Source organism: Nonomuraea sp. KM88, assembly GCF_052245635.1.
Taxonomy (GTDB): Bacteria; Actinomycetota; Actinomycetes; order Streptosporangiales; family Streptosporangiaceae; genus Nonomuraea.
The window spans coordinates 389836-446874 of record NZ_JBQQCC010000004.1; the positions used below are offsets into that span (position 1 = coordinate 389836).

Annotated in this window: 52 protein-coding genes and 1 tRNA gene (2 of these 53 cut by a window edge); 35 read left to right on the forward strand and 18 right to left on the reverse strand. The window is 70.7% G+C overall.

The window, feature by feature from the left end; translation table 11 throughout:
- The 4 genes from ACTWPV_RS15240 to ACTWPV_RS15255 form a co-directional block, all read left to right on the forward strand.
- Positions 1-965 carry the 3' portion of a glycosyltransferase family 2 protein gene (locus ACTWPV_RS15240; protein WP_347646199.1) on the forward strand. The gene continues 256 nt to the left of window position 1, outside the view, so only the last 965 of its 1221 coding nucleotides appear in the window; its start codon lies off the left edge, out of view; it ends in the stop codon at positions 963-965.
- A gap of 428 nt (positions 966-1393) precedes the next feature.
- Complete coding sequence (gene metG / locus ACTWPV_RS15245; RefSeq protein ID WP_443152256.1) at positions 1394-3175, forward strand: methionine--tRNA ligase; 1782 nt, start codon at positions 1394-1396, stop codon at positions 3173-3175.
- Positions 3176-3286: 111 nt separating this feature from the next.
- Entirely contained in the window at positions 3287-4141 is an 855-nt protein-coding gene (locus tag ACTWPV_RS15250) for a TatD family hydrolase (RefSeq protein WP_347646201.1), read from the forward strand.
- A gap of 83 nt (positions 4142-4224) precedes the next feature.
- Positions 4225-5130 (forward strand): ubiquitin-like domain-containing protein, encoded by a 906-nt coding sequence (locus tag ACTWPV_RS15255; protein ID WP_347646202.1) that lies wholly within the window; start codon positions 4225-4227, stop codon positions 5128-5130.
- A 58-nt stretch (positions 5131-5188) separates the two neighbouring features.
- On the opposite strand, the gene ACTWPV_RS15260 is transcribed toward ACTWPV_RS15255, so the two are convergent.
- Positions 5189-6376, reverse strand: a complete 1188-nt coding sequence (locus ACTWPV_RS15260; protein ID WP_347646203.1) for a hypothetical protein — start codon at positions 6374-6376, stop codon at positions 5189-5191.
- Positions 6376-8187, reverse strand: coding sequence for a serine/threonine protein kinase (locus tag ACTWPV_RS15265; protein WP_443152257.1), 1812 nt, complete (start codon positions 8185-8187; stop codon positions 6376-6378). Before ACTWPV_RS15265 ends, ACTWPV_RS15260 begins: the two co-directional genes overlap by 1 nt.
- A 13-nt stretch (positions 8188-8200) precedes the next feature.
- Between ACTWPV_RS15265 and rsmA the strand changes: the two genes are divergently transcribed.
- Positions 8201-9061, forward strand: a complete 861-nt coding sequence (gene rsmA, locus ACTWPV_RS15270) for a 16S rRNA (adenine(1518)-N(6)/adenine(1519)-N(6))-dimethyltransferase RsmA (protein ID WP_443152258.1) — start codon at positions 8201-8203, stop codon at positions 9059-9061.
- A gap of 68 nt (positions 9062-9129) precedes the next feature.
- Here rsmA and ACTWPV_RS15275 read toward each other — a convergent pair whose 3' ends face one another.
- On the reverse strand, positions 9130-9483 hold the full coding sequence (locus tag ACTWPV_RS15275; RefSeq protein WP_443152259.1) for a hypothetical protein: 354 nt from the start codon (positions 9481-9483) through the stop codon (positions 9130-9132).
- 314 nt (positions 9484-9797) lie between these two features.
- On the opposite strand from ACTWPV_RS15275, the gene ACTWPV_RS15280 reads away from it, so the two are divergent.
- A complete protein-coding gene (locus ACTWPV_RS15280) occupies positions 9798-10313 on the forward strand; it encodes an NlpC/P60 family protein (RefSeq protein WP_443152260.1) in 516 nt (171 codons plus the stop codon).
- Positions 10314-10358: 45 nt separating this feature from the next.
- Here ACTWPV_RS15280 and ACTWPV_RS15285 read toward each other — a convergent pair whose 3' ends face one another.
- Positions 10359-11210 (reverse strand): arginase family protein, encoded by an 852-nt coding sequence (locus tag ACTWPV_RS15285; protein WP_443152450.1) that lies wholly within the window; start codon positions 11208-11210, stop codon positions 10359-10361.
- A gap of 292 nt (positions 11211-11502) precedes the next feature.
- On the opposite strand from ACTWPV_RS15285, the gene ACTWPV_RS15290 reads away from it, so the two are divergent.
- A complete protein-coding gene (locus ACTWPV_RS15290; protein WP_347646209.1) occupies positions 11503-12405 on the forward strand; it encodes a 4-(cytidine 5'-diphospho)-2-C-methyl-D-erythritol kinase in 903 nt (300 codons plus the stop codon).
- 202 nt (positions 12406-12607) lie between these two features.
- Positions 12608-14440 (forward strand): ABC-F family ATP-binding cassette domain-containing protein, encoded by a 1833-nt coding sequence (locus tag ACTWPV_RS15295; RefSeq protein ID WP_443152261.1) that lies wholly within the window; start codon positions 12608-12610, stop codon positions 14438-14440.
- Positions 14441-14734: 294 nt separating this feature from the next.
- Here ACTWPV_RS15295 and ACTWPV_RS15300 read toward each other — a convergent pair whose 3' ends face one another.
- The gene (locus ACTWPV_RS15300; protein WP_347624150.1) at positions 14735-15241 is read right to left on the reverse strand and encodes a MarR family winged helix-turn-helix transcriptional regulator; all 507 of its coding nucleotides are present in this window, start codon (positions 15239-15241) and stop codon (positions 14735-14737) included.
- 57 nt (positions 15242-15298) lie between these two features.
- Here ACTWPV_RS15300 and ACTWPV_RS15305 point away from each other — a divergent pair, with 57 nt between their 5' ends.
- From ACTWPV_RS15305 to ACTWPV_RS15315, 3 genes are read left to right on the forward strand one after another with little or no spacing between them, the layout of a single operon-like run.
- The gene (locus ACTWPV_RS15305; RefSeq protein ID WP_347646211.1) at positions 15299-16069 is read left to right on the forward strand and encodes a trans-aconitate 2-methyltransferase; all 771 of its coding nucleotides are present in this window, start codon (positions 15299-15301) and stop codon (positions 16067-16069) included.
- Between the two features lie 10 nt (positions 16070-16079).
- On the forward strand, positions 16080-16430 hold the full coding sequence (locus ACTWPV_RS15310) for a glyoxalase (RefSeq protein WP_347646212.1): 351 nt from the start codon (positions 16080-16082) through the stop codon (positions 16428-16430).
- A 52-nt stretch (positions 16431-16482) separates the two neighbouring features.
- The gene (locus ACTWPV_RS15315; protein ID WP_443152262.1) at positions 16483-17961 is read left to right on the forward strand and encodes a CYTH and CHAD domain-containing protein; all 1479 of its coding nucleotides are present in this window, start codon (positions 16483-16485) and stop codon (positions 17959-17961) included.
- Between the two features lie 101 nt (positions 17962-18062).
- On the opposite strand, the gene ACTWPV_RS15320 is transcribed toward ACTWPV_RS15315, so the two are convergent.
- The 4 genes from ACTWPV_RS15320 to ACTWPV_RS15335 all read right to left on the reverse strand — a co-directional run bounded on the left by ACTWPV_RS15320 (position 18063) and on the right by ACTWPV_RS15335 (position 22968).
- On the reverse strand, positions 18063-18911 hold the full coding sequence (locus ACTWPV_RS15320; protein ID WP_443152263.1) for an NUDIX hydrolase: 849 nt from the start codon (positions 18909-18911) through the stop codon (positions 18063-18065).
- Complete coding sequence (locus ACTWPV_RS15325; RefSeq protein WP_347646215.1) at positions 18904-20964, reverse strand: RNA degradosome polyphosphate kinase; 2061 nt, start codon at positions 20962-20964, stop codon at positions 18904-18906. Before ACTWPV_RS15325 ends, ACTWPV_RS15320 begins: the two co-directional genes overlap by 8 nt.
- 119 nt (positions 20965-21083) lie before the next feature.
- Positions 21084-21986: a TetR/AcrR family transcriptional regulator gene (locus ACTWPV_RS15330; protein ID WP_443152264.1), complete on the reverse strand. Its 903-nt coding sequence runs from the start codon at positions 21984-21986 to the stop codon at positions 21084-21086.
- Positions 21987-22029: 43 nt separating this feature from the next.
- On the reverse strand, positions 22030-22968 hold the full coding sequence (locus ACTWPV_RS15335) for an acyl-CoA desaturase (RefSeq protein WP_443152265.1): 939 nt from the start codon (positions 22966-22968) through the stop codon (positions 22030-22032).
- Between the two features lie 301 nt (positions 22969-23269).
- On the opposite strand from ACTWPV_RS15335, the gene ACTWPV_RS15340 reads away from it, so the two are divergent.
- The 12 genes from ACTWPV_RS15340 to ACTWPV_RS15395 all read left to right on the forward strand — a co-directional run bounded on the left by ACTWPV_RS15340 (position 23270) and on the right by ACTWPV_RS15395 (position 34817).
- A tRNA-Gln gene (locus ACTWPV_RS15340) sits at positions 23270-23341 on the forward strand.
- Positions 23342-23467: 126 nt separating this feature from the next.
- Positions 23468-24916: a bifunctional UDP-N-acetylglucosamine diphosphorylase/glucosamine-1-phosphate N-acetyltransferase GlmU gene (glmU, locus tag ACTWPV_RS15345; protein ID WP_347646217.1), complete on the forward strand. Its 1449-nt coding sequence runs from the start codon at positions 23468-23470 to the stop codon at positions 24914-24916.
- Between the two features lie 64 nt (positions 24917-24980).
- Complete coding sequence (locus ACTWPV_RS15350; protein ID WP_347646218.1) at positions 24981-25958, forward strand: ribose-phosphate diphosphokinase; 978 nt, start codon at positions 24981-24983, stop codon at positions 25956-25958.
- 138 nt (positions 25959-26096) lie between these two features.
- Positions 26097-26711, forward strand: coding sequence for a 50S ribosomal protein L25/general stress protein Ctc (locus ACTWPV_RS15355; protein ID WP_443152266.1), 615 nt, complete (start codon positions 26097-26099; stop codon positions 26709-26711).
- A 62-nt stretch (positions 26712-26773) separates the two neighbouring features.
- Complete coding sequence (pth, locus tag ACTWPV_RS15360) at positions 26774-27358, forward strand: aminoacyl-tRNA hydrolase (RefSeq protein ID WP_347646220.1); 585 nt, start codon at positions 26774-26776, stop codon at positions 27356-27358.
- A 110-nt stretch (positions 27359-27468) separates the two neighbouring features.
- Complete coding sequence (locus ACTWPV_RS15365; RefSeq protein WP_347646456.1) at positions 27469-28908, forward strand: sugar transferase; 1440 nt, start codon at positions 27469-27471, stop codon at positions 28906-28908.
- Positions 28908-29744 carry a 3'(2'),5'-bisphosphate nucleotidase CysQ gene (locus tag ACTWPV_RS15370; RefSeq protein WP_443152267.1) on the forward strand — a complete coding sequence of 279 codons (837 nt, stop codon included), beginning with the start codon at positions 28908-28910 and terminating at the stop codon, positions 29742-29744. The genes ACTWPV_RS15365 and ACTWPV_RS15370 overlap by 1 nt, the downstream gene beginning before the upstream one ends.
- A gap of 18 nt (positions 29745-29762) precedes the next feature.
- Positions 29763-30677, forward strand: a complete 915-nt coding sequence (gene cysD / locus ACTWPV_RS15375) for a sulfate adenylyltransferase subunit CysD (RefSeq protein WP_347646222.1) — start codon at positions 29763-29765, stop codon at positions 30675-30677.
- Positions 30677-31939, forward strand: coding sequence for a sulfate adenylyltransferase subunit CysN (gene cysN, locus ACTWPV_RS15380; RefSeq protein WP_347624137.1), 1263 nt, complete (start codon positions 30677-30679; stop codon positions 31937-31939). The genes cysD and cysN overlap by 1 nt, the downstream gene beginning before the upstream one ends.
- A gap of 90 nt (positions 31940-32029) precedes the next feature.
- Entirely contained in the window at positions 32030-32923 is an 894-nt protein-coding gene (locus ACTWPV_RS15385; RefSeq protein ID WP_443152268.1) for a sulfotransferase family protein, read from the forward strand.
- The gene (locus ACTWPV_RS15390) at positions 32920-33846 is read left to right on the forward strand and encodes a glycosyltransferase family 2 protein (RefSeq protein WP_443152269.1); all 927 of its coding nucleotides are present in this window, start codon (positions 32920-32922) and stop codon (positions 33844-33846) included. Before ACTWPV_RS15385 ends, ACTWPV_RS15390 begins: the two co-directional genes overlap by 4 nt.
- 134 nt (positions 33847-33980) lie before the next feature.
- On the forward strand, positions 33981-34817 hold the full coding sequence (locus tag ACTWPV_RS15395; RefSeq protein ID WP_443152270.1) for a WecB/TagA/CpsF family glycosyltransferase: 837 nt from the start codon (positions 33981-33983) through the stop codon (positions 34815-34817).
- Positions 34818-34847: 30 nt separating this feature from the next.
- On the opposite strand, the gene ACTWPV_RS15400 is transcribed toward ACTWPV_RS15395, so the two are convergent.
- From ACTWPV_RS15400 to ACTWPV_RS15425, 6 genes are read right to left on the reverse strand one after another with little or no spacing between them, the layout of a single operon-like run.
- The gene (locus ACTWPV_RS15400; protein WP_443152271.1) at positions 34848-35744 is read right to left on the reverse strand and encodes a sulfotransferase; all 897 of its coding nucleotides are present in this window, start codon (positions 35742-35744) and stop codon (positions 34848-34850) included.
- Positions 35741-37051: a lipopolysaccharide biosynthesis protein gene (locus ACTWPV_RS15405; RefSeq protein WP_443152272.1), complete on the reverse strand. Its 1311-nt coding sequence runs from the start codon at positions 37049-37051 to the stop codon at positions 35741-35743. The genes ACTWPV_RS15400 and ACTWPV_RS15405 overlap by 4 nt, the downstream gene beginning before the upstream one ends.
- On the reverse strand, positions 37048-37902 hold the full coding sequence (locus tag ACTWPV_RS15410) for a sulfotransferase domain-containing protein (RefSeq protein ID WP_443152273.1): 855 nt from the start codon (positions 37900-37902) through the stop codon (positions 37048-37050). Before ACTWPV_RS15410 ends, ACTWPV_RS15405 begins: the two co-directional genes overlap by 4 nt.
- Positions 37899-38795, reverse strand: coding sequence for a hypothetical protein (locus ACTWPV_RS15415; protein WP_443152274.1), 897 nt, complete (start codon positions 38793-38795; stop codon positions 37899-37901). The genes ACTWPV_RS15410 and ACTWPV_RS15415 overlap by 4 nt, the downstream gene beginning before the upstream one ends.
- Entirely contained in the window at positions 38792-40105 is a 1314-nt protein-coding gene (locus tag ACTWPV_RS15420; protein WP_443152275.1) for a hypothetical protein, read from the reverse strand. The genes ACTWPV_RS15415 and ACTWPV_RS15420 overlap by 4 nt, the downstream gene beginning before the upstream one ends.
- Complete coding sequence (locus ACTWPV_RS15425; protein ID WP_443152276.1) at positions 40102-41421, reverse strand: Wzz/FepE/Etk N-terminal domain-containing protein; 1320 nt, start codon at positions 41419-41421, stop codon at positions 40102-40104. The genes ACTWPV_RS15420 and ACTWPV_RS15425 overlap by 4 nt, the downstream gene beginning before the upstream one ends.
- A gap of 353 nt (positions 41422-41774) precedes the next feature.
- On the opposite strand from ACTWPV_RS15425, the gene ACTWPV_RS15430 reads away from it, so the two are divergent.
- A complete protein-coding gene (locus tag ACTWPV_RS15430; protein ID WP_347646231.1) occupies positions 41775-42806 on the forward strand; it encodes a glycoside hydrolase family 26 protein in 1032 nt (343 codons plus the stop codon).
- Here the strand turns inward: ACTWPV_RS15430 and ACTWPV_RS15435 are convergent.
- The 3 genes from ACTWPV_RS15435 to ACTWPV_RS15445 form a co-directional block, all read right to left on the reverse strand.
- Entirely contained in the window at positions 42803-43681 is an 879-nt protein-coding gene (locus tag ACTWPV_RS15435) for a sulfite exporter TauE/SafE family protein (RefSeq protein ID WP_443152277.1), read from the reverse strand. The genes ACTWPV_RS15430 and ACTWPV_RS15435 overlap by 4 nt on opposite strands.
- Before the next feature lie 75 nt (positions 43682-43756).
- Entirely contained in the window at positions 43757-44971 is a 1215-nt protein-coding gene (cysC, locus tag ACTWPV_RS15440; RefSeq protein ID WP_443152278.1) for an adenylyl-sulfate kinase, read from the reverse strand.
- Positions 44972-45041: 70 nt separating this feature from the next.
- The gene (locus ACTWPV_RS15445) at positions 45042-45761 is read right to left on the reverse strand and encodes a class I SAM-dependent methyltransferase (RefSeq protein ID WP_443152279.1); all 720 of its coding nucleotides are present in this window, start codon (positions 45759-45761) and stop codon (positions 45042-45044) included.
- A gap of 62 nt (positions 45762-45823) precedes the next feature.
- Between ACTWPV_RS15445 and ACTWPV_RS15450 the strand changes: the two genes are divergently transcribed.
- The 11 genes from ACTWPV_RS15450 to ACTWPV_RS15500 all read left to right on the forward strand — a co-directional run.
- Complete coding sequence (locus ACTWPV_RS15450) at positions 45824-46201, forward strand: signal peptidase I (protein ID WP_347646235.1); 378 nt, start codon at positions 45824-45826, stop codon at positions 46199-46201.
- A 93-nt stretch (positions 46202-46294) separates the two neighbouring features.
- Positions 46295-49792: a transcription-repair coupling factor gene (mfd, locus tag ACTWPV_RS15455; RefSeq protein WP_443152280.1), complete on the forward strand. Its 3498-nt coding sequence runs from the start codon at positions 46295-46297 to the stop codon at positions 49790-49792.
- Between the two features lie 29 nt (positions 49793-49821).
- On the forward strand, positions 49822-50445 hold the full coding sequence (locus ACTWPV_RS15460; protein ID WP_347646237.1) for a hypothetical protein: 624 nt from the start codon (positions 49822-49824) through the stop codon (positions 50443-50445).
- A 3-nt stretch (positions 50446-50448) separates the two neighbouring features.
- Positions 50449-51378 (forward strand): MazG family protein, encoded by a 930-nt coding sequence (locus ACTWPV_RS15465; protein ID WP_443152281.1) that lies wholly within the window; start codon positions 50449-50451, stop codon positions 51376-51378.
- Positions 51379-51436: 58 nt separating this feature from the next.
- The gene (gene eno, locus ACTWPV_RS15470; protein WP_443152282.1) at positions 51437-52714 is read left to right on the forward strand and encodes a phosphopyruvate hydratase; all 1278 of its coding nucleotides are present in this window, start codon (positions 51437-51439) and stop codon (positions 52712-52714) included.
- 93 nt (positions 52715-52807) lie between these two features.
- Positions 52808-53224, forward strand: coding sequence for an FtsB family cell division protein (locus tag ACTWPV_RS15475; RefSeq protein ID WP_347624118.1), 417 nt, complete (start codon positions 52808-52810; stop codon positions 53222-53224).
- Positions 53214-53702 (forward strand): DUF501 domain-containing protein, encoded by a 489-nt coding sequence (locus ACTWPV_RS15480; protein ID WP_443152283.1) that lies wholly within the window; start codon positions 53214-53216, stop codon positions 53700-53702. The genes ACTWPV_RS15475 and ACTWPV_RS15480 overlap by 11 nt, the downstream gene beginning before the upstream one ends.
- Entirely contained in the window at positions 53693-54637 is a 945-nt protein-coding gene (locus tag ACTWPV_RS15485) for a Ppx/GppA phosphatase family protein (RefSeq protein WP_443152284.1), read from the forward strand. Before ACTWPV_RS15480 ends, ACTWPV_RS15485 begins: the two co-directional genes overlap by 10 nt.
- A 174-nt stretch (positions 54638-54811) precedes the next feature.
- Entirely contained in the window at positions 54812-56008 is a 1197-nt protein-coding gene (locus ACTWPV_RS15490; protein ID WP_443152285.1) for a hypothetical protein, read from the forward strand.
- A gap of 88 nt (positions 56009-56096) precedes the next feature.
- Positions 56097-56423: a PadR family transcriptional regulator gene (locus ACTWPV_RS15495; RefSeq protein WP_347624114.1), complete on the forward strand. Its 327-nt coding sequence runs from the start codon at positions 56097-56099 to the stop codon at positions 56421-56423.
- Positions 56420-57039, forward strand: partial view of a hypothetical protein gene (locus ACTWPV_RS15500; protein ID WP_443152286.1) — the 5' portion only. The gene runs 286 nt beyond the window's last position; the window shows 620 of its 906 coding nt (coding positions 1-620); its start codon is at positions 56420-56422; its stop codon lies beyond the right edge, outside the window. Before ACTWPV_RS15495 ends, ACTWPV_RS15500 begins: the two co-directional genes overlap by 4 nt.

A 57039-nucleotide genomic window follows, 5' to 3' on the forward strand; every position in this document is an offset into this window, starting at 1 on the left:
ACGCTGACGACTCCTACGACTTCACCTCGTTGCTGCCGTTCGTCGAGCAGTTGCGCGACGGCGCCGACCTGGTGATGGGCAACCGCTTCAAGGGCGGCATCGCCCCGGGGGCCATGCCTCCGCTCCACCGCTATCTCGGCAACCCGGTGTTGTCGTTCATCGGCAGGCTGTTCTTCCCGTCGGCGATCGGCGACTTCCACTGCGGGCTGCGCGGCTTCAGGCGCGAGTCCATCCTGCGGCTGCAACTGCAGACCGGCGGCATGGAGTTCGCCTCGGAGATGGTGGTCCGCTCCACGCTGTCCGGCCTCGACGTGCGCGAGGTGCCCACGACGCTCTCGCCCGACGGCCGCTCACGCCCGCCGCACCTGCGCTCGTGGCGCGACGGCTGGCGTCACCTGCGCTTCCTGCTCCTCTACAGCCCCAAGTGGCTGTTCTTCTACCCCGGCGTGCTGATGATGATCATCGGCCTGGTCGCGAGCACCGCGCTGACATTCGGCCCGGTCGAGATCGGCGAGCTGGCCTTCGACGTCGACACGCTGGTCGGCACGTCCGCGCTGATGGTGATCGGCTTCCAGGCCGCGCTGTTCGCGCTGTTCACGAAGGTCTACGCGGCCGAGGAGGGCTTCCTGCCGGAGTCGCCGCGCATCCGCAGGATCATCGACATCGTGACCCTGGAGAAAGGGCTCGTGGTGGGCGGCCTGCTGGCGCTGGCCGGCCTGGTCGGGCTGGTGATGTCGCTGGTGCACTGGCAGGTGCGCAGCTTCGGCGAGCTCAACCCCCGCGAGTCGCTGCGGCTCGTCGTGCCGTCGGCGACGGCGCTCGTCATGAGCTTCCAGACGATCTTCGCCTCGCTGTTCATCAGCATCCTGGGCATCCGCCGCACCCGCGAGAGCTCCATCGACGTGGCCGCCAAGGCAGCCGAGGAGGCCGCCGAGGCGCTCTCCCTCGAGAAGTCCAAGCAGTAGACATCTTTCACGCGTTGCCAGGGCCGGCCATCCGCCGACCCTGGCTCGCCCCTGTCCAGGGAAACGCCCTCTGACCGGTGTGCGGATAAGTATCTTTTACGCGCTGCCAGGGCCGGCCATCCGCCGACGAGGGTTCCCGTCTGTCCAGGGAAACGCTCTCTGACCGGTCAGTGGCGCGCCGCCGTTACGGAGCGCCCCGCCCGCCCGGGCCGTGGTCAAGGCGTGGACCACGGAACACAGGCAAGGGTGGCTCGCGTTGCGGCGGGTCGGTGGTGAAGGGGCAGCGGGCGTTTCCTGGAGGGCCCTCAGCCGGAGTGCGGCGGGTGGCGGGCCGCCGGTGACCGTAAGGAGAAAGCCGAAGACGTGCGGGGTGGCGGGCCGTCGGCGACCGTAACAAATGATCTTCAGGGACCCCGTAGGCTTAGGACATGTCCCAGCACATCTTGACCGCCGTCGCGTGGCCGTACGCTAACGGCCCTCGCCACATCGGGCACGTCTCAGGTTTCGGCGTGCCGTCCGACATCTTCAGCCGCTACCAGCGGATGGCGGGCAACAAGGTGCTGATGGTCTCCGGCACCGACGAGCACGGCACGCCGATCCAGGTGCAGGCCGACAAGGAGGGCGTCAGCGCCAAGGAGCTGGCCGACCGCTACAACCGCGTCATCGCCGAAGACCTGACCGGGCTCGGGCTCGCCTACGACCTGTTCACCAGGACGACGACGAAGAACCACTACGCCGTCACGCAGGAGATCTTCAAGGGTCTCTATGCCAACGGCTACATTTTCCCCCAGACCACGATGGGCGCCATCTCGCCGTCGACGGGCCGTACGCTGCCCGACCGCTACATCGAGGGCACCTGCCCCATCTGCGGCTACGACGGCGCGCGCGGCGACCAGTGCGACAACTGCGGCAACCAGCTCGACCCGATCCAGCTGATCAACCCGGTGAGCCGCATCAACGGCGAGACGCCGGTGTTCACCGAGACCGAGCACTTCATGCTCGACCTGCCCGCCTTCGCCGAGGTGCTCGGCTCCTACCTGCAGTCCAAGCAGGGCGAGTGGCGGCCCAACGTGCTGAAGTTCGCGCTCAACCTGCTCGGCGACCTTCAGCCGCGGGCGATCAGCCGTGACCTCGACTGGGGGGTGCCGATCCCGCTCGACGGCTGGCGCGACCAGCCCAACAAGCGGCTCTACGTGTGGTTCGACGCCGTCATCGGCTACCTGTCGGCCTCGATCGAGTGGGCCAGGCGCTCAGGAGACCCCGACGCGTGGCGCCAGTGGTGGCAGAATCCCGACGCCCGTGGCTACTACTTCATGGGCAAGGACAACATCGTCTTCCACGCCGAGATCTGGCCGGCGATGTTGTTCGGCTACAGCGGGCGGGGCGACCGCGGCGGCACGCCCGGCTCGCTGGGTGCGCTCGACGCGCCGTCCGAGGTGGTCTCCAGCGAGTTCCTGACGATGGAGGGCCGCAAGTTCTCCTCCTCCCGCCAGGTCGTCATCTACGTGCGCGACTTCCTCGAGCGCTACGACGCCGACGCCCTGCGCTACTACATCGCGGTGGCCGGCCCGGAAAACCAGGACACCGACTTCACCTGGCAGGAGTTCGTCAACCGCAACAACGGCGAGCTGGTCGCGGCGTGGGGCAACCTGGTCAACCGGTCGATCTCGATGGCGGCGAAGAACTTCGGGGCCGTGCCCGAGGCCGGCGACCTGACCGACGCCGACCGGGCGCTGCTGGAGCGCTCGCGCAACGCGTTCGGCCCGGTGGGCGAGGAGCTCGGCAGGTCGAGGTTCAAGAACGCGATCAGCGAGGCGCTCGACGTGGTCCGCGAGGCCAACAAATACCTGGCCGAGCAGGAGCCGTGGAAGCTCAAGGGAGACCCCGGGCGGCAGAAGTCGATCCTGCACGTGGCGCTCCAGGTGGTCGACGACGCGAAGACGATGCTGACGCCGTTCCTGCCCAGCTCGTCCAACAAGGTCCACGCCATGCTGGGCGGCGAGGGCGTGTGGGCGGGCATGCCGGAGATCCACGAGGTCGACGAGGACGGCGGCGACCCCTACCCGGTGATCACCGGCGACTACGACGGGGCGGCCCGCTGGGAGCACCAGCCCATCAAGCCGGGCACGCCGCTCGCGGCGCCGGTGCCGCTGTTCAAGAAGCTGGACCCGAAGGTCGTCGACGAGGAGCTCGCCAGGCTGGGGGAGTGACCGTCTGACGAAGACGCACACGCCAAGGCGCCGTCCCTGCGGGCGGCGCCTTTCGCGTGTGCGCGGCCCTCGTGGGCGGCGCCGGGGCCGGGGGCGGCTACCTTGGATGCCGTGAGCAAGCTTCCCGCCGCGCCTGAGCCGCTTTCCTCGCCCGTGTTCGACAGCCACTGCCACCTCGACATCATGGTGGGCGACAGGCAGGCGTCGTCGGGCGATCCGGTGGCGCAGGCCGCGCAGGCGGCTTCGGCCGGCGTGCGCGGCATCCTGGAGGCCGCCAGGGCGGTCGGCGTGACCCGGCTGGTCACGATCGGCTACGACCTGGCCTCCTCCCGGTGGAACGCGCGGGTGGCGGCCGGGCAGGAAGGCGTCTACGCCGGCGTGGCCGTCCATCCCAACGAGGCCCACGAGGCCACGCCCGAGGTGCTGGCCGAGATCGAGGCGCTGGCCCGGCGGCCGGAGGTGCGCGCGGTGGGGGAGACGGGGCTCGACTACTACCGCGACTGGTCGAGCAGGGACGACCAGCACGCGAGCTTCCGCGCCCACATCGAGATCGCCAAGCGCACCGGCAAGGCGCTGGTCATCCATGACCGCGAGGCGCACGACGACGTGCTGAAGGTGCTGGCCGAGGAGGGGGCGCCGGAGAAGGTGGTGTTTCACAGCTTCTCCGGCGACGCCGAGATGGCGAAAAAATGCGCCGAAGCGGGATATTTCATGTCGTTCTCCGGCCCGGTGACGTACAAGAACGCCGGCTACCTGCGCGAGGCCGCCGAGGTCGCGCCCGAGCAGCTCATGCTGGTCGAGACCGACGCCCCCTACCTGCCGCCCGTCCCGCACCGCGGCAAGCCCAACGCCCCCTACCTCATCCCGCTCACTCTTCGCTGCCTCGCGGAGGTCAAGGGCGCCCATCCGGACCGGTTGTGCGAGGCGATCAGTGCCAACGGAGTCACGGTCTTCGGCGAGTGGTGACCATCGTTTGGTGAACCGGCGGATCCGGCGGCACGACCACCGCTAGCGTTCGGGCGTTTCCCGCCCGTAACCGGAGGTGGTCCGTGCGAGGTAAGAGGCGCGCGCCGCGCCCGCCGATCCCGTGGCGCTCCCCGTGGACGCCCGTCGTGTGCCTGGCGGGCGCGGTGGCGCTCGGCACGCTCGTGGCGGTGTCGCTGCTGGTCAAAGAGGTCGTCGTCATCGTGGACGGCGAACAGGCAACCGTCCGCGCCTTCGCGGGGACCGTGGAGGAGGTGCTCACCGACGCCGGGATCTCGATGGGCACGGGCGACGTCGTACGCCCGGCCGCACGGGAACACGTCGCCGACGGCGCCGTCATCGAGGTGCGCCGCGCCCGCCCGCTCACGGTGACCGTGGACGGCCGCACGAGCACGCATCTCGTCACCGCGACGAACGTCGCCGACGCCCTGACCGAGCTGGACATCGAGGCGGCGCGCGGCACGCTCTCCGCGTCGCCCGGCCACGCGGTGCCGCTGTCGGGGATGGCGCTCACCGTCCACACCAGGCGCGAGGTGCACATCGTCGCGGGCAACCGGCGGCTCACCTCGCGGACGACCGCCAGGACCGTACGGCGGGTGCTCGAGCAGCAGCACATCGCGCCGCGCCACGGCTACCACGTGAGCCCGCCGCTGGGCAGCTTCCCCGAGGACGGCACGGTCATCACGCTCACCCCGCAGCACGTCGAGCCGGTCGAACCCGCCGTGACGCGGCTCGACTGGCCCGCCCTGGCCGAATGCGTCGCCCACGGCGACCCGCTCGCCTACAATCCCGACGGCCCCCACTACGGGATGTACCAGTTCAGCACGCGCATGTGGGAGGCCGTGGGCGGCATGGGGCTGCCGAGTGACTGGCCCGCCGACGAGCAGACCTACCGGGCCCAGATCCTCTACCAGCGAGAGGGCGGCGGGGAGAGCCAGTGGCCGGCCTGCGGCGACCGCCTGTTCCCCTAGCCGGTCACCGCTGGTCGCGCCGGCGGGCGATCGCCTGTCGCGCTGACCTCGTGACCCGTCAACCGGCCACCGACACCCCGAAGTCGGCCCCCTTGGCCGGCTGCAGCGGCCGCGGCGTCTCCGCGTTGCGGCCCGTCACCGCCACCCTCCCGTACGGCTGCGCGTCCGGCTGCCCCACGAAGAGCTTGTTGCCGCTGAAGGCCACCGACCAGCCGAACAGCCCGTCGCGGGTCGGCAGGATGCGTTCCTCGGAAGGGTCCTGCCACGACACCACCCGGACGCCGCCGCCGTAGGGCGCGCCGACGGCCAGCCTGCCGTCATCGGATGTGGCCAGAGAGAAGCCGAACGCCTGCTCGCCCGGCTGCGCCACCGTGCGCACCGGCTTCCTGTTCTCGTCGAGAAGCTGCACGTTCCCCGGGCCCGGCGAGCTCACCGCGTACCCGGCGCCGTCGGCGTAGGCCACCGCGTAGCCGTACCTGTCGCCCGAGGCGTCGGTCGGCGAGTCCAGTTTCACCGTCGTCAGCCTGGTCGCCAGGACGTCGTCGATGAAGACGACGGAGCCCGAGTCGATCTTGCCGTCCTCGACCTGGCGGCCCAGGCCGTCGTCGTTCTCGTACGGGACGCCGACGAGCAGCCCGTTCCCCGGCCCGTACACCAGCGACCAGCCGAACTGGTCGCCCACCTCGCTGTTGCCCCGCACGTCCACGGACTCCTGGCTGATCCTGCGCAGCTCGCCCGTGCCCTTGCGCACGTAGACGGCTCCCACGTCGAGCAACCGGTTCTCGTCCTCGTACGGCGCGCCGATCGCCACCAGGTCGCCACGCGCCGCCAGCGACCAGCCGAAGTGTGCGAACCGTTGCGGTCGCGCCGCCGTCAGCCGCTGCGGGGGCGAGGAGCCGGCGCCGTAGACGACGTACGCGGCCCCGGCGTCCTCGGCGCCGTCGACGTCCGCGTACGGGGCGCCGATCACGAGGTCGGCGCAGGCGTCACCGTCGACCTTGGCCAGCCGCACCGACCAGCCGAACGCGTCGCCCCTGGCCAGGCCGGGAACGGTGACGGGAACGACCTTGCCGCCCGACAGCACGTGCACCGACCCCTTCTGCCCGTCGCCGAACGGGTCGCCCACCGCGACGTCGGCCACGCCGTCACCGTCGAAGTCGGACCCTCCAGCGCACGCGGCCGCTGAGGCTGGCACGAGCGGCATCACCGCGGCGAGCAGGAGCGCGACGAGGGCGGACCGGATCATCACAGCGTGACCTCGATCTGCCTGCCGTTCTCCAGCACGTTCGCCGTCACCTTCACGGGTTTGCGGTAGTTGGGCAGGTCGAACACGAACGCGCTGTCCACCCGCCCGCCGGGCAGGATGGCCGGAGGAAGGGTGACGGCGGCCGGATCATGCTCGGCGCCCCGGTCGTCGACCATGGAAACGACCGGCTGGACCAGCGGTTGCCGCTCGCCACCCGGGTTGATCATCGTCCAGCGGACGACGCAGAACTGGCCCCTGGACGCCGCCGTCCCCTCGTACGTCTTCAGCCCGCACTCCGGGGCGGAGGCGACGACGGCGACGGGGTCGTCGAAGTCCGCGCCCAGCGCGAACCTGCGGCCCACGTCATTGGGGCGCGCGCCGGTCGGGGAGGCGGCGCCCGCGTCGCCGGGGGTGGTGCCGGTACGGCCGGTGGTCACGATCAGCACGCCGGCCGTCACGACGATGGCCAGCACGGCGGCCGCGGCGGCGATGAGCCAGCGGGTGCCGGACGTCCTCGAGCCGCCGAGCGTGGCCGGCTCGCCGGCGGGCGTGGAGGCGCCCTGCTCCCCGGGCCAGGTGTCCGTACGGGTCGCGGGCGCCGCATCCGGCCGCACCTGCTCTTCGGCGGGCGTCGCGCCCGATCGCGCCGCCCGCGTCCCGGTCCCGCCGGGCGAGCTCTCGCGAGGGCTTTCCGCAGCGGGCTGAGGCCTGCCAGGCGGGACGCCGGAGTCACGCGGATCGCCCTGCGGGGGCGAATCCGGGTCAGGCGGGACGCCCGGGCCGCCGATCACCCTCTCCCGGCGCGTGGTGTCGCCCGGCGAGGGAGCCGTGAACGCGGCCGTGACGTCCTGATCGTCCTCCTGCGGCGGCCGCCAGTCGTTCAGCATCTCGGTCGCCACCAGCGTGGGCGGGTTGATCGACGGTGTGGGCGTGTTCCCTCCCACCAGCGCGATCAGCAGATCCTGCGCCGTCGGGCGCTGCGCGGCGTCCATCGAGGTGGCCAGCCGGACGAGGTCGTCCAGCGGCGCGGGCAGCGTACCCAGGTCGGGAGGGGTGTTCAGGACACGGTGGGCCAGCGTGATGGGGTCGCCCCGGCCGAACGGGTGCCGCCCGTTGCCCGCGTACGCCACCAGGCAGCCCCAGGCGAAGATGTCGGCGGCCGGGCTGACCGGCTCGCCGCGCACCTGCTCGGGCGCCCACCAGCCCGGGCTTCCCAGGAGTTCGCCGGAGAGCGTGAACCCGCTCTCCCGGTCGAGCGCCCTGGCGATCCCGAAGTCGATCACCCGGGGCCCGGACAGCGAGAGGATCACGTTCGCCGGCTTGAGGTCCCGGTGCACGAGCTCGGCGACGTGGATGGCCGCCAGCGCCGCCGCGACCCCGAGCGCGACGCCGTGCAGCGGGCCAGGGTCCAGCGAGCCGTGCCTGGAGATCTGGTCGGACAGGGGGGTGCCCGCGATGTACTCGGTCACCATGTAGGGCCTGCCGTCCCCGGTGTTGCCGTTGTCCAGCACCTGGGCCGTACAGAACGACGCCACCCGCCGGGCGCTGTCGACCTCCGCGTGGAACCTGGCCGCGAACCCCTCCTGGTTGGCGAACTCCGCCTTCACGACCTTGAGCGCCACGAACCGCCCCGTCGGCGCCCGTGCGAGGAACACGGTCCCCATGCCCCCCTCGCCTAACCGCCCGAGCAGGCGGTACGGCCCGACCTCCCGCAAGTCCGTCGGGCGTAGGGGCGCGGCGCCCGTTGGCTCCATGCGGTGCGTCCCTTCCTGTTCCACGCCATCCTCTCCTTTGGTCTCCCCGTACGCCATCGCAGGTTCTTCGATGCGGGAGACTGATGGGATGATGAGGCTGTTGGGCCCTGCGGAAATACGTATTTTGGCGAACAAGCTAGATCTTCGTCCGACAAAAAAGCTAGGGCAGAACTTCGTGATCGACGGGGGCACCGTCCGCCGCATCGTACGCGTGGCCGATCTGTCCCCGGACGACGTCGTCATCGAGGTGGGCCCCGGCCTCGGCTCGCTCACGCTGGAACTCCTGGCGTCCGCCGCGCACGTCGTGGCCGTCGAGATCGACCCGGTGCTCGCCCAGCAGCTTCCCCTCACCGTCGCCGACCGAGGCGCCTCCGACCGGCTCACGGTGATCAACGCCGACGCCATGAAGATCTCCGAGACCGACCTGCTGGGCTTCGCCCCCACCGCCCTGGTGGCCAACCTCCCCTACAACGTGGCCGTCCCGGTGGTGCTCCACCTCCTGGAGGCCCTGCCGTCGCTGCGCAAGGGCCTGGTCATGGTGCAGTCGGAGGTGGCCGACCGCCTGGCCGCCGGTCCCGGCTCCAAGGTGTACGGCGTTCCGTCGGTCAAGGCCGCCTGGTACGCGGACGTGCGCAGGGCGGGCCCCGTCGGCCGGTCGGTCTTCTGGCCCGCGCCCAACGTGGATTCCGGGCTGGTCTCCCTGGTCCGCCGCGACCCGCCCGCGGCGACGGCGTCGAGGGAAGAGGTGTTCGCGGTGATCGACGCGGCCTTCGCGCAGCGCCGCAAGACCCTGCGCGCGGCCCTGGCCTCGTGGGCGGGCAGCCCGGCCCAGGCGGAGGCCACGCTCAGAGCCGCAGGGGTGGACCCTTCGGCGCGCGGCGAGCAACTCGACATCCAGGCCTTCGTCCGCATAGCCGAATCCGCCCCCTGATCGACGGGCGCACACCACCGTCCGCGTGATCCGTGCCGCGGCATGCTCGCGCCGCCGGTGGCGGCGTGTCAGCGCTTCGGCCGGCGGTGACGAGCGAACCAGGCTCGTGACGACCGCGGCACCAGGAGCAGCACGATGGTCGCGCAACCGGCCGGGACAAGCGCGATGAAGGCCCCGGCGATCAGCGGTGTGTACGGATCCGCGAAGGGTTCGCCCTTGAGGAGACCGACCAGCACGAGCCCGCCTCGGAACAGCGCCGCGACGCTGAAGACGATCGCCAGCAGCCTGGGACCACGCCACCCCTGCCACAGTCCCCACGCCACAGCGGCGCCGAGCAGGCCGACGAACGCGAGGGACGTACGGGTGGCGATCAGCGCGGCAGAGATCAGACCCACCACTGTCACGGCCGTGATGACGGGCATGGGAGGCATGGTTGTTCCTGGGGGGCTCATGCCTGGACACCCTACAAACCTGTCGCGCGGACCCTGCCACGCAGAACGTGCGGCAACCCGCACAGCCGTCCGCACAGTCAAACGGCACGGTTGGCACAGTGATCCGGCACACTCATCAGCACAGAGCCGGCACAGCCGTGGGCGGATCTCCGTGCGCGGCTTGTCCACAGAACGGTCCGGTGGCCACCCTGTTATCCACAGAACCCCGCTCGGCCCCAGGTCCCCTCGCCCCGCCGGATCATCCTGGCCTCCCACGAAGTCACGTACGAACCCGGGAGGCTCACATGCTCCGACGCATCGTTCTCATCTGGCTCGCCCTCGGCGGAGGCCTGTGTACCACGCTCGTCGCCGTCCCCGATCCCGCCCTGGCGCAGCTGAAACGCACCCCGACCAGAGGCGAGACGGCCGCCGCCGCGGCACTCAGCCAGTTGGGCGTCTCCTTCTCCTGGGGAGGAGGCTCGGTCAAGGGCCCCACCATCGGCATCGGGCGAGGAGCCGCCACGACCGGCTTCGACTGCAGCGGTCTGACCCTTTACGCCTGGTCCAGAGCCGGGGTGCGGCTGAGCCACTACACCGGCGCCCAGTTCCGCCAGGGCCGCAGGATCCCGCTGAGCGCTCGCCGCCGAGGTGACCTGCTGTTCTTCGGCGGTGGCACGGGCGACCCCACCCACGTGGCCCTGTTCCTCGGCGGCGGCGTCATGATCCATGCTCCCAAGACGGGCGACGTGGTGCGCCGGGCCAACTTCCTCCGCTCGCCCTACTTCCGCTCCGCGTTCCGCGGCGCCGTGCGTCCGGGCTGAGCGTCATCCGCGCGGCCCTCAGCGGGCGACGGCCGAGCAGGCCCCTCACCGTCCCGAGCAGACACCGACCAACCGCTCGACCAGGCCGGAGAGCAACTCCTGGTCCTCCTGCCCGGACGGCTCATATTCCGTGAGTCCCAGGCCCGCCACCTCATACCGTTCGGCGATGGCGCCGACCAGAGCAAGGAGCTGATCGGGGTGCAGTCCACCAGGCGCCGGGCTGCCCACGCTCGCGAAGACCTGCGGGTCGAGCACGTCGACATCGATGTGCACATATACGGCCGCCGCGCCATGCGAATCCCCGGCGGTTGCGCCGGCCGCCGTGCCGGGCGAAGAGCCGACTGCCGCGTCGAGCGGGGTGCCGTGGCAGGCCGCGACCGCGTCCACGAGGGCCGCGGCATCCGCCTCCGCAACATGCCGGATCCCTCGGGCCGCGACGAATTCCGCCTCCGCGGTGTCGAGATCGCGCCCGCCGGCCAGCACGATCCGCTCCGGCGGCACCGTCACCTCCGGCACCAACCCTTCGGGGCCCTCTCCGGTGAGCGCGCGCAGCACCATCCCGTGATAGGCCCCGGAAGGCGACGACTCAGGCGTGTTGAGATCCCCATGAGCGTCGAACCAGACGACGACCAGCCGATCCCCGAACCGCTTCCGCGCCGCGGCCACAGGCTCCAACTCGACCCCGCAGTCGCCGCCCGCGGTGACCACCAGCCCGGCACGCACCGGGCCGACTGCCTCCCGCACCCTGGCGGCGGTGCCGACGAGATCGTCATCGGCGTCCACCAGCACCCGGTGATCGGCGTCCACCATGTCGGCGAGCAACCGCGCGCCCTCCCGCAGCCGCTGAGCCGTGGGAGCTCCCGACCCCCGCCACTGCGGCACCTCGATCACCGTCACCTCAGCCAACGCACACCCTCCTCGCTCGCGGTCGACCGCCCGGGCCCCGGCCGCCGCACCGAAGCGTCGGCGGTCGCGTTCTCGGCGCCGAACGGCAGTGAAGCGACCGGCGGCAAGACATCACGATTTGTAACCGATTGCAATCGGGGCATAAGCCCATGACCTTGACTCTATGTGTTGCGGGGCCGTCGCCACCCGGCGCCATCTTCCGAGAACCGCATGTCAGGGCGGCGTGCCCCGATAACATCGAGTGTCCTTGACCCCGGCAAGTGATGAAAGTGGCAGAAGATCGATGAGTTCGGTGACCGTACGTGTGCCTGCGAAGGTCAACGTGCAACTTTCTGTCGGCCCGCTCAGGGAGGACGGCTTCCACGACCTGGTCAACGTCTTTCACGCCGTATCGATCTTCGATGAGGTGACGGCCAAGGAGTCCGAGGCGATCACGGTGTCGGTGCCGGGGAAGTGGTCCGGTCAGGTGCCGGTCGACGACGGCAACCTGGCGATCAGGGCTGCCCGCGCGCTCGCCAAACACGCAGGCCGCGGCTACGGCGCCGACCTGCTCATCCAGAAGGACATCCCGGTCGCCGGCGGGATGGCGGGCGGCAGCGCCGACGCGGCGGGCGCGCTGGTGGCCTGCAATGAGCTGTGGGGGATCGGGCTGCCCTTCGAAGACCTCATGGAGATCGCCGCCGACCTCGGCAGCGACGTGCCGTTCTCCCTGCTCGGGGGCACGGCGGTCGGCACGGGCCGCGGCGAGCAGCTGAGCGAGTTGCCCACCGGGGGCTTGTTCCACTGGGTGTTCGCGCTGGCGGACGGTGGGCTCTCCACGGCCAGCGTCTACGCGGAGTGCGACCGCCTCAGGGAGGCTTCGGCCGCCGAGGTGCCCTGGCCCCAGATCGACGACTCGCTGATGGAGGCTCTGGGCACCGGCGACGCCTACGCTCTGGGCGCCCACCTGAGCAACGACCTCCAGGAGGCCGCGCTCAGCCTCCGCCCGGAGCTCGCGCCGACTCTCGAAGCAGGGCGCCAGCACGGAGCGCTGGGGGCGATCGTCTCCGGCTCCGGTCCGACGTGTGCGTTCCTGGCCATCGACGCCCTGCACGCCCGCGATCTGGCCCGTGGCCTGACCACGACAGGCGCCGCCCACACCGCCGTCCCCGCCCACGGCCCCGTCGCCGGCGCCACCCTCCTCTGACCACCGCCGCCATCCAGTTCCCGTCCGAGGAACCGCCCTTCCGCCCTCCTTGTGGTGGCCGCCACCCCCTTCCGCTCCCGTACGGTGGCCGCTGCCACCGTACGGCGACCGTCGCGCCTCTCGTTCACCGCCGGCCCGCCCGGGTGGCGGGCCGCTCTTCGCTGTCGGCCGGCTTGCCACGAGCCGATACCCTGGGATTGCCATGAATCTGGTCAACCTTGAGTCGGTCTCCCATGCTTACGGGCCCAAGCCACTCCTCAACGACGTCTCTCTGGGCGTGGAAGCGGGGGAGCGCATCGGGGTTGTCGGGCGCAACGGGGGCGGTAAGACGACGCTGCTGTCCGTCATCGCCGGGGCGGTGCGGCCGGACACCGGCCGGGTCACCCACAACCGCGGGCTCCGCGTGGGCTTCCTGTCGCAGCGCGACGAGCTCGACCCCGGCGCTGCCGTGAAGGAGATCGTGCTCGGCGGGCTGGCGGAGCACGAGTGGGCCGGCGACCAGCGGGTTCGCGAGATCCTGGCCAACCTGATCGGCGACCTCGACCTGGATGCCAGGGCCGCCGATCTGTCCGGTGGCGAGCGCAGGCGTACGGCGCTGGCGCAGTTGCTGATCGACGACCACGACCTGGTCATGCTCGACGAGCCCACCAACCACCTCGACATCGAGGCGATCGCCTGGCTGGCCGGGCATCTGGCGGGCCGGAAGAGCGCGCTGGTGGTCGTGACGCACGACCGGTGGTTTCTCGACGCGGTGTCCACCCGCACGTGGGAAGTCGTGGACGGACGGGTCGAGCGGTATGAGGGCGGATATGCCGCTTACGTGCTGGCCAAGGCGGAGCGGGCACGGATCGCCCAGGCCGCCGAAGAGCGCCGCCAGAACCTCATGCGCAAGGAGATCGCGTGGCTGCGGCGCGGTCCGCCCGCCCGCACGTCGAAGCCGAAGTTCCGCATCGAGGCCGCCCAGGCGCTGATCGCGAACGAGCCGCCGGCGCGGGAGACCGTGGAGTTGATGCGGTTCGCCGCGGCCCGCCTCGGCAAGACGGTCTACGACCTCGACGACGTCACCCTCCACGCGGGCGGGCCGGGCAGCGGGCCGCTGGTGCTCGATCGCCTGACGTGGCAGTTCGGCCCGGGAGACCGGATCGGTCTGATCGGCGTCAACGGATCCGGCAAGTCGTCGGTGTTGCGGCTGCTCGCCGACACGGTCAAGCCCGACGAGGGCCGGGTGGTCAGGGGCAAGACGGTGCGCCTGGCGCACCTGTCGCAGGAGCTGGCCGAGCTCGACCCGCAGCGGCGGGTGCTGGAGTCGGTGGAGGAAATACGCAAATACCTCCAGGTCGGCAAGAAGGAATGGTCGGCGTCCCAGCTGCTCGAACTTCTGGGGTTCAAGGGCGAGGCGCAGTGGAAGGTCGTCGGCTCCCTTTCGGGTGGTGAGCGGCGACGGCTGCAGCTGCTCCGGCTCCTCATGGACGATCCCAACGTGCTGCTGCTCGACGAGCCCACCAACGATCTCGACATCGAGACGCTCAACGAGCTCGAAGACCTGCTGGACGGCTGGCCCGGCACGCTGATCCTGGTGAGCCACGACCGCTACTTCCTCGAGCGGGTGACCGATCGCTGCGTCGCGCTGCTGGGTGACGGGAAGCTGTCGCTGCTGCCCGGCGGGGTCGACGAATATCTCGAACGCCGCGCCGCCGGCACGGCCCTGACGGCCCGTGTGGCCGGCACCACCACGACGACCACCACGACCACGGGTCCCGGCGCCGCCGGCTCCCCTGCGTCGGATCCGGCCCTCGCTGCTCAGAGCGGGCTCTCGGCCAAGGAGGAGCGCGAGCTCCGCAAGGAGCTCAACCGCCTCGAACGCCAGCTCGACAAGCTGAGCGACCAGGAGTCCAGGTTGCACGCCGCGATGGCCGATGCGGCCACCGACTATGCGAGGCTGGGCACCCTCGACGCCGAGCTCCGCGAGATCACCGCCCAGAAGGACACCATCGAAGCCGAGTGGCTGGAGACCGCCGACCGTCTCGGCGACTGATCTCACCATCTGGCGTTCTGGTGCCGCCGCGGCGAAGCGGACGGTGAAGGGACGCTCGTGACGGCGAGTGCGCCGTTGGCCCTCACGACCGGCGCGTGACGGAGGGCCGCTGACGTCGGCGGGGCGGGTAACTCGGCTTGCCGTACAAGAAGCTGGGGCGCGCGCGAGCCGACCCGGGCAGCGCCGCCGGCTCGACCCGCCACGGCGGGCGCTGATCGGGTGGACGGGGGACGGCGCTGCGGAGAGGGGCCGAGCGGGTGGAAGAGGGGTGAGGGGCCCGCCCGGGGGAGAGGTTCACGGCGGAGAGTCGAACGGGGTGAGGAGGGTGCGGAGGAGGGAGGCTAGGGCGCGCTGGTCGGTGGGGCCGAGGCCGGACAGGAGGTCGTGTTCGCGGCGGAGCAGGTCGGAGAAGGCGGCGTCGACGCGGGCGAGGCCGGTCTCGGTGAGGGAGACGAGCACGCCGCGCCGGTCTTCGGGGTCGGGGCGACGCCGCACGTGCCCGGCCTGTGCGAGGCGGTCGATGCGGTTGGTCATCGTGCCGGAGGTCACGAGCGTGGCCCGCAGCAGGGCGCCCGGGCTGAGTTCGTACGGTTTGCCGGCCCGCCGCAGCGCTGTCAGCACGTCGAACTCCCACGGCTCCAGGTCGTGTTCGGCGAACGCCGCCCGTCGAGCCCTGTCGAGATGCTTGGCCAGTCGTGACACCCTGGAGAGCACCTGGAGCGGTTCGACGTCGAGGTCGGGGCGCTCCGTCCGCCAAGCCGCGACGAGGCGGTCGACCTCGTCTCTAGCATCCTCGGTCATGACACAAGAGTGTACTGTCTTGACATCGAGATATCTCTCTCGATATCAATTATCTTCATGTCAAGAGATATGTGGGACCCTGTAACGTACGCCGTCTATGCGGACGAGCGGTCGAGGCCCTTCATCGAGCTGATCTCCAGGGTAGGGGCGGTCGATCCCGACTATGTCGTGGACGCCGGCTGCGGCAGCGGCGAGCTCACCGCCCAGCTGGGCGCTCGCTGGCCCGGCGCGACCGTGGAGGGTTTCGACTCCTCGCCCGCGATGATCTCCAAGGCGCGGCGGCTGGAGACGAAGGCCAGGTTCGCGGTCGCCGACGTGGCCATGTGGCGGCCCGACCGGTCGGTGGACGTGATCGTCTCCAACGCCGTGCTGCAGTGGGTGCCCGATCACCACTCCGTGCTGGAGCACTGGGTCGAGGAGCTGGCGCCGGGCGGCTGGCTGGCCTTCCAGGTGCCGGGCAACTTCGATGCGCCCAGCCATGTCGCGATCCGCGAGCTGTGTGCCTCCCGCGCCTGGTCCGACCGGCTCGGCGACGTGCTCAGGGGGAAGCCGGTCGACGAGCCCTTCGACTACCTCGACCTGCTCAACCAGGGCGGCTCTCAGGTCGACGCCTGGGAGACGACCTACATCCACGTGCTCCATGGCGAGAATCCGGTGCTCGACTGGGTGTCGGGCACCGCCCTGCGGCCGGTTTTCGACCGCCTCGCCCCGGACGAGCAGCGGCGGTTCAAGCGCGACCTCGCCCCGGCGCTCGCCGACGCCTATCCGGCCAGAAATTACGGCACGCCCTTTCCGTTCAGAAGAATCTTCGTCGTGCTGCAGAAATGAGGCAGGGAAAATGATGATCAGAGCACTGCATCACGTTCAGCTCGCCGCGCCCGCGGGGAGCGAGCCGCTGCTGCGAGAGTTCTACGCGGGCGTGCTCGGCCTGGAGGAGGTGCCCAAGCCGCCCGAGCTGGCCAGGCGCGGCGGCGCGTGGTTCAGGGGCGAGGGCGTGGAGGTGCACCTCGGCATCGAGGACGGCTTCAGGCCCGCCCGCAAGGCCCACCCCGCGTTCCTGGTGGACGACATCGACGCCTACGCCGCGAAGATCCCCGGAGCCGTGCCGGACGACCTCTTTCCCGGCTTCCGCCGCATCTACGTCTCCGACCCGGTGGGCAACAGAATCGAGCTCCTGCAATTCGCCTGATGTTCACCTAAGGGTGGCATTATTGTCCTAAATCGGACTTTTGCGAGGCGTAGTGGGAATCGAGATCGAGGACAAGTTCGATGTCACCGCAGAGTACGAGATTCCGGACCTGAGTGGGCTGGCCGAGATCGTCGGTCCGAAGACTTACCAGCTCGTGGCGCTCTACTATGACACGCCCGATCTGCGGCTGGCCTCCCGGGGCGTCACCCTCAGACGACGACGAGGGGGCGCCGATTCCGGCTGGCACCTCAAGCTGCCCAAGGCCAAGGGCGCGCGCCAGGAGATCACCCGTCCCCTCACCCGCAGCACCAAGATTGTGCCGGCGGAGCTGGCCGAGCTCGTCCGCGCCTTCACCCGCGGCGCCGCGCTCCGGCCGGTCGCTCAGCTCGACACGCGCAGGAGCGTCACGGTCCTGTTCGACGGCGACGCGAGGCTCGTCGAGGTCGCCGACGACCGCGTGAAGGGCACCGTCTTCGGCGTGGAGCCCATGGTCGTGCGGTGGCGCGAGGTCGAGGCCGAACTGCTCGAAGGCGGCGACAAGGCGCTGCTGGCCAAGGTCGGCAAGCGGCTCAGGAAGGCGGGCGCGACCCCGTCGGCCTCCTCCAGCAAGCTCGCCAAGCTCCTCGAACCCGCCCCGCTCCCCAAAGCCTCCACCGAGCCGGGCACGGCCGGCGAGATCGTCGTCGCCTACCTGGCCGGCCAGGTGGCCGCCCTCCTCTCGCAGGACCCCCGCGTACGCAGGGCGGAGGACGACGCGGTGCACCAGATGCGGGTGGCCGCCCGCAGGATGCGCAGCGCGCTCAAAGCGTTCAAGACCGTCGTGACCGGCACAGACCAGCTCCAGGACGAGCTGCGCTGGGTCGGCGCCGTCCTCGGCGAGGCCCGCGACCTGGAGGTCATCAGGGCCAGGTTCGGCAAGGCGCTGGACGGGCTGGCCCCCGAACTGGTCACGGGCCCCATCCGGGCCCGGCTCGGCGCGGATCTGCTCGAACGCGAACAGGAGGCGTACGAGCGGATCAAGGAGGCGCTCAGCGGCGAACGCTACTACACCCTCCTCGACTCGCTCGATGCCCTCGTCTCCGCCCCGAAGCTGGGCAAGGCCGCGGCCAAGCCCGCGCAGAAGCGGCTCAGCGCCATCGCGGCGGCCAACTGGGACCGCGTGACCAGGGCGTACGACACCGCCCAGGCCATCGAGGACCCCGAACGCCGGGAGATCGCCATGCACGACGTGCGCAAGGCGGCCAAACGCGCTCGGTACACCGCGGAGGCGCTCCGTCCCACGCTGGGCAACGCCATGGTCAAGCTCGCCGAACTCGCCGAGGGCATCCAGGAGATCCTGGGGACGCACCAGGACGGCGTGGTCGCGCAGGAGACCCTGGAGAAGGAGGCTGGGAAGGCCCGCCAGGCAGGCGAGGACACCTTCACGTACGGGCTGCTCGTCGGGCTCGAGCGCGGCACGGCCGAGCGGGCACACGCCGAGTTCCCCAAGGTCTGGGCACAGACCGTCGAAGCGGTGAACAAGGTTCTGTGACGACTCTTCCGGTCATCCCGTTCGCACGGAGCGGGCTGCTCGAGGTGCCGGCGGCCTGGTCCCGGCGTGTTCGGCATCCGCCGCCCGGCCGCCCGGCACTCTCACGCCGGGTAACGCTCGACGCCGACGACGTGCCCGCCGGCCCGGTGCAGCACGGCGAAGGCGCCCTTGCGCAGGTGCACGCTCCTGCCGCTGAGCGCCTCGATGAGCCCGGGCAGCACCTTCCCGTGGCTGCACACCGCCGCGGGCGCCGTGAGGTCGCCGACCAGGGCCGGGGTCTCGCGCGGGTCCTGGTCCTCCTCGCTGAGCAGCGGCTCGATCCGGATCGTCGCCCCATACGGCAGCGCGTCCCGGTACGGCTCCAGGGTCTGGACGCACCGGACGCTGGGGGAGCTCACGAGCAGCTCGGGCCGGTAGGCGGGCAGCGCGGTGGCCAGGCTCGCCGCCTGGGCACGCCCGGCGTCGTCGAGCGGGCGTTCCGCGTCCTCGCCCGGCCACTCACTCCTGGAGCCGGCCGAGCCGTGCCGGACGAGGACGAGGGGCGTGGTCTCCAGGGGAGCGGCGGCCAGCGCCCGCAGCAGTCCCGCGTCCCACTCGTACGTCAGCAGCCGCCTGGCCTCGTCCACCGGCAGCCAGCGCAGCTCGTCCACCTCGTCGCCGGGCACGAACCCGTCGTCGGCGACCACCCTGCCCGCCCAGTAGTCCACCCGCTTGAGCCGCTCGGACCTGAGGTAGTGGATGGGGGGCAGCGCGCGGCCGAGCACGACCGTCATGCCGGTCTCCTCGCGCACCTCGCGCAGGGCGGCGGCGATCACGTGCTCGCCGGACTTCAGCTTGCCCTTGGGGAAGGTCCAGTCGTCGTAGGCGGGACGGTGGATGACGGCCACGTCGGGGCTGCTCTCCTCGCCCCTCCAGACCACGGCCCCGGCCGCGCGGAGCAGGTCAGTCATCAACGGTCCTCCAGCGGCGGGTGCCGATGAGGTGGCTCTGCAGGTCCTCACCCGGGTGGCGGACCCATGCGCCGTCGGAGCCGAGCCACCACGAGTTGGTCGTCTCGGCCATGACCCGGTCCATCAGCTCGACGAGGTACGTCTTGTGCTGCTGGGATGTCACCTTGACCAGGGCTTCGACGCGGCGGTCCAGGTTTCTGCGCATCAGGTCGGCGCTGCCGATCCAGACCTCGGGCCGGCGGCCGAGGCCGAACTCGTACACCCGGGAGTGCTCCAAAAAGCGCCCCAAGACCGACCTTACGCGGATATTTTCGGACAAATCAGGAATCCCTGGCCGGAGCGTGCAGATGCCCCGCACCCAGAGATCCACCGGCACGCCGGCCCTGGACGCCCGGTAGAGCGCGTCGATGATCGGCTCGTCCACCAGCGAGTTCGTCTTGATCCTGATCCTGGCCGGGCGCCCGGCCAGCTGATGGGCGATCTCCCGCTCGATCCTGGCCAGCAGCCCGCTGCGCATGGAGTGGGGCGCGACCAGCAGCCGCCGGTAGGCGGAGTGGTTGGAGTAGCCGGTCAGGTGGATGAACAGGTCGGTGACGTCCTCGCCGACCAGCGGGTCCGCGGTGAGCAGGCCGAAGTCCTCGTACTGGCGGGCGGTCTTGGGGTTGTAGTTGCCGGTGCCGATGTGGCAGTAGCGGCGCAGCTCGCCCGAGATCTCCTGACGGATCACCAGCGCCAGCTTGCAGTGCGTCTTCAGCCCGACCACGCCGTAGACGACGTGGCAGCCGGCGCGTTCGAGCTTGCGGGCCCAGGAGATGTTGGCGTGCTCGTCGAAGCGGGCCTTGATCTCCACGACCACCACGACCTGCTTGCCCGCCTCCGCCGCGTCGATCAGCGCGTCCACGATGGGCGACTCGCCGCTGGTGCGGTAGAGGGTCTGCTTGATGGCCAGGACGCGGGGGTCGGCCGCGGCGACCTCGATGAAGCGCTGCACGCTGGTGGCGAACGAGTCGTACGGGTGGTGCAGCAGCACGTCGCGCTCGCGCAGGATCGTGAAGACGTCGTCCTCGGCGTTGATCACTTCGGCGGGCACGAACGGCCGGTAGCCGAGCTCGCCGCGGTCGAGGTCGGCGATGGCGTGCAGGCCGCTCAGGTCGAGCGGCCCCGGCAGCCGGTAGATCTCGTGGGGCGCGAGCTCCAGCTCCTCCACGAGCGGCGCCAGCACCTCGGGCGTGATCGTGTCCTCGACCTCGAGCCGCACCGGCGGGCCGAAGCGCCGCTTGAGAAGCTCTTTCTCCAGGGCCTGCATGAGGTTCTCCGTGACGTCCTCGTCCACGTCGAGATCCTCGTTCCTGGTCACGCGGAAGACGTGGTGCTGGAGGATCTCCATGCCCTTGAAGAGCTGGCCGAGATGCGCCGCGATGACGTCCTCCAGCGGCACGAAGCGGTCCTTGGACGCGGGGACGAACCGCGGCAACTGCGACGGGACCTTGACCCGCGCGAACACGGTGTGATCGGTCGACGGGTTGCGCACCAGGACGGCCAGATTCAGGCTGAGCCCTGAAATATAGGGAAAAGGATGGGCGGGGTCGACGGCCAGCGGCGTCAACACCGGCCTGATCCGCTCCCTGAACAGCTTGCGCAGCTCCGTGCGCTCCTCCCGGCACAGGTCGTCCCACCTGACGATCTCGATGCCCTCGCCCGCCAGCCGCGGGAGGATGTGGTGGTGGAAGGCCGCCGCGTGCCGTCTGGCCAGCTCGTCGGCGACCGTGCCGATCCTGGCCAGCTCCTCACGGGGCTTGAGGCCGCTCTTGGTCCGCAGCAGCAGGCCGGTGGCCATCCGCCGTTTCAGCCCGGCCACCCGTACGCGGAAGAACTCGTCGAGGTTGCTCGCGAAGATCGCCAGGAAGCGCACCCGTTCCAGCAGCGGCACCGAGGCGTCCTCGGCCAGTTCGAGCACGCGCTCGTTGAACTGGAGCCAGCTCTCCTCGCGGTTGAGAAATCGTTCCTGGGGGAGGGGCAGGTCGTTGGCGGGGTGAAACGCTTCCGCGGACATATGGGGTATATTGCCCCGATTAATTGAACAGAACGTTAACGTCGTCGCAACGGCTCACCCTCATCGGTCAGCCCTGCTCAACCCCATCGTCATCCGTGATGACCTGGACGTTCAAGAGGTCACTCCGGGTGATCCACGTGACCGAGACGCGCCGCGCGCTCCGCTAGGCGGGCCTCGCGCTGGCGGATCTTCTCCTCCCGTTCGCGCGCCTTCTCGGCCTCCTTCAGCAGCCGCTCGCGCTCCTTCAACTCGCGCACCCTGGCCTTCTCGGCCTCTTTGAGCTCGCGCTGGCGGAGCTTCTCGGCCTCTTTGAGCTCCTTCTCGCGCGCCTTCTCCAGCTCGCGCAGCTCCTTCTCGCTGGCGCGCGCCTTGACCGGCGGCGTCAGCTGGCGGGTCGTGAGGCTGATGGCCGGGCTGGGGTTGAGCCCCGTAAGACCGTTCCACGCCAGGTTGACCAGATGAGCGGCCACCTCCTCGCGCCCCGGCTTGCGCACGTCGAGCCACCACTGCCCGGTCAGCGCCACCATGCCGACCAGCATCTGCGCGTACATCGGCGCGAGCTTGGGCTCGTAGCCGCGGGCGGCGAACTCGTCGGCGAGGACGTCCTCCACCTGGCTCGCGATCTCGCTGATGAGGCTCGCGAACGTGCCCGTGCCCGAAGCCGCGTGGGAGTCGCGCACCAGAATGCGGAAGCCCTCGCTGCTCTCCTCGATGTACTGCAGCAGGGCCAGTGCGGCCCGCTCCAGCTTGATGAGGGAGTGGGAGGCGGCGAGGGCTTCAGTGATCATGCCGAGCAGCTTCTGCATCTCGCGGTCGACCACGACCGCGTAGACGCCTTCCTTGCCGCCGAAATGTTCGTAGACCACGGGTTTGGACACCTGCGCGGTAGCGGCGATCTCTTCGATAGAGGTCCCGTCGAACCCCTTCTCAGCGAAGAGCGTGCGGCTGATGCGGACCAGCTGCTCTCTTCGCTCGCTACCGGACATGCGCCTGCGGGATCGGGGTTCCGTCACGGTCTCCATAATGACGGCCACGGCAGTGTGGCCGCCCTTCGGCTGTTCGGCGTCAGGCAATGCGTTTCGCCGCCAGCCGCTCCGGAGTAGGCCAGCGTACGTCGTACACCCAGCCCAGCCGCTCGAAGATGCGGATGAGGCCGGCGCTCAGGTCGATCTGGCCCTTGAGCGCGCCGTGCCTGGCGCAGGTCGGGTCGGAGTGGTGCAGGTTGTGCCACGACTCGCCGAAGGACGGGATGGCCAGCCACCACACGTTGCGCGACTTGTCACGCACCTGGAAGTCCTCCTCGCCGAAGACGTGGCAGATGGAGTTGATGGACCAGGTGACGTGGTGCAGCAGGCCGATGCGGACGAGCGAGCCCCAGAACAGCGCGGTCAGCGCGCCCTGCCAGGACCAGGTGACGAGCAGACCGAGCAGGCCGGGCAGGAGGATCGAGACGAGGGCCAGCGGGCCGAACCACTTGTGCAGCTTGATGACGTCGGGGTCCTTGCACAGGTCGGGGGCGTACTTCTCCCTGTTCGTACGCTCGCTCTCGAACAGCCAGCCCATGTGGGCGTAGAGCAGGCCCTTGGTCATGTTCTTGAATCCGGGGCCGAAGCGCCACGGCGAGTGCGGGTCGCCCTCCTTGTCGGAGAACTTGTGGTGCTTGCGGTGGGTGGCGACCCAGTCGAGCACCGACATCTCCAGCGACAGGCTGCCGGCGATGCCCATCGCGATCTTGAGCGGCCGCTTGGCCTTGAACGATCCGTGCGTGAAGTAGCGGTGCAGACCGACGGTGACGCCGAGCCCCGAGACGACGTAGAAGACGAGGGCGATGATCACGTCCGTCCATCCGAGGCCCCAGCCCCAGGCCAGCGGGACGGCCGCCGCGATCGCCACGAGGGGGAGCCCGACGACGAGGGTGAAGGTGACGAGTTCGGTCTTCGACCGTGGTTCTGGTTCGAAGTCCGGCTTCGGGGCAGGGGTGGAACGTTCGGTGGTAACGGTCATGGGCGACCTCCAAGTGCCTGTATAGGGACGAATGTCCGGCTACGCCACCGTAACCTACGCCAGCGTAAGTTAGGAAGACCTAAGCCGGGAATATGGCGAAGGTGAAGATCCGCTGGGCAAGGTGGGTGGGGTTCATGCCTTGCGACTTCTTGGCTGGTCTGTTAAGGGTGGGGCGTATCCGTATCGTCGCTCTCACCTGGGCGGATCACCCGCCACGCGGAGCCGGGGCGTAATTTCGGGCGCGCGCGCACGTGCGGGCTCGGTATCGTAGGGATGTGTCGGACGCCACGTGTCCGATCTGTCCCGGATCGTCTAATCGGCAGGACAAGTGGTTTTGGTCCACTTTGTAGGGGTTCGAGTCCTCTTCCGGGAGCTTAGAGGTGATCCCCCCGCTGAGCGTCCGGGCTGAGGCCAGGTATCCTCACGGTGTCGGGAGGGTGTCGGTGCGGTAGCCGCACTGTACAACCCTGATCCGTCCAGCCACAGGGAGCCTCAGTCCGTGAGTGTGCCGCGCCCGGCAGCCGTCATCGTCCTCGCCGCGGGCGAGGGCACCCGGATGAAAAGCCAGACCCCGAAAGTCCTGCACGAGTTGTGCGGCCGCGCGCTGCTCGACCACATGCTCGCCGCCGCCCGCGATCTCGGCCCTGAGCGGCTCATCGTGGTGATCGGCCACGCGCTCGAACGCATGCGCGGCCACCTGGCGGCCACCAGCCCCGACGCGCGCGCCGTCGTCCAGAACGAGCAGCGTGGCACCGGCCACGCCGTGCGCACCGTCCTCGAAGAGGTCGGCACGATCTCCGGCACGGTCCTGGTCACCTACGGCGACGTGCCGCTGCTGCGCCCCCAGACCCTCGCCACGCTGCTCGAACGGCACGACGCCGACGGCAACGCGGTCACCGTGCTGACGGCCGAGGTGCCCGACCCGACCGGCTACGGGCGGATCATCCGTGACGATTCCGGCGCCGTGCTGGAGATCGTCGAGGAGAAGGACGCCGACGCCGGGCAGCGCGCCGTCAAGGAGATGAACTCCGGCATCTACGCCTTCGACGGCGAGCTGCTGGCCGACGCCGTCAAGCGGGTGTCCGCCGACAACGCCCAGGGCGAGGAATACCTCACCGACGTGCTGGCCATCCTGCGCGGCGACGGCCACCGGGTCGGCGCGTGCGTGGCCGGCGACTTCGTCGAGGTCGAGGGCGTCAACGACCGCGTCCAGCTGGCCGCCGCCCGCCAGGTGCTCAACCGGCGGCTGCTGGAGGCCCACATGCGCGCCGGCGTCACGATCATCGACCCGGCCGGCACCTGGATCGACGTGAGCGTACGCATCGCGCCCGACGCGGTGATCCACCCGGGCACCCAGCTCCACGGCGACACCGTCATCGAGGCGGGCGCCGAGATCGGCCCCGCCACCACGCTCACCAGCACCCGGGTCGGGGCGGGTGCGACCGTCCGCAACGCGGTCTGCGACCACGCCGACATCGGGCCGGAGGCCAACGTCGGCCCCTACGCCTACCTCCGCCCCGGCACGGTGATCGGCCGCGGATCGAAGGCCGGCACCTTCGTCGAGATGAAGAACACCAAGGTCGGCGAGCGTTCCAAGGTGCCGCACCTGTCCTACGCCGGTGACGCCACGATCGGCGACGACGTCAACATCGGCGCCTCCACCGTCTTCGTCAACTACGACGGGGTCGACAAGCACCACACCACCGTGCGCGACGGCGCGTTCGTCGGCTGCGACACCATGCTCGTCGCCCCCGTGACCGTCGGCGACGGCGCCTACACGGCGGCGGGCTCGGTGATCGCCGACGACGTCCCGCCGGGCGCGATCGGCGTGGCACGGGCGCGGCAGCGCAACATCGAGAAATGGGTCCTGCGCAGGCGCGCGGGCACCAAGTCGGCCGCGGCCGCCCAGCGGGCGCTGGCCGAGCGGGATCAGGAGAAAGAAGCATGACCGAGCTTGCCGAGGTCATCGAGCAGCACGGCACCGTGGTCGTGAGAGTGACGAAGGGGGTCTCATGACCAGCATCAAGCAGCCGGGCGAGAAGAATCTCATGCTCTTCTCCGGCCGGGCCTACCCCGAACTGGCCGAAGAGGTGGCCGAGCACGTCGGCGTCTCTCTCACGCCCACCAAACTCATCGACTTCGCCAACGGCGAGATCTACGCCCGCTACCTCGAGTCCGTACGCGGCTGCGACGCCTTCGTCATCCAGAGCCACACCGGGCCCATCAATCAGTGGATCATGGAACAGCTCATCATGGTCGACGCGCTGAAGCGGGCCTCCGCCAAGCGCATCACCGTGGTCATGCCGTTCTTCGGCTACGCACGCCAGGACAAGAAGGGCCGCGGCCGCGAGCCCATCACGGCCAGGCTGATGGCCGACCTGTTCAAGACCGCCGGCGCCGACCGCCTCATGTCGATCGACCTGCACACCTCGCAGATCCAGGGCTTCTTCGACGGCCCGGTCGACCACCTGTTCGCCATGCCGGTGCTGGAAAACTACCTGAAGAACAAACTCGACCTGGCCAACACCACCATCGTCTCGCCCGACACCGGCCGGGTCCGCCTGTCGGAGCGCTGGGCCGACACGCTCGGCACGCCGCTGGCGTTCATCCACAAGCGGCGCGACCTCGACGTGGCCAACTCGGTCAAGGTCAACGAAGTCGTCGGCACCGTACGCGGCCGCACCTGTGTGCTGATCGACGACATGATCGACACCGCGGGCACGATCTGCAAGGCCGCCGACGCCCTCTACGAGCAGGGCGCCACCAACGTCATCGCCGCCGCCACCCACGCGGTCTTCTCCGAGCCGGCGGTCGACCGGCTGAAGAACTCCCGCATCAGCGAGGTGATCGTCACCAACACCCTGCCCCTGTCGGCGGCCAACAGGTTCGACAAGCTGACCGTCCTGACGATCGCGCCGCTCATCGCGCGCGCCATCACCGAGATCTTCAAGGACGGCTCCGTCACGAGCCTGTTCGAGGGTGACACGTGATCGAGCGGGACGGATGAAGGCTGGTCGGCCGGAGGCTGGCCGGCCGGTAGACTGTCAGGGTTGCGCTCGTAACGCCTTCCGCTAGGGCGGGTGAGGGGGAGCGCTCACCGATCCGATGAAGCATCCCTAGGAGATGTCGTGTCTGAAGTACGTATCGCCGCCGAGCAGCGCACCGCGTTCGGCAAGGGCGCCGCCCGCAAGATCCGTCGCGCGGACAAGGTGCCCGCCGTTCTCTACGGGCACGGCACCGACCCCAAGCACCTGACCCTGCCGGGCCACGAGGTGCTGCTCGCGCTCCGGACGGCCAACGTGCTGATCCGCCTCGAGGGTGAGGGCATCGACGAGCTGGCGCTGCCCAAGGGCGTGCAGCGCGACCCGATCAAGGGCTTCGTCGAGCACGTCGACCTGCTCCTGGTCAAGAAGGGCGAGAAGGTCACCGTCGAGATCCCGGTCACCACCGTCGGCGACGTCCACCCCGACGGCCTGCTCGACCAGCAGCTCGTCTCCATCGCCGTCGAGGCCGAGGCCACCCACATCCCGACCGGTGTCGAGGTCGACGTCGAGGGCCTGGAGGTGGGCAAGGTGATCACCGCCGCCGACCTCCCGCTGCCGCAGGGCACCACGCTGTCCGCCGACGCCGACGTCGTGGTCCTCCACGTCATCAACAAGCCGGTCGAGGCTGCCGAGGAGGTCGCCGAGGCCGAGGGCGAGGTCGCCGAGGCTCCCGAGGGCGCCGAGGCCTCCGCCGAATAACGGCCATCCGGGCAACGGGGCGGCTTCGCACGAGCCGCTCCGTTGCGCTATGAGGGGATCACATGGATCGCTGGCTGATCGCCGGGCTGGGCAATCCAGGGCCCGAATACGCGGGCAACCGGCACAATGCGGGCTTCATGGTGCTCGACGAGCTGGCCGCCAGGGCCGGCGGGCGGTTCAAGGCGCACAAGAGCCGGGCCGAGGTCTGCGAGACCCGCGAGGCCATCCTCGCCAAGCCCCTGACCTACATGAACCTCTCCGGCGGGCCCGTCAAGGCGCTCTCCGACTTCTACAAGATCGGCGTCGACCGGCTGATCGTCGTCCACGACGAGCTCGACGTCCCCTACGGCGCGCTGCGGGCGAAGCTCGGCGGCGGCGACAACGGCCACAACGGCCTCAAGTCGATCACCAAGGTCCTCGGCACCCGCGACTACCTGCGGGTGCGGTTCGGCATCGGACGCCCGCCCGGCCGCATGGACCCTGCCTCCTACGTGCTCAGAGACTTCGCCACCGCCGATCGTAAAGACCTGCCCTTCCTCGTCGACCGGGCGGCCGACGTGGTGGAGTCGTTGATGGCCCGAGGCCTCGAGGCCACCCAGAACGATTTCCATCGGGCTGATCTGCACATTTCCGGCCCACCTCGCTGATCGCCGCATAGAGCCGTTCGCCGGTTCCTCCAGCTTCCCCGCCGCTACGATCTGTGACTGTCCGTACGGGAATGGTCACCGGGGAGGCGCGTGTGCGCGGTGAAGGGCTCATGGCCGTCGCCGGAAACGGTCATGCCGTCTCCTGGGGGGTCGGGCCGCGCGTGCCCTCCTGGGTGCGCTCCTACCAGGTGCGCGCCGTGCTGGCCGACCTGTGCGGGGCGGGCGCCGCGGCCACGATCGCCTTCACGATCAGGTTCGGCGGGCTCACCCCCTACGTGCTGCCATACCTCCTGGTCAGCATGGCCCTGCCGGTGGTGTGGTGCTGCGCGGTGGCGCTCAACAGGGCCTACGAGCCGCGCATGCTGGGCGTCGGCTCCGAGGAGTTCCGCAGGATCCTGCAGGCGGGCGTGGCGCTGACCGCGGGCACCGCCATCGGCTCCTACGTGACCAAGACCGACGTCGCCCGCGGCTACGTCGTGCTGGCACTGCCCCTGGTCACCCTCTTCACGCTGGTGCTCCGCTACGGCCTGCGGCGCTCGCTGCACCGGCGCAGGGCGGCGGGCGGGTGCATGCGCCGGGTGGTCGCGGTCGGCCATCCTGTCGCGATCGCCGAACTGGTGCGGCTCTTCCGCAGGGAACGCCATCACGGCATGGACGTCGTGGCGGCCTGCCTGCCCGGCGGACGTGCCGGCGACAACGTGGGCGAGGTGCCGGTCGCCGGCGACCTCAGCGACGTGCCGATCGCGGTCGGCCAGTACACCGCCGACACCGTGGCCGTCCTGGCCTGCCCCGAGATGGACGGACAGGCACTGCGCCGGCTGGCCTGGCGGCTGGAGCGCACCCACACCGAGCTCGTGGTGGCCCCCGCGCTGATGGACGTCGCCGGCCCGCGCACCACGATCAGGCCCGTCGCCGGGCTGCCGCTGCTGCACGTGGAGCATCCCGAGCTCACCGGGGCCAGGCAACTGGTCAAGAACGTCTTCGACCGGCTGGTCGCGGCCGCGCTGCTCGTGCTGCTGGCGCCCGTGCTGGTGGTGCTGGCGATCGCCGTCCGCGTGACGAGCCCGGGGCCCGCGCTGTTCCGGCAGACCCGGGTCGGCAAGGGCGGGAAGGTGTTCACCATCGTGAAGTTCCGCACCATGCGGCGCGGCGCGGAACGGCAGAAGATCACACTGGTCAGCGACCGCGACGGGCTGCTGTTCAAGATGCGCAACGATCCGCGGGTCACGCCGCTCGGCGCGCTGATGCGCCGCCACTCGCTCGACGAGCTGCCCCAGCTCATCAACGTCGTACGCGGTCACATGTCGCTCGTCGGCCCCCGCCCGCCGCTGCCCGAGGAGGTGGCGCGCTACGGTGACGACGTGCGCAGAAGACTCCTCGTACGCCCTGGGCTGACCGGGCTGTGGCAGGTCAACGGTAGATCTGACCTATCGTGGGAGGAATCCGTCCGTCTAGACCTGCGTTACGTCGAGAACTGGTCCCTCACTCTGGACCTCCAGATCCTGTGGAAGACTTGGTCGGCCGTCGCCCGCGGGCAAGGAGCTTATTGATGACGATTCGCGACGATCACGCCCTCGCCGCTGACCTGGCCACCGAGGCCGGCGAACGGCTGCTGGGGGTCCGCGAGCGCACCGGGTTCGACGACCCCGCCGCGCTGCGGGCCGAGGGCGATCGCGCCGCCCACGTCCTGCTCATGGAGTCGCTGGCCAGGCTGCGGCCGAGCGACTGCGTGCTGTCGGAGGAGGCCACTCGCGAGGAGCGCCTCGACCCGCGCCGCCTCACCGCCGACCGGGTGTGGATCGTCGATCCTCTGGACGGCACCCGCGAGTTCTCGGAGCGGCGAGCAGGCCCCGGAGGCGGCAGCTTGCGTGACCACGAAGGGGCCGTGGGGAGCGCGACCATGGGTGCGGAGGGCCGGTCGGACTGGGCTGTGCACGTGGCGTTGTGGGAGCGCGGCAGGCTGACCGCGGGCGCCGTGGCGCTGCCCGCCCAGGGCCGTACGCTGACGACCGCCGACCCGCCCAAGCCTCCCGCCCACGAGAAGGGGCGTTTCCGCATCGCGGTGAGCCGCACCCGGCCGCCCGAGTTCGTCCAGAAGCTGGCCGACCTGGTCGGCGCCGATCTCGTGCCGATCGGATCGGCGGGGGCGAAGATCTCGGCGGTGCTCACTGGCGAGGTCGAGGCGTACGTACACGCCGGGGGCCAGTACGAGTGGGATTCCGCCGCGCCGGTCGCCGTCGCCCTGGCCGCAGGGGTTCACGCGAGCCGCATCGACGGCTCCGAGCTGATCTACAACCAAGCCGACCCGTCCCTACCCGATATCCTGGTTTCCCTACCCGATCTGGCGGCATCCCTGCTGGCCGGGATCCGGGACCTGCACCGCTGACCTCCGGAGGAAGCTTCCATGCTCCAGCGCGACTACACGACGTCGCAGCTCGACGTGCTCGAGGCAGAGGCCATTCACATCATGCGTGAGGTGGCCGCCGAGTTCGAGCGCCCCTGTCTGCTCTTCTCCGGAGGCAAGGACTCGATCGTCATGCTCCGCATCGCGGAGAAGGCGTTCTGGCCCGCACCCATCCCGTTCCCGCTCATGCACGTCGACACCGGCCACAACTTCGACGAGGTCATCGAGTTCCGTGACCGCCGCACCGCCGAGCTCGGCGCGCGCCTGATCGTGGCCAGCGTGCAGGAGTCGATCGACCAGGGCAGGGTCGTCGAGCAGACGGGCCGGCGCGCCTCGCGCAACCGCCTGCAGACCACCACGCTGCTCGACGCGATCGAGGCGCACGAGTTCGACGCCGTGTTCGGCGGAGCCAGGCGCGACGAGGAGAAGGCCAGGGCCAAGGAGCGGGTGTTCTCCTTCCGCGACGACTTCGGCCAGTGGGATCCGAAGAACCAGCGCCCCGAGCTGTGGAACCTTTACAACGCCCGCATCCGCAAGGGCGAGCACATCCGTGTCTTCCCGCTGTCCAACTGGACCGAGCTCGACGTCTGGGACTACATCAGGCGCGAGGGCATCGAGATTCCCTCCATCTACTTCGCCCACACCCGCAAGGTGTTCGAGCGCGACGGCATGCTGCTGCCCGACGCCGACGTCGTCCAGCGCGGCGACGACGAGCCGCTGTACGAAGCGGTGGTGCGCTACCGCACCGTGGGCGACATGACCTGCACGGGCGCCGTGCAGTCCCCGGCCACCACGGTCGAGGAGATCATCGAGGAGATCGCGGCCACCCGGATCACCGAGCGCGGCGCCACCAGGGCCGACGACCGGGCGTCCGAGGCCGCCATGGAGGACAGGAAGAGAGAGGGCTACTTCTGATGGACATTCTTCGCTTTGCCACTGCGGGGAGCGTCGACGACGGCAAGTCCACCCTCATCGGACGGTTGCTCTACGACTCCAAGGCGATCTTCGAGGACCAGCTCGAGGCCGTCGAGCGCACCTCGCGCGACCGCGGCACCGAATACACCGACCTGTCGCTGCTGACCGACGGGCTGCGAGCCGAGCGCGAGCAGGGCATCACGATCGACGTGGCCTATCGCTATTTCGCGACACCGCGCCGCAAGTTCATCATCGCCGACACGCCCGGCCACATCCAGTACACCCGCAACATGGTCACCGGCGCCTCCACAGCAGACCTGGCGATCATCCTCATCGACGCCCGCAAGGGGGTGCTGGAGCAGTCGCGGCGCCACGCGTTCCTGGCCTCGCTGCTGCGCGTGCCGCACCTGGTGCTCGCCGTCAACAAGATGGACCTGGTCGACTACTCGCAGGAGCGGTTCGAGGAGATCAGGGAGGAGTTCACCTCGTTCGCGTCCAAGCTGAACGTCGGCGACCTCACCTTCATCCCGATCTCCGCGCTCAACGGCGACAACGTGGTCTCCCGCTCGGAGAACATGCCCTGGTATCTCGGCACGTCGCTGCTGCACCACCTGGAGAACGTGCACATCGCCTCCGACCGCAACCTGACCGACGTGCGCTTCCCCGTCCAGTACGTGATCCGCCCGCAGCGGGCCACCGACCACGCCTTCCACGACTACCGCGGCTACGCCGGCCAGGTGGCTGGCGGGGTGCTCAAGCCGGGCGACGAGGTGATGCACCTGCCCTCGGGGCTCACCACGCGGATCGCGTCGATCGACACGTTCGACGGTCCGGTGGAGGAGGCGTTCTCGCCCATGTCGGTGACACTGCGCTTCGAGGACGACCTCGACATCTCGCGCGGCGACATGATCGCCAGGCCCAACAACCAGCCGCACGTCGCGCAGGAGCTGGAGGCGATGATCTGCTGGATGGCCGACGGCATCAAGCTGACGCCCCGCACCAAGCTGACGATCAAGCACACCACCCGTACGGCGCGCGCCCTGGTGCGCGACCTGCACTACCGGCTCGACGTCAACACGCTGCACCGGGACGAAGAGGCCACGTCGCTCGGCCTCAACGAGATCGGGCGGGTGTCGCTGCGGGTCACCCAGCCGCTGTTCGTGGACGACTACTCCCGCAACCGGATGACCGGCGGCTTCATCCTCGTAGACGAGGCCACGAACGGCACGGTCGCCGCCGGCATGGTCATGGACGCGCACTGAGGTAGATCTTTTGGCGAATCCGTGACCATCTGATTACGCTCCGCGCTAGGGTCTTCGCGTTCCGTGTTGGCGACGCGAAGGCCCTTTTCCGTGACCGACCACCCACCCGCCCGGGTCATCTACCTGGGAGGCCTCGGCCGCAGCGGCACCACGCTGCTGGAAAGGCTGCTGGGCGAGCTGCCCGGCGTGGTGGCGCTGGGAGAGGTGGTGCACCTCTGGGAGAGGGGCGTCCTCGCGCAGGAGCTCTGCGGGTGCGGTGCGGCCTTCCCGGCCTGTGCCTTCTGGCGTGCGGTCGGTGAGCGGGCGTTCGGTGGCTGGACCACGTCAGTGGCCGGAAGGGTCCTGACGTTGCGGCGCCGGGTCGACCGCACCCGCAGGATCCCCCGCATCGCGCATCCCGACCTGGCCGAATACGCGCGGGCGTACCAGACGCTCTACTCCGCCGCGGGCGCGCCTGTCGTGATCGACTCCAGCAAGCACGCGTCCCTGGCCTGCTGCCTGGTCGCCGCGGGCGTGGACGTGTCGATCGTCCACGTGGTCCGAGACCCGCGCGCCGTCGCCCACTCCTGGGGCAGGACCGTCGAGCGCCCCGAGGACGGGCGTCCCATGACCCGCTGGGGCCCCGCCAGAGCGGCCGTCCACTGGACGGCCCAGAACGCCGCGCTCGAGCTGCTCGCCGGGCGCGGGGCGCGGGTGATCCGCGTCCGCTACGAAGACCTCGTGGCCGCGCCCGTGGTCACGCTCACCCGCCTGGCCCACGGCCTCGGCCTGGCCGCGGCGGACCTGCCGTTCATCGACGGCTCGACCGCCTGGCTCGGCCCCTCCCACACGGCCTCCGGCAACCCGATGCGCTTCCGCGTGGGGCGGGTGGAGCTCCGGCGGGACGACGCCTGGGTGTCGGGGCTGGCGGGCCGCGACCGGCGCGCAGTCGACCTGCTCACCTGGCCGCTCAGGGCCCGGTACGGCTATCGGAGCGCGGCATGACCCCATCCGTCGGCGTGGTGATCCCGACCCGCGGCAACCGCCCCGCCCAGCTGCGCGAGGCCGTGGCAGCGGTCCTCGCCCAGGACCATCCCGGCGGGCTCCGCGTGGTCGTGGTGGCCGACACCTCTGACGCCGAGCCGGCCGCCGCGGCCCGCGACGTCGCCGAGCAGGTGGCCGACGTGGCCTCTCCTGACCGGCCCGCACGGCTGCGGGTCATGCCCAACGTGCTCACCCCCGGGCTCCCAGGGGCACGGAACACCGGGATCGCGGCGTGCGACACCGACCTCGTCGCGTTCTGCGACGACGACGACGTGTGGCTGCCCGGCAAGCTCGCCGCGCAGGTGCGGGCGCTGCGCGACGGCGGCGAGTTCGCCAGCTGCGGCATCGAGGTCGAATACGCCGGCCGTCGCGTGATCCGCCTCGCCGGCGCCTCGACGGTGACGGCCGGCGACCTGGTCCGTTCGCGGATGGTGATGGTGCACTCGTCGACGTTCCTGTTCGAGCGCGGCTCGTTGTGGGTGGACGAGACCGCCCCCGCCGGGCAGAACGAAGACTGGGACCTCGCCCTGCGCGCCGCCAGGCGCCGGCCGATCGTGCAGGTCGACCGTCCGCTGGTCCGGGTGCGATGGGGCGGATCCCACTACGCCACGCGCTGGGCCGACCGCATCGCCGGGCTCGACTGGATGCTCGCCCGCCACCCCGAGCTCGCCGGGGACCCCCGGGGCGCGGCGCGGATCTACGGCCAGCTCGCCTTCAGCCACGCCGCGCTCGGGCACCGCCGCGAGGCCGCCCGCTGGGCGCTGCGCACGTTCGCGGCCCGGCTGGGCGAGCCGCGCGCGGCGATCGCGCTCGCCGTGGCGGCCGGTCTCGTCTCCGCGCCCACCGTCCTCACAACGCTCCACCACAGGGGGCACGGCATTTGACTCCGCCCACCACCCCGCTACACGCCACAGCCACGGGCGCCATGTCCCACGAGCGTCCCGCCGGGCCCTTAGCCTCCTCCGGGCGGGCGGTTCCCGTTCTCGCGGCACAGCCCTGTGCGGGGCCGGTGCCGTCCGTGGCGCCCGGAGCGGAGGCTCTCGGCCCGGGAGCGCGGCGGGCGGCGCGGGTACGGGTGGGCGGGGTCGAGGTGGACGCGCTCACCGAGGACGACGTGGTCGCATGGGTGGCAGGCGAGCTGGAGTCGGGAAGGGGCGGCCGGATCGTCACCCCGAACGTCGACATCTGCAGAGCCGCCGTCGCCGATCCCGCTCTGAACGACCTGGTGTGCTCGGCGGAGCTCGTCGTGGCCGATGGCATGCCGCTGGTGTGGGCGGCCAGGCTGCAGGGCACCCCGCTGCCCCAGCGCGTCACGGGAGCCGATCTCATCTGGTCGCTCAGCCGCTCCGCCGCCCGTCACGGCTGGCCCGTCTACCTGCTCGGCGGCCCGCACGGCGTCGCGCGCAAGGCCGCGGCCGAGCTCACGAGCCGCTTTCCGCGACTGCGGGTATGCGGCGCCCACGGTCCGCCGTACGGCTTCGACGCGACCACCGAGGGCAGGGAGAGCGTCCTGCGGAGGGTGGTCGCCGCACGGCCACGGCTCGTGTTCGCCGGGCTGGGATTCCCGAGACAGGACCGGCTCATCGCCGACCTGCGGCACGAGCTGCCGGGGACGTGGTTCCTGGGGTGTGGCGCGGCGATCGGATTCGCCGCGGGGACGGTCGCCAGGGCTCCGGAGTGGATGCGGCGGGCCGGGCTGGAATGGGCGTTCCGGCTGGCCGTCGAGCCCGGCCGGCTGGCGCGCCGCTACATGGTCGACGACCTGCCGTTCGCGGCCCGGCTGCTGGGCGGCTCGCTCATCGCACGGGTCAGGTCCGGTGCCCGGTCACGTCCGGCGATCCGGCAGAGCGGCTGACTCCGACGGGATGAGCGCCGGATGGCCGGGTCAGGTGGCGGTGAGGGCTCGTACGCGGGCGGCGTCCTCGGGGGTGAGGCCGCGGGCCGCATCGCGCAGGGCCCGGCGGGAGTCCATGGGCCGGTACGCCGTGCGTGACAGTCCCGACCAGGCGAACCCCCTCCCAGGCGCTGAGGGGCCGGTGCAGGCTCGCAGGATGCGGCGTTCGGCGGCGGGCGTCCAGGACAGGCCGGCGTGGTCGTACAGGTCGCGGAAGCGGGGGAGCGGGTCGGCGGCCAGGGATTCGTACGACGTGATGAGGATGCCCGGCGTGCGGGCCAGGATCGAGCGGGTCGCCCGCCACAGCGCGGCGGCCTTGGCGATGCGGTCCTGCGAGCCGACCAGGGCGCGCAACTCCAGCAGGCCGGGGTGGTCACGTACGAGCAGCGGCTGCTCCAGCAGCTCGTGGAAGTGGACGGTCCACCCCAGCCGCTGCCAGCTCGCCACGAACGACACCGGATCGCGCACCAGCGCGATCACCCGGCACCCCAGGCGGCGGGCGAACCAGCCGGCGCTCAGCACGGCGAACGGGTCGTCGAGCAGCGCCCGCCGGCCCGCCAGCCGGCCGAGCGTGAACGCGGTGCCGTAACGGACGAGGCGGGCCAGGTCGTACGGCGAGTGGTTGGCCCGCACCTCGGACAGCCAGCGGTAGCGCAGGGCGACCGTGTCGCGGAAGGCGGGCAGCCAGGTGGCGGCGTTGTCGTCGCAGATGTACTGGAACCGGTGGGTCACCTCGGCCCTGAGCACTCCCGGGCAGCGTCCTGGCGGGTGTTGCGGGTTGAGCGGCTCGTTGACGTAGACGAGGTCGCCGCCGGCGGCGAGCATCTTGCCGGTCCAGCTCGTGCCGCTTCTCGGCAGGCCGGTCACCAGCACGGGGGCCCGGGTCACGCGGCGGCCCGCGTGCGCAGGCGCAGCGCCGCCAGGGTGTGGCGCCCGAACGGGTGCAGGCCGTAGCGGCGGTGGAGCTGCCACAAGGGGAGCAGGTTCTTCACCAGGACGCCGCCCGACCAGCCGACGACCGCTCCGAGAGCCCCGTACGAGGGGATCAGGGCCAGGTCGAGGGCCACGGTGCAGGCGATCGCGGCCAGCAGGTTGAGCAGGCTCGCGCCGGTGTGCCCGGCGGCGGTCAGCACCACGTCGACCATCCCGCAGGCCGTGGCCACCATCATCGTCCCCGCCAGGACGAGCGCCACCGGCGCCGCCTGGCTGTAGGAGGGGCCGAACAGGTGCAGCAGCCAGGGCGCCAGCGCCGCGTACCCCATCCAGACCGGCCAGGTCATCAGCACCAGCCAGACCGTGGCGGTCTGGTAGAGCTCCCCTGCGCGCGCCCGCTCGCCCTCGGCGAGCGCCCTCACCAGCCGAGCCTGTACGGCCTGCGCCAGTCCCTGGTTGGCGAGCTGCCCGACCACCTTGAACCGGGTGGCGGCCGTGTAGACGGCGGCCTGCGCGGGCCCGCCGAGCGCGGCGACGATCAGGATGTCCACCCGCTGGAACACCGCCTGGATCGCTCCTGCGACCGAGCGGGGCGCGGTGTGGCGCCACAGGTCCCGGTCCGTGCCCGAGAGGTACGGCGTGTGCGGCGCCCGTCCCCGCAACGTGGTGGCGGCCAGGACCGGCAGCAGCGCGTACGGCGCCGCCCACGCGACGGGCAGCCACCACACCGCCCCGGTCAGCGCCACGGCGGTCACCAGGGCGAGCTGGCAGCCCGGCACCAGCACGCCGTCCAGCACCACGGTGGGCCGCATGGCCCCGAACCCCCTGGTGGCGGCCAGCAGGACGTCGCCCGCCACGATGAGCGGGATCGCCGCGGCGAGCAACCCGAGATGCGGATACAGCAGCGCGCCCGCGGCGCAGGCCGCCACCACGCTGGGGAGGAGCGCCGCCCGGATATATCCCGAAATACCGCGATACTCGAAGGTTCGAGCGCGGGCGATGAAGTAGATCAGCCCGTTCCCGGCGTCCAGCTTGGCGATCCCGGCCGCCATCAGGGCCAGCGCGGTCACCGTGAAGAACGCCCCCGCCTCCGCCGCCGTGAACGCCCTCGTCACCACCACGACCAGGGCGAACTGCGCGAGCGCGCTGAAGACGGCCCCCGCGACCCCGGCGAACCCCCGCCGCCTCACCGAGCCGACCACCGGGCCGACCACCGGGCCGACCACCGGGCCGACCACCGGGCCGACCACTGGGCCGGTCACTGGCGCCACGACGGCTCACCGCCCAGCCACCGCGCCAGCCGGGCGTCGTGCGGGGCGAAGTGCTCCCGCAGCGCCCGCCCCAGATCGGGCGGCACCCGGCGCGGCAACGCCCGGCCGTTGTGCCGCTCGAACTCCGGACAGCCCAGCCGGGGCACCTCCAGGAAGTCCAGTACCCGGTCATAGACGGCCCTCGGCCGGGCGAAGAACAGGTGGCTGTCGAGCACCAGGATGCGCTCGCGCCCGAACAACGGCTCCAGCCGGTCGAGCTGGTCGGCGTAGCGGCCCCGGGCGAGGTAGGCCTGGTGGCGATGGGCGTGGTGGAGCGCGAAGGGTTCGTTCCGCAGCAGCTCCTCCGCTCCGGCCAGGCGCCGTTCCTCCAGCTCGACCGCGCGCTCGAAGTGCGACTCCGTCTCGAACCCCCTGGCCAGCTCGTGGGCGTGCGCGGAGCAGGCCCGCTCCACCGGGTCGCGCACCAGCACGATGAGCTTCACGCCGGGCAGGTCGGCCGCGATGCGCTCCCCGGCCAGCGGATGGAACAGGTAGTAGGGCGACGACTCGAACGCCAGCGCCCGCGCGCCGTACCGGCGGCCGAGCAGCGCCGCGCCGGCCCGCAGCGGGAAATGCCCCTGATACCAGGACATTCCCCGCTCATAGCCGACGTCGAAGTAGTGCACGCCCTTGTGCAACACCGGCTTGAGCAGCAGCGGGTGTTGTTCCAGGGCGCGGTACAGCGAGGTGGTGCCGCACCGCTGTGCCCCCGCGATCAGGAACGACGGCAACATCCGGGCGCCCGACGTGAACCTGCCCGTGTTCCTGGACATCGACAACACCGGCGCCTTGAAGGCCTTCACGTGAGCAGCTCCTCGTGGTCGACGACCGGGCAGAGCCAGGTCTCGGGAGGCCCGAGCGGGGCGTGGCCGTCGGCCGCGTGCCTGTCGGCCAGCGCGATCAGGTAACGCAGGGCGGTCTGCCTCGCCACCGACGCCGACACCCCCAGGGGCGCGAGCACGCGTACGGACTGTGCCAGGCAGGCCCGCGCCGCGACCGGCGGGCTCATCCTGCGCAGGGCCCGCTGGAAGAAGTGGTGCACGGCGTCCAGCCCGTAGGGCACGCCGACTTCGTAGCGCTCCCAGTCCCATACGAGCAGCCGCCCGTCGGGGGAGGGGCACATGTTCCAGGGCGCGAGGTCACCGTGCCAGGCCGGCGACGACCCTCCGGTGGCCGCGATCTCCTTGACCGCGGCGAGCCGCAGCGGCTCGCTCACCCGGCCGTGCCGGACCGGCAGCGGGGCGAGCGCCAGCACCGTGAGCCCGTTCCAGCCGCCGTGGTGCAGCACCCTGGGCGTGACCACCGTGTCCAGCGACATCCCGGCCAGCCGGTGCAGGGCGGCCGCCTCGGCGGCGACCAGTTCGCGGGCGCGCGGGCTGTCGCCGATCTTCACGAACGCCAGCCGCCGCGCTCCCGAGCGCACCTCCAGAACGGGCTTGCGGTTGGCCCGCCGCGCGGGACGTACGTGCAGGACCGTCTCGACCGGCCGGGCGAAGACCTCGCTCAGGTGCGCCGCGATGGAGCCCTCGACCGGCACCACGACCCGCGACCCCACATGCCACCAGCGGCGCGGCGCGAGCCGGCGCGGCAGGGCCGTGTGCGGCAGCACGGTGTAAGGGCGGGGGGAGCCCGGCCCGGGATACAGCAGCCGCACGGTCTCCGCGAGATAGCCGAGGCGGACGGCGGCGTCGGTCATCGGAAACCTCCAGGGATACTCCGGCCCTCATGCCGGGGAGCGGGTGACGCGTTCCTCCACAGGATGGCGAACGAGATGAGGTACAGGCTGAGCGGCGTGAACAGGCCGTCGTAGACGAACATGTAGAGCAGCACGAGCCCCATGACGAGCACTCCGGCCAGCCCGGCGGGGCTGCGGTCACGCCAGTGCCGCCGGATGGCGCCCGCGAAGAACGCCACGTAGAGCGCCGCCCCGGTGAACCCCTGCGTCATGATCAGCAGCCAGAGCTGCCCGTCGCTGCCCAGCGGCGGGTGCCCGCAGCCCGTGCACCACTGGGTCTTGCCCGTGGTGATCGTGCGGTGGTTGCCGGTCGCGTTGCGCGTGTTGCCGTAGCCGATGACCGGCGAGTGGGTGGCGGCGGCGAGCGTCGCGCTCACGGTGAAGGCCCTGATGTCGTTGGAGTGCGGCTTGTCCAGCCGCTGCGCGAACAGCGGGGCGAGCGGGCTGAGCGCGAACGCCAGCGCCGCCACGGCCACGCCCCCGCAGAGCGCGACGCGCGTGCGCCCGCCCACCCGGACGATCAGGTAGGGCACGGCCAGGCCGAGACCGATCCACAGGCCGCGGTTGAGGGAGTACACGATGGGGACGGCGGCCAGAGCGATCAGCACCACGGCGAGAGCCCTGCGCCGCCGCCCGCCGTACACCCACCAGCCGACCACGAACCAGACGAGCAGCACCGACACGTTGCTGCCCCACGCATTGGCCCATTCGAAGGGCGCCTCGGGCCTGGGCATGGCGTAGCCGAGCACCTTCTGCGTCTGGCCGGCGGTGGGGTGGATGAGGTTCTGGACGAACGGGTTCTCGCCGATCCAGCCGGGCAGCAGTAGCTCCACCGGCGAGGTGAAGTGGAACGACGGGAACAGCACGCCGAGCAGCCCGCCCGCGACCGTGGTGACGAAGAGCGCGCCCATCATCCGCACCAGGCGCAGTTGCGGCAGCTCGCGCTCGGTCAGGTTGCCGAGGTAGAGCACCACGATGAGGATCGCCGTGTAGAGCGCCAGCCGCATGCCGTAGCCGATGATCCTGCCGGGCCCGAGCTCGCCGTAGGTGCCGGGCGGCATCTCCGCCAGCATCAGACCGCTCACCAGATAGCCGGCCAGCAGCAGCAGCCACAGCCCGAACCCGCGCGGCACCCTGATCGGCCTGCGCCGCCAGAGGATCACCACCATGGGTGCCGCCAGGACGATCACCGCCAGGCCGCCGAACCCGAGCGCCCACCAGATCGGATAGCCGACCAGCAGCGCGGCGATGGGCCACGCGGGGCCTTTCACGCTGGCTTGCCCCTCCGCCTGGTCCGGTGCGGCGCCTGCATGCGCGTGCCCTCAGCCGGCACGCTCACTTGGAGTTCGCCGGTGGCGACGAGCTTGCCGAGCGAGGTGTGCGGGCGCGCCTCGATGTAGGGGACGAACGACGGCACCGCGTCGGTGGCGGCGACCGCGCCGATGACGGGCACGTCGTGCCGGGCGAGGCGGCGTACGGTGGCCGCGACCTCGGTGGAGGTGACCCGGCGGAGCCCGACGAGGAGCAGGGCCGCGTCCGCCCTGGACAGGTCGCGCACGTCGGAGCCGTCGAGCACCGTCAGCGGCGCGCCGACCGCGAGCGGCTCGGCGGGCGAGGAGACGTAGAGGTGCGCGGGCAGCGCCTTGACCAGGAGCCGGTTGCCGGGGCATGCGGCGACCACGGCGCCGGCCAGGTCGTGGGGCAGCTCGTGCTCGCCCGGTCTCGACAGGTCGGCGAGAACGGGCAGGCCGGTCAGGCGCTCGATGTCGGCGGCCGTGCGCAGCCGCGTGTCGAGCCGGTCGCGGGCGTGGGCGGCGGCCGTGCCGGCGAGCAGCCCGGCCATGAGCCCGGTGCCGAGGTGGAGCGGCAGGACGGGGCCGCTGGGCTCGGTGGGCGGCTCGGCCTTGCTGATGATCGCGCCGGGGGTCACCGCGACGGTCCGCAGCTCGTCGTATTTCAGCGCGAGGTTGGCGGCCTGCCGGTTGAGGACGTTCTGGCGCTGGGCGGCGATCGCGTGCTCGGCGCTGCCGCGGGGCAGCGTGTGCAGCCGCTTGATCGTCAGCTCGATGGCGGAGTTGACGTGCTTGAGCTTGGCGAGGACGGTGCGCTGCTGCTCGGCCATCGCGGTCAGCGCGTTGTGGCGGCGGTGGGCGAGGTAGGCCTCGGCGTAGGCGTGGGACTGGGCCGCCGCGGCGGCGGGCTCGGCGGCGGTCACCGCGATCCACAACACCGCGGAGTTGGGCGGCACCGAGACCTCGACCTCCTCGAGCTCGGCGCCCCGCAGCGCCATGGCGGCCCGCGTGGCGACCACGGTGGACTGGGCGACCTGGGCCTCGGTGTCGAGGTTGAGCGCCTCGCGCTGGCGGTTGGTCACCTGGTTGCCCGGCTCCTGCGTGCCGACGGGCATGACGAGCACCTGCGTGGTCGCGGTGTAGGAGGCCGGCGTCAACCACAGCAGCGCGAGCCCCGCGGCGCCGCCGGCGACGACGCAGCCGACGAGGACGGCCCAGCGACGGCGCAGCGGCGCGAGATGCTCACCCAGCTGGGCGCCGGTGCGGGGGACCTGAGGGTCCGGCGGCAGGCTCATGAGGGGTCTCCTGGATCATGTGCGCGTCGTCATCGATCAGCGACTCTGCGTCACCGGCCGGGTGTGCGCCCACTATAGGGCCGCCCGCCTTTACCTCGGCTGAATACACAAGATTTTCTCCGGTACGGCCACAAAGAAGCCCCTTCATATATCGAAATACATGGATAAGTCGGGCGAATTGTGGCCGCGGTGACGTGGGGAGACTTCCACACTGGCTGAAGTTCGCGGAATGTCATGGCAAGGTTCAGGTTTGACAGGCAGGGTCGTTCGACAAGGGGGGTTGGAAGGCTTTGCGGCAACGGGGCATTTCTCATAACGCGACGAACACGGCATTCACCGGCATGATCCTGGCCGTGGCCACGACGATGGCCGCCTGCTCCACCGTGGCCGACTCCGACGCCGGGGCGCCGGTCGCGGTCGAGGAGCCGGCGCGTGACGTCGCGGGCCCGCCCGCGTGCACGGCGACCAGCAAGCTCATCCCGTCGTGCGGCGCCTGGTGGGGCATCGCGCCCGAGATCTTCACCGGCGCCCCGGTGGAGGAGGCGCTGCGCGGCGCGGAGTCGCGCATGGACGCCGGCGCAGACGTGCTGCACGTCTACCACCGGGGCAGCGAGTTGTTCCCGACCGACGCCGAGATCCGGCTGGCCCGCGACCCGGCCAGGCCGAGGCTGCTGCTGATCAACTGGAAGCCGTCGTTCGACCACACCTGGGCCGAGATCGCCGACGGGGCGCTCGACGCCAGGATCGACCGGCTGGCCGGCCACCTCCGGCGCACCTTCCCCGAGCGGTTCTTCCTCACCGTGCACCACGAGCCGGAGAACGACGTGGACGCCTCGTCGGGCTCGGGCATGCAGGCCACCGACTACGCGGCGATGTTCCGGCACATCGTGCTGCGGCTGCGGGAGCGGGGCGTGAAGAACGCCGTCATGGTGATGACGTACATGGGGGCGCCCAACTGGGCGGCCAAGCCCTGGTTCGAGGACCTCTATCCGGGTGACGACGTGGTCGACTGGGTGGCCATGGACCCCTATGCCGACCATCGGGTCGACGACTTCGAGGGCCTGGTCAACAAGACCCGCAAGGAATATCCCGACTGGCCGGGCTTCTACCGCTGGATGCAGGCCCGCTTCCCCGGCAAGCCGGTCATGGTGGCCGAGTGGGGGGCGTTCTCGCGGCCGCTCGACCGGTCGTTCAAGCGGGCCTTCTTCGAGTCCGTACGCCGCCAGATCAAGCGTTATCCCCAGATCAAGGCGCTGATCTACTTTGACTCCCCGCAGGCGCCGCGCGGTGACACCAGCTTCGACTCCGACGAGGCGGCCGACCGCGCGTTCACCGCGCTCGCCCGTGACCCCTACTTCCGTGCCACCCCGGTGCCGCGGCCCTAGCGCGTGCCGACCTTCTCGCCCCGCGGCTGGGGAGTCTCGGCTCTGGCGCGCAGGCGCCAGCCCACGACGGTTACCGCGGTGGCGGCGGCGAGGGCGCAGAGGGTGACGAGGTCGTCCACGTCGAGCAGCTTGAGCGCGGAGGCGAGCAGGACGATCGCCAGCATCGCCCGGATGAGGCCGCCGGGTGCGCGCGAGGAGATCCTGGCGCCGAGATAGACGCCCGGGATCGAGCCGATGAGCAGCGACAGCGTGAGGTCCGCCTGGAAGTCGCCGAACAGCAGGTGGCCGAGCGCCGCGGAGACGACCAGCGGCACGGCCTGGACGAGGTCCGTGCCGACGAGCTGGTTGGCCTTGAGCGCCGGATAGAGCACGAGCAGGGCCACGATGATCAGCGATCCCGAGCCGACGGACGAGACGCCGACGACCAGACCGCCTATCATACCGACCAGTAGGGTCGGAAATGGGCGCACGACGATCTCATGCGCGCTCGACGATCCACCCCGCCCGCCGAGCCACGACTTGACCGCCATGCCCGCCACGGCCAGCAACAGCGCCACGCCGAGCGCGTACTTGACCGCGTCGGTGACCGCGAACGCGCGGGCCAGGAACACCCCGCAGAACGCGGCAGGCACCGAGCCCGCGCACAACCAGGCCACCAGGCGCAGGTTGACCGTGCCGGTGCGCAGATGCACCACGCCGCCGACCGGCTTCATCACGGCCGAGGCGACCAGGTCGCTGGAGACGGCGGCCAGGGGAGGGACGTTGAAGAACAACATCATCATGGGCGTCATGAGGGCCCCGCCGCCCATGCCGGTCAGGCCCACCACGATCGCGACGAGGAACGACCCGCCGATCAGCGCCAGATCTGTGCTCATCGGTCGCTCACCAGCTCCTCGTTCGCTGCGCGGAGTGCCTCGTTCCTCGGCCCTCCACTCCGCTCACTGCGTCGCTCACCGGACCCAGCCGCCGGACCTCAGCGTCTCCAGGACCTGGGAGACGGCCGCCTCGATCGTGATGTGCGTGGTGTCGATCGTCAGGTCGGCGTCGTCCGGCTCTTCGTACGGGTCGGAGATGCCGGTGAACTCGGGGATGAGCCCGGCGCGGGCCTTGGCGTACAGGCCCTTGCGGTCGCGGCGCTCGCACTCCTCCAGCGGCGTGGCGACGTGTACGAGCAGGAAGTCGGCCCCGACGGACTCGACCGTCTCGCGCACCTCCGCGCGGGTCGCCGCGTAGGGGGCGATGGGCGCGCAGATGGCCAGACCGCCGTGCCGGGCGGCCTCGGCGGCGACGAAGCCGATGCGGCGGATGTTGAGGTCGCGGTCGGCCTTCGAGAAGGTCAGGCCCTTGGACAGCAGGTGGCGCACCACGTCGCCGTCGAGGTAGGTCACGGTGCGGGTGCCGAGCTCCAGCAGCGCGTCGCGCAGGCCGCGGGCGACGGTGGACTTGCCGGAGCCGGACAGCCCGGTGAAGAAGACCACGAGGCCGCGCCGGTGCGGCGGGCCGGGGATGTGCACGGGGTCAGGGCCCGCCAGGTGCTCGGTCGCGCCGTAGGCGGTGGCGACGTGCTCGCGCAGCTCCAGGTCGATCTCCGGCTCGTCGCGTGGCGCCAGGGGGACGGAGACGACGAGCGTGCCCTCGGGTAGCTGGTCTCTCGCGCGCAGCGCGGCGCGTACGACGGCGGGGCCCGCCTCGCCGTACGCGAGGGGAAGCAGCAGGATCACCGCGTCGAGCTCTTTCGCGGTGGCGATGATCTCGGAGAGGTCGTCGAGCGGCCCGCGCATGGTGACGGCGAGCGCGGGCCGCCCGCCGAGCTCGGCCCGCACGTCGGCCGGCGTGCGCCGCAGGCGCGCGAACGGCCCGTGCTCGGGCGTGCCGAGGCCGTGGACGGGCCCGGAGGTCAGCCCGTCGGGCTCGTGGGCGCTCACCGTCAGCCTGGCCAGCGGCAGCCCTTCGGGATCGAGCAGGGTGACCTCGTCGCCGGGTGAGACGTCGGCGGGCAGATGGAGGGTGACGGGAGCGGGCCACGACGTGCCGTCGGCGAGCGTGCCGCGCTCATGCACGGCGTGCAGGTCGTCGTGGCCGAGGAACCCGGTCAGCGGCTCGAACGCGCCGGAGAGCAGCAGCTCGAGATCGGCCAGCTCGCGCGGGTCGGGGGTCCACTCCACGTATTCGTCATCCCAACTAATCCGATTGAATTGGTAGGAAAGAATCCTAGCGGGTGGAAACAGTGTGGCACTAGATGAGCCGGGCGAAGTGGTGCTGGGGTTTCCTGATCACCATGGTGATCTCGTCGTGGGAGGCGGGATAGCGGTCGTTGGTCAGCCTGGAGACCGCCGTGATGGCTGCGGCGCCGATGCGGCGGGAGCGCGCGGGGCCGCTGATGGTGCGCACCTCGTCGGTGATCATGAGGCCGCGGCTGAGACAGAACGCGTGCAGTCCGTCGCTCGACGTCAGCGGCTCGTAGACGGTCGGCAGCGGCCCCGGCCATCCCGGCGGGACGAGCGGGCGCCACAGCAGGCCGCGCAGCCACGACGGCGTCATCCGGTCGAGCAGGCCATAGGCGGAGCCGCGGTCGCGCATGCGCAGCAGCACCAGGCCGCCGGGGCGCAGTGACTGCAGCAGGCGGTCGAAGATCAGCTCGGCGTGCCTGACCCGCTCCAGCAGGAACGACACCTGCACCACGTCGTAGGACCTGGGCGGCATGGGCACGCAGCGCAGGTCGCCCAGCGACCACGCGGCCAGGTCTCCCCGCTCCTCGAGGAGCCGCCTGATGACGGGGTGGTCCTCGTCGGCTCCCGTGGCCTTGGTCTCGATGTGCTCCAGCACCAGCGGCCCGTCATGCGCGCAGCCGGCGACCAGCACGTCGAGCCGCTTGTGCGGCTGCATCGCGCAATGCTCGCGGACCCGCTGACCGAAGAGGTCGCCTCGCTGGGCGACGGTTCGCACCTCAGACATGTCACCTACAGTAATCAACCAATCGTTATGTGTGACGTATTTCCCTGCTAGCGTCCTGGCCCGTGAGCGATGAGGTGCCCGAGCCGGGGATCTACGTGGGCAACGCGGGCGTCGACGGCGCCGGTGACGCCGGCTGGCTCCTCGGCCATTTCAAGCCCCCGGGCGATCCGCGCCACAGCGACGAGGTCGAGATCAAGTGGGGCGTGCACCCGCCGGGCGACCGGCGGGCGGCGTGGGCCGTCGGCGAGACGCGCACCGCCCTGCTCGTCCTGATCAGCGGGCGTTTCGTGGTCGAGTTCCGCGGCCGCGACGTGGTGCTGGCCGAGCCGGGCGACTACGTCGTCTGGGGCAAGGGCGTCGACCATTCGTGGCGGGCCGAGGCGGCGTCGACCGTGCTCACCGTGCGCTGGCCCTCGGTGCCCGGTTACAAGCTCGGGTGAGCCGGCGCGGCGAGTACCCTGGGTGAGGAACCCCCGCGACCTGTCCCGGCCGGGGGTAGTCGTGTTGCCGCAAATGGGCTGTGGGCGTATCTGATGAGTCTTTCCGGACTGCTTGACCTTGTTCGCGCTGACCCGAAACTGACCGCCGCTCTCGAGGAGGGCGGCGACGTCGCGCTGGTCGCGCCGTCCGCGCTGCGCCCGTTCGGCGTGGCCGCGCTCGCGGGCCACGACCAGCGCACCGTGCTCGCGGTCACCGCGACCGGGCGTGAGGCCGAAGACCTGGCCGCGGCGCTGACCAGCCTGGTCGATCCTGCGGAGCTCGGCTCGGTGGCGGTGTTCCCGGCATGGGAGACGCTGCCGCACGAGCGGCTCTCGCCGCGCAGCGACACCGTCGGTCAGCGGCTCGCGGTGCTCAGGCGGCTGGCCCACCCGATCAAGGACGACACCGCCGCCGGGCCCCTCAGCGTGATCGTCACCCCGATCAGGGCGCTGCTGCAGCCGATCGTGAAAGGGCTCGGCGACCTGGAGCCCATCAGGCTGCGCGCGGGCGACGACGCCGACCTCGACGACGTCGTCGGCAACCTCGTCAACAACGGCTACCACCGGGTCGACATGGTGGAGAAGCGGGGTGAGGTGGCCGTCCGCGGCGGGCTGCTCGACGTCTTCCCGCCCACCGAGGAACATCCGCTGCGGCTGGAGTTCTGGGGCGACACGGTCGAGGAGATCCGCTGGTTCAAGGTGGCCGACCAGCGCTCGCTGGAGGCGGCCGAGGACGGGTTGTTCGCGCCGCCGTGCCGCGAGCTGCTGCTGAGCGACGAGGTCAGGGCCAGGTCCCGCGAGCTGGCCGAGGAGCACCCGGCGCTGGCCGAGGTGCTCGACCAGCTCGCCGACGGCACGCCGGTGGAGGGCATGGAGGCGTTCGCGCCCGTGCTGGCCGGGGAGATGGACCTCCTGCTCGACCACCTGCCGGCCAGGTCGGCGGTGTTCGTGTGCGACCCCGAGCGCATCAGGAGCAGGGCGGAGGAGCTCGTACGCACCTCGCAGGAGTTCCTGGAAGCCTCGTGGATCAACGCGGCGGCCGGCGGCGAGGCGCCCATCGACCTGGGGGCGGCGGCGTTCCGCTCGCTGGAGGAGATCCGCACGCACGCCGACGTGCTGGGGCAGCCCTGGTGGACGATGGCGCCGTTCGGCGCCGGCGTCGAGCTCGACGCGCACGACTCCGAGGCCTACCGCGGCGACACGGCCAGGGCGCTGGCCGACATCAAGGGCTGGCTGGCCGACGGCAAGGCGGTCGTGCTGCTCAGCGAGGGCCACGGCCCCGCCGAGCGCATGGTGGAACTGCTCAAGGGCGTCGACGTGCCCGCGCGGCTGCGGGAGTTCATCGACCAGCCGCCCGAGCCCAAGGTCGTACACGTCACGACGGGCCTGATCGAGCACGGCTTCATCACGCCGGGCCTGGCCGTGCTCACCCATCTCGACCTGGTCGGGCAGAAGGCGTCCACCAAGGACATGCGGCGGCTGCCGTCGCGGCGCCGCAACATGGTCGACCCGCTGCAGCTCAAGGTCGGCGACCACGTGGTGCACGAGCAGCACGGCGTGGGCCGCTACGTCGAGATGGTGCAGCGCACGGTCCAGGGGGCCACCCGCGAATACCTGGTCATCGAATATGCCAAGGGCGACCGCCTCTACGTGCCCACCGACCAGCTCGACGAGGTCACCCGCTATGTCGGCGGCGAGGCTCCCACGCTCAACCGCATGGGCGGCGCCGACTGGGCCAAGGCCAAGTCGCGGGCGAAGAAGGCGGTCAAGGAGATCGCCGGCGAGCTGATCAGGCTCTATTCCGCCCGCATGGCCTCGCCGGGGTATGCCTTCGGGTCGGACACGCCGTGGCAGCGGGAGATGGAGGACGCCTTCCCCTACGCCGAGACCGGCGACCAGCTGGAGGCCATCGACGAGGTCAAGCGTGACATGGAGCGCGGCGTCCCGATGGACCGGCTGATCTGCGGCGACGTCGGCTACGGCAAGACCGAGATCGCGGTGCGGGCGGCGTTCAAGGCGGTGCAGGACGGCAAGCAGGTGGCGGTGCTGGTGCCGACGACGCTGCTGGTCCAGCAGCACATGTCGACGTTCGCCGAGCGGTTCTCCAGCTTCCCCGTCGCGATCAGGGCCGTCTCGCGCTTCCAGACCGACGGCGAGGTCAAGGGCAGCCTCGAAGGGCTCAGGTCCGGCGCCGTCGACGTGGTGATCGGCACGCACCGGCTGCTCAGCCCCGAGGTCAGGTTCAAGGACCTCGGCCTCATCATCATCGACGAGGAGCAGCGGTTCGGCGTCGAGCACAAGGAGGCGATGAAACACCTCCGCACGCAGGTCGACGTGCTGGCCATGTCGGCCACGCCGATCCCGCGCACGCTGGAGATGGGGCTGACCGGCATCCGCGAGATGTCGACGATCCTCACGCCGCCGGAGGAGCGGCACCCGATCCTCACGTTCGTGGGGCCGTACGAAGAGAAGCAGATCGGGGCGGCGATCAGGCGCGAGCTGATGCGCGACGGACAGATCTTCTTCGTGCACAACCGGGTCGCCTCGATCAACCGGGTCGCCGCGCGGCTGCGCGAGCTGGTGCCCGAGGCGCGCATCGCGGTGGCCCACGGGCAGATGAACGAGCACCAGCTCGAGAAGATCATGGTCGGCTTCTGGGAGCGCGAATACGACCTGCTGGTCTCCACCACGATCGTGGAGTCCGGGCTCGACGTGCCCAACGCCAACACGCTGATCGTCGACCGGGCCGACAACTACGGTCTGTCGCAGCTCCACCAGCTCAGAGGGCGGGTCGGGCGAGGCAGGGAGCGCGGCTACGCCTACTTCCTCTATCCGCCGGAGAAGCCGCTGACCGAGACCGCGCACGAGCGGCTCGCCACGATCTCGCAGCACACCGAGATGGGCGCGGGCATGTACGTCGCGATGAAGGACCTCGAGATCCGCGGCGCCGGCAACGTGCTCGGCGCCGAGCAGTCCGGGTTCATCGCGGGCGTCGGGTTCGACCTCTACGTACGCCTGATGGCCGAGGCCGTGCAGGAGCAGAAGGCCAAGCTGTCGGGCGCCGAGGCGCCGGAGGAGCAGCACGACGTCAAGGTCGAGCTGCCGATCAACGCCCACATCCCGCACGACTACGTCACCTCCGAGCGGCTGCGCCTGGAGGCGTACAAACGGATCGCGGCCATCGCCTCGCCCGCCGACATCGACGAGGTCCGCGACGAGCTCACCGACCGCTACGGCCGGCCGCCGACGGAGGTCGAGAACCTCCTGGAGGTGGCCAGGTTCCGCATCAAGGCGCGCTCGGCCGGGCTGACGGACGTCACGCTGCAGGGCCAGAACATCAAGTTCGGCCCGGTGCGGCTGCAGGAGTCGCAGCAGGTCCGGCTCGACCGGCTCTACAAGAAGGCGATATACAAGCAGGCGGCGGAGACTCTGCTGGTCCCGGTGCCCAAGACCAAGCCGCTGGGAGGGCAGCCGCTGCGCGATCTCGACCTGCTCAAATGGTGTGGCGATCTGGTCGAGGCGATGTTCCTCGAGCCCGCACGGGTAAGCTAGCGGCGATTTACGGTCGGAAAGGGACGTACGTGAAGTCGATACGAGTGGCTGTGGCCGCCGCGGCGGCGGGCATGGCGCTGACCGCCTGCTCCTCGCCCATGCAGGCCGGCGCCGCTGCCGTGGTGGGCAACGAGCGCATCTCCGCCAGCCAGTTGAACGAGGAGACGCGGGCCTACTCCGACGCCCTGCGTAGGGCCAAGCTGCCTGCGCAGCTGGAGGCCGCGCTCGGCGGGAGGAGCCTCGAAGAGGTCTTGGAGCAGGAGACCGGCGCGTCGACCAGCCGGCGCGTGTTGCAGCGCATGGTCGAGGTCAGCGCGTACAGCCAGCTCATGGCGCGCCACAACGTGCAGGTGAGCCAGGCGGAGATCGACAAGATCATCCAGAGCCCGCTCGGGCCCGACGGCACGCAATATCCGTCCGCCGAGCTCCAGCTCCTGATCGGCCAGGGCACCGTCGCGCCCGCGAACGCCCGCGACTACGGCCGGGCGCTGGCCGGCCTGATCAAGCTGCGGGAGAAGTTCGGCGGCCAGGGCGGGGAAGAGCGGTTCAAGAAGGAACTGAACACGGTGAAGGTCACCTACAGCCCTCGCTTCGACACGCTCAACCCCAGGTTCGGCAAGGTCACCGAGCAGCAGCCGCAGCAGCAGGGCTAGCCCGTGCCGCTGATCGTCGTCACCACCTCGCCCAGGGTCGCTCCAGGCCTGCTGAGCCACCAGGCCTGGCAGGCGTTGCGCTCGGGTCCGGTGCTGACCGGCAACGCCGCGCATCCCCAGCTCCCCTACCTGGCCGAGGCCGGTGTCGAGGTCGAGGTCGTCGAGCCCGACGCGCGGGAGCTGGCCGCCAGGTCGGTCGCCGAGACGGTCGTGTGGCTGGCCGAGGACGACGAGGCCTTCATGCGGGCGGTGGGCAACGCCGCCATCGGGCTCGACGAGCCGCCGCTCATCGAGGTGGTGCCGGGGTCCTACGACCTGCCGGGGGCGCGGGTGCTCGACCTGGTCGCGGTGATGGACCGGCTGCGCACCGAGTGCCCGTGGGACCGCAAGCAGACGCACGAGTCGCTGGTGCCGTACCTCCTCGAAGAGGCCTACGAGGTGCTGGAGACGATCGAGCAGGGCGACTATCCCGCGCTCCGAGAGGAGCTCGGTGACCTGCTGCTGCAGGTGGTCTTCCACGCGCGGGTGGCCGAGGGCTTCGACATGGACGACGTCGCCGAGGGCATCGTCGGCAAGCTCGTACGCCGCCACCCCCACGTGTTCGGCTCGGTGCGGGCGGAGAGCGCCGACGAGGTGAACGACAACTGGGAGGCGATCAAGGCGGCGGAGCGGGCGGCCAAGGGCAGCGAGTCGGCGCTCGACGGCGTGCCCATGGGCCAGCCGGCGTTGTCGCTCGCCGCCCAGCTCCTGCGCAGGGCCGAGCGCGCGGGGGCGCCCGGGTCGCTGTCGGCCGCCGTCGGCCAAGGAGTGGCCAGGGAGCTGTTCGACCTCGTGCGCAGGGCCGCGGAGGCCGGGCTCGACGCCGAGGCCGAGCTGCGGGCGGCCGCCCGCACCTACCGAGACCGGGTGCGCACGTGGGAGTCGTCCAGCTGAGCGGGGCGTACCGATAGGCTCTGATGGCATATTGCCTTTCGATTTAGGAGCGCATCCCGTGGCTACCATCGAGGTCGTATACGCCCGCGAGATCCTCGACTCCCGGGGCAACCCGACGGTCGAGGTCGAGGTCGTGCTCGACGACGGCAGCAGTGGCCGTGCGGCAGTGCCGAGCGGGGCGTCCACCGGCCAGTTCGAGGCGGTCGAGCTGCGTGACGGCGGCAAGCGTTACGGCGGCAAGGGCGTCGAGAAGGCCGTGCTCGCCGTGACCGACGAGATCTTCGAGGAGATCAACGGGGTCGAGGCCGAAGACCAGCGCATCATCGACCAGATCATGATCGACCTGGACCGCACGCCCAACAAGGCCAAGCTGGGCGCCAACGCCATCCTGGGCGTCTCGCTGGCCGTCGCCAAGGCCGCGGCCGACAGCGCCGACCTGCCGCTCTTCCGCTATGTCGGCGGCCCCAACGCCCACGTGCTGCCCGTCCCGATGATGAACATCCTCAACGGCGGAGCCCACGCCGACACCAACGTCGACATCCAGGAGTTCATGATCGCGCCGATCGGCGCCGGGACGTTCCGCGAGGCGGTGCGTGTGGGCACCGAGGTCTACCACGCGCTCAAGGGCGTGCTCAAGGAGAAGGGCTACGCCACGGGGCTGGGCGACGAGGGCGGTTTCGCGCCCAATCTGCCGTCCAACCGCGACGCGCTCGACCTGATCCTCGTCGCGATCGAGCGGGCCGGCTACGTGCCGGGCGAGGACGTCGCGCTGGCGCTCGACGTGGCCGCCTCCGAGTTCCACAAGGACGGCGTCTACACGATCGACGGCAAGGGCCTGTCGGCGCAGGAGCTCATCGAGTTCTACGCCGACCTGGTCGCCAACTACCCGCTCGTCTCGATCGAGGACCCGCTCGACGAGGAGGACTGGGCGGGCTGGAAGGCCATCACCGACGCGCTCGGCGACAAGGTGCAGCTCGTCGGCGACGACCTGTTCGTCACCAACCCGGAGCGGCTGGAGCGCGGCATCAAGGACGGCACGGCCAACGCCCTGCTGGTCAAGGTCAACCAGATCGGCACGTTGTCGGAGACGCTCGACGCGGTCGACCTGGCCCACCGCAGCGGCTACCGGTGCATGATGAGCCACCGTTCCGGCGAGACGGAGGACACGACGATCGCCGACCTCGCGGTGGCGGTCAACTGCGGCCAGATCAAGACCGGAGCGCCTGCCCGTTCCGACCGGGTCGCGAAATACAACCAGCTGCTGCGCATCGAGGAGCTTCTGGACGACGCCGCCCGTTACGCGGGTCGCGCGGCTTTCCCGCGTTTCCGGCGCTAGTTTCGAGCGAGGGAGCACCGAAGCCCGGGGCGGCGGCTCTCACGGCGACCGAGCCGCCTCCCGAGGTGAGGCGACGAGCAGGGGGTGCAGCACATGGCGAAGAGACCGCAGCTGACCGGGCGGGCGGCCATCCTGGCCGTCGTGGTGTGCGCGATCGCGATGAGCCTGGCCTACCCCGTCCGCGAATACATCAGCCTGCGCCGCAGCATCTCGGAGCTGCGCGAGGAGAAGGCCAGGGTCGAGGCGGAGAAGCAGGCCCTGCTGGCCCGCGACCGGCAGAGCAACGATCCCAACTGGATCAAGAAGACCGCCAAGGAGCGGCTGCACTACTGCGGTCCTGGCGAGAAGTGCTATGTCGTGATGGCGCCCCACCGGGGCAAGGAGCAGGCGGAAGTGAAGCAGCCCGCGGCGGTGCCGCCGTGGTACCAAACGCTCTGGGAGTCCGTAGAGGCCGCGGACAAGGGCACCGGGCGCCGGGCGGTCACCGGGAAGGAGAGTGTTGGACGGTAAAGACGCCGAGGTCGTGCACCGGCAGCTCGGGCGGCCGCCCAGAGGGCTGCGCGAGGTGGCGCACCGCTGCCCGTGCGGCAACCCCGACGTGGTCGAGACCGCGCCGCGGTTGCCCGACGGCTCGCCGTTCCCGACTCTCTACTACCTGACCTGCCCGAAGGCGGCCTCGGCCATCGGCACGCTGGAGGGCTCCGGCCTGATGCGCGAGATGCAGGCGAGGCTGGCCACCGAGCCCGAGCTGGCGCGGGCCTACCAGGCCGCGCACGACGACTACGTCGCCAGGCGCGACCAGGCCGCGCGTGAGCAGGGCCTGGAGCCGTTGCCGCAAGACATGCAGAGCACGGGCGGCATGCCGCTGCGGGTCAAGTGCCTGCACGCCCTCGTCGCACACGAGCTGGCGGTGCCCGGCGGCAACCCGATCGGCAGGGAGGCGCTCGACGCCCTCCCCGAATGGTGGAGTGACGGACCATGCGTGTAGCCGCCGTCGACTGCGGCACCAATTCCGTACGCCTGCTCATCGCCGACACCGGCGACGACGTGCTGGACGACGTCGAGCGGCGGATGGAGATCGTCCGCCTGGGTCAGGGCGTCGACCGCACCGGCAGGCTGGCCCCCGACGCGCTGGAGCGTACGTTCAAGGCGATGCGCGCCTACCGCGAGCTGATCGACAGGCACGGCGCGACCGCGACCCGTGTGGTGGCCACGAGCGCCACCAGAGACGCGGCCAACCGGCAGGAGTTCGTGGCCGGCGTGCACGAGCTCTTCGGGGTGGAGCCGGAGGTCGTGACGGGCGACGTGGAGGCCGAGCTGTCGTTCACGGGCGCGACCAGGGGCCTGGTCACATTGTCGCCCGAGACGGAGGTGCCGCAGGGGCCGCTGCCCCCCTACCTGGTGGTCGACATCGGCGGCGGGTCCACGGAGTTCGTGGTCGGCTCCGAGCACGCCGAGGCGGCGCTGTCGGTGGACATCGGCTGCGTACGCCTCACCGAGCGGCATCTGCGTGCCGGCGACCCGCCCTCGGCGCCCGCTCTGGAGGCCGTGGTGGCCGACATCGAGGCGGCGCTCGACCGGGTCGAGTCGGCGGTGCCGGTGCGGCGGGCGCACACGCTCGTGGGCCTGGCGGGCTCGGTGACCACGGTGGCCGGCATGGCACTCGATCTGCCCGCCTACGACCCTGACCGCATCCACCATGCGCGGATCTCCGCCGAGCAGGTCCACGACGTGACGCGGCGGTTGCTCGCGATGACGCATGGTGATCGTGCCGCCGTTCCGGTCATGCATCCGGGGCGCGTGGATGTCATTGGCGCGGGAGCGCTTATTCTCGACCGGATCGTACGCCGTTTCGCATTTTCCCAGGTCGTTGTTAGCGAGCACGACATCCTTGACGGTATTGCGTGGTCTATAGCCGGATAGCTGAAGAAATCCGGACATTTCCGGTCTATGCATCATGTTGAGGGCGCGATCAGTATTGTGCTTGAGTAAAGGTGCATACGGGGGCTTTGCCATATCGCTGCGCACGGAAGGTGCCGGCGTGGCGACCGTCCCCGAGCGCGCCTCTTCCCTCAAGGAATGGAGCACTCTCACATGATGTCTGTTGGGTTAGCACGTAAGGCGGCGGCGATCGGTGCGTCGACCGCGGTGCTGGCCGCCTTGGCTGCGGGCCTGGTCTCCAGTCCGGCGCAGGCGGCGACCGCGGCCACGGCCGCCGCTGCCAAGGCGAAGGCGGGTTCCAAGGTCACGGTGGCCCGGCCGAAGGCCTCCACCCGTAATTACGAAGGTTCCTGCCCGGCCAAGATCAAGTTCTCGGCCACGGTCAAGGTGCCTGTCAAGGGCAAGACGAAGCTGGCCTACCGGTGGCTGCACGGCGACGGGTCCAAGAGCAAGGTCAAGACGGTCACGCTCAAGGGCAAGGGGACCAAGACGGTCACCGTCCGGCAGTCCATCACCTTCAAGGACGACGTCAAGAAGGGCTGGGAGGCCGTCCAGGTCCTCGGCCCGAAGAAGGTCACCTCGAAGAAGGGCTACTTCTCCGTCTCCTGCGAGAAGGAGGAGAGGCTGAAGGAGGTGCGCACGCACCTCGACCGGACGGTGTCGGCGCGTGCCTGGGTCAACCCCAGCAGGTACGTCGGCTCCTGCGACGGTGACAGGATCGGCGTCGCCGGCGTCATCAAGACCGACCGCCCGACGTGGGTGCGTTACCGCTGGGTCCTCAACGGTGACGTCGTCGACTACGGCAAGGTCAAGGTCCGCGACGCGCGCAAGGTCGGCTTCAGCTTCGCTCCGCGCCACAGCCAGCGCGGCTGGGCGCAGCTGCAGGTGCTCCGTCCGGACGCCACCTCCTCCAACCGCGCCTACTACAAGGTCTGGTGCAAGGACAAGCCTCCGGTGCACGTGCCCGGCTCCCACGCCAAGGTGAGCGCGTCCAGCTCGGTCTCGACCACGGCCGCGTGCTCGCTGAGCGCCTCCGGCACCATCCGCTCGACCGGCGCCGCCCGGGTGAAGTGGAGCTGGACGCTCAACGGTGCGACCGTGTCCAGCGGTGTGGCCGAGTTCGGCCGTCACGGTGGTTCCGAGCGCGTCTCCTTCTCGAAGGGCAAGCTGACGGGCCGGCACGCCCACGGCGGCAACGTGACGCTGTCGGTCACGGGCCCGAACAACAGCGACTCCTCCACGAGTGGCTACGCGCCCTGCGGACCGGACGCTCCGGCTCCGTCCGCTTCGCCGACGTCGGTGCCTTCGCCCCCGGTGGCTTCGCCTCCGGCCAGGGACCTGCCGTCCAAGTGAGCGACTGAACGAAGAACCGGGTGGTGCCTCCTGGCGCCACCCGGTTTCTTGTTGCCGCTACTGCGCTATGCACAGTAGTGTTCATGGCGTGGATAGCAGCCAGCTGCTCAAAGGCGTGCTCGACCTGGCCGTGCTGGCCGTGCTCAAAGAGCGCGACGGCTACGGCTACGACATCGTGCGCAGGCTCAGGGAGGCGGGTCTCCACGAGGTGGGCGACGCCTCGGTCTACGGGACGCTGCGCCGCCTGTTCAAGGCCGGTGCGCTGACCTCATATGTGATGGCGTCCGACGAGGGCCCGCACCGCAAGTACTACGGGCTCAACGAGGTCGGCCTGAGCATGTACGCCGCCTCGGCGAAGACCTGGTCCTCCTTCGCGGAGACCATGGCATCCCTGCTCAAGGAGGGCCAAGAATGACTCCAGAAGAATACGCGCAGGCCGTACGCGATGCTCTGGCCGATCACCCGGAGCGGGAGGAGCTGCTCGACGACCTCGACGACCATCTGGCCGAGATCGCGGCGGAGTCCGGTCTGCCGCTGGAAGACCGGCTGGGGCCGCCCGCCGCCTACGCGGAGGAGCTGGCCGCCGCCTACGGGGAGCGCCCCGAGCGCCGGCGTGGACGCCGTCGAGGCCCGCGGGAGCAGGCGCTGAGGGCGCATGCCTTCCTCATGGGCTACACGCCTTACAGGAGCCTTGTGGCCTTCCTGCCGGAGCTGCGGCCGGGGTGGTGGGTGCTGCGCGGCTACGTGCTGGCCATGATCCTGGTGTCGATGGCCGGCGACAGCAGGCTCGGTCCGGCGACCGCCGCCGACTGGGCCGTGGCGGTGGCCTGCGTCCTCGCCTCGGTGTGGTTCGGCAGGAGGCGCAGGGGCCGGCTGGTCGTGCTGCTCGCGGTGGCCGCCAACGCGGTGGCCGGGCTGGCGTTGTTCGCCGCGATCGTCGACGCGCCACGCTCGCCCGCTCCGGAGTCGGTCTACATGGCCGAGCCCGCGTGGGTGCGCAACGCGTCGTCCGACGGCGTCTACAACATCAA

Excerpts from the sequence above, each read along its gene's own strand:
- ACTWPV_RS15290 (WP_347646209.1), top strand. The coding sequence starts at position 11,503 with ATGAGTTCGGTGACCGTACGTGTGCCTGCGAAGGTCAACGTGCAACTT.
- metG (WP_443152256.1), top strand. The coding sequence starts at position 1,394 with ATGTCCCAGCACATCTTGACCGCCGTCGCGTGGCCGTACGCTAACGGC.
- cysN (WP_347624137.1), top strand. The coding sequence starts at position 30,677 with ATGGACATTCTTCGCTTTGCCACTGCGGGGAGCGTCGACGACGGCAAG.
- ACTWPV_RS15260 (WP_347646203.1), bottom strand. The coding sequence starts at position 6,376 with ATGATCCGGTCCGCCCTCGTCGCGCTCCTGCTCGCCGCGGTGATGCCG.
- rsmA (WP_443152258.1), top strand. The coding sequence starts at position 8,201 with ATGCGGGAGACTGATGGGATGATGAGGCTGTTGGGCCCTGCGGAAATA.
- ACTWPV_RS15390 (WP_443152269.1), top strand. The coding sequence starts at position 32,920 with ATGACCCCATCCGTCGGCGTGGTGATCCCGACCCGCGGCAACCGCCCC.
- ACTWPV_RS15265 (WP_443152257.1), bottom strand. The coding sequence starts at position 8,187 with ATGGCGTACGGGGAGACCAAAGGAGAGGATGGCGTGGAACAGGAAGGG.
- ACTWPV_RS15475 (WP_347624118.1), top strand. The coding sequence starts at position 52,808 with ATGGCGAAGAGACCGCAGCTGACCGGGCGGGCGGCCATCCTGGCCGTC.
- ACTWPV_RS15280 (WP_443152260.1), top strand. The coding sequence starts at position 9,798 with ATGCTCCGACGCATCGTTCTCATCTGGCTCGCCCTCGGCGGAGGCCTG.
- ACTWPV_RS15370 (WP_443152267.1), top strand. The coding sequence starts at position 28,908 with ATGACGATTCGCGACGATCACGCCCTCGCCGCTGACCTGGCCACCGAG.
- ACTWPV_RS15435 (WP_443152277.1), bottom strand. The coding sequence starts at position 43,681 with ATGAGCACAGATCTGGCGCTGATCGGCGGGTCGTTCCTCGTCGCGATC.
- ACTWPV_RS15325 (WP_347646215.1), bottom strand. The coding sequence starts at position 20,964 with ATGTCCGCGGAAGCGTTTCACCCCGCCAACGACCTGCCCCTCCCCCAG.
- cysD (WP_347646222.1), top strand. The coding sequence starts at position 29,763 with ATGCTCCAGCGCGACTACACGACGTCGCAGCTCGACGTGCTCGAGGCA.
- ACTWPV_RS15365 (WP_347646456.1), top strand. The coding sequence starts at position 27,469 with ATGGCCGTCGCCGGAAACGGTCATGCCGTCTCCTGGGGGGTCGGGCCG.
- pth (WP_347646220.1), top strand. The coding sequence starts at position 26,774 with ATGGATCGCTGGCTGATCGCCGGGCTGGGCAATCCAGGGCCCGAATAC.
- ACTWPV_RS15350 (WP_347646218.1), top strand. The coding sequence starts at position 24,981 with ATGACCAGCATCAAGCAGCCGGGCGAGAAGAATCTCATGCTCTTCTCC.
- ACTWPV_RS15330 (WP_443152264.1), bottom strand. The coding sequence starts at position 21,986 with ATGGAGACCGTGACGGAACCCCGATCCCGCAGGCGCATGTCCGGTAGC.
- ACTWPV_RS15485 (WP_443152284.1), top strand. The coding sequence starts at position 53,693 with ATGCGTGTAGCCGCCGTCGACTGCGGCACCAATTCCGTACGCCTGCTC.
- ACTWPV_RS15320 (WP_443152263.1), bottom strand. The coding sequence starts at position 18,911 with ATGACTGACCTGCTCCGCGCGGCCGGGGCCGTGGTCTGGAGGGGCGAG.
- ACTWPV_RS15275 (WP_443152259.1), bottom strand. The coding sequence starts at position 9,483 with ATGCCCGTCATCACGGCCGTGACAGTGGTGGGTCTGATCTCTGCCGCG.
- ACTWPV_RS15295 (WP_443152261.1), top strand. The coding sequence starts at position 12,608 with ATGAATCTGGTCAACCTTGAGTCGGTCTCCCATGCTTACGGGCCCAAG.
- ACTWPV_RS15415 (WP_443152274.1), bottom strand. The coding sequence starts at position 38,795 with ATGACCGACGCCGCCGTCCGCCTCGGCTATCTCGCGGAGACCGTGCGG.
- ACTWPV_RS15335 (WP_443152265.1), bottom strand. The coding sequence starts at position 22,968 with ATGACCGTTACCACCGAACGTTCCACCCCTGCCCCGAAGCCGGACTTC.
- mfd (WP_443152280.1), top strand. The coding sequence starts at position 46,295 with ATGAGTCTTTCCGGACTGCTTGACCTTGTTCGCGCTGACCCGAAACTG.
- ACTWPV_RS15305 (WP_347646211.1), top strand. The coding sequence starts at position 15,299 with ATGTCAAGAGATATGTGGGACCCTGTAACGTACGCCGTCTATGCGGAC.
- ACTWPV_RS15445 (WP_443152279.1), bottom strand. The coding sequence starts at position 45,761 with ATGTCTGAGGTGCGAACCGTCGCCCAGCGAGGCGACCTCTTCGGTCAG.
- ACTWPV_RS15310 (WP_347646212.1), top strand. The coding sequence starts at position 16,080 with ATGATGATCAGAGCACTGCATCACGTTCAGCTCGCCGCGCCCGCGGGG.
- ACTWPV_RS15300 (WP_347624150.1), bottom strand. The coding sequence starts at position 15,241 with ATGACCGAGGATGCTAGAGACGAGGTCGACCGCCTCGTCGCGGCTTGG.
- ACTWPV_RS15425 (WP_443152276.1), bottom strand. The coding sequence starts at position 41,421 with ATGAGCCTGCCGCCGGACCCTCAGGTCCCCCGCACCGGCGCCCAGCTG.
- ACTWPV_RS15490 (WP_443152285.1), top strand. The coding sequence starts at position 54,812 with ATGTCTGTTGGGTTAGCACGTAAGGCGGCGGCGATCGGTGCGTCGACC.